We start from the raw sequence: 57,671 nt of genomic DNA on the forward strand, positions 1-57,671 counted from the left end.
GATGTCCATCAGCCGACCTCTTTCAGTGCAAGCTTGAGAGAAGAAAGTTTAGTGCGAAGGGACGTGTCGATCTGACGCGAACCCATCTTGACGATAAGACCGCCGAGGATCGACGGATCGACGGTGACATTGATCGTCACGTCCTTGCCGGCCACGCCCTTCAGCGTTGCCTTCAATTCGTTCTGCTGCGCAGCACTCAGTTCGTGCGCGGAGATGACATCGGCGGAGACTTCACCGCGATGTTCGGCAGCAATCTTGCGGAAAGCGGCGATGATGCCCGGGAGGGCGAAGAGACGACGGTTCCGCGCGACAACGCGCAGGAAATTTCCGACCAGACCCTTGATGCCCGCCTTGTCGGCGAGAGCGCCGATGGCGTGAAGCTGATCTTCCGAAGAAAATACCGGACTGGAAATCAGTCGCTTGAGGTCCTCGCTTCCGCTCAGAAGCGCCTCGAAACGGTCAAGATCTTTTTCCACAGCCGCAACGGATTTCGCGTCGAGTGCGAGCTCGAAAAGAGATCCGGCGTAACGCTGTGCGACACCTGAAATGAGCGAAGACGTTTCAGCCACGAACAACCTGCTCTCTACGTTGAAACCATCCTTTTGGGACCCAATCTTGTTCAGGACGCCAAACCGATGATTTTATTGAATGTTTCCGGAAAACCACTGACGCGCGAGCACGTCAACACCGAAATGTGATTGCCGTCTAGCATAGACGAACAGGACTCGCAACACGCGAATCCGGCACTTTTGTGTAAGATTTGCCGCCTTTCGCGGTCAAAAAAGTCGCATCTGCCCCGGCGAGGCGACCTTCCGTTACACAACCTGCACGCCTGACGTGCAGAAGGGCACCGTTTCCGATCAGGAAATGAAGCCGAAAGCGTAAAGCAGCGGACCTGCTGCAAGCACGAATTCCACCAGCGCTGCGAGACTGCCATAGACGCGTCCGCCAGCCGGTCCGCCCTTGCGGCCCGCCGCATCCGACATCATCGAAATGAAGCGTCCGAACAGCGCAAATCCCCATACGGAGCCCAGCACCACCCAGAGGAACGGCTGTGCGAAAATAAGGCACCCGAGCCCCACGCCGAGATAAGGTCCGGCGAGCGTCGCACGGATGGAACCGTAACCTTCGGGACGGCCATTGATCGGCTGGAGCCGCAGCAGCTTCAACGTTATGCCGGGCGCAAAAAGCATGACAAGACCGGCCAATGCCGTGATGGCGGCAGAGCCCCAGGCAAGCCATTCTCCGGTCGTGGCAGGAAGATAGAATTCCATCGCAATTACCCTCGTCGTTTCTTGCCGTATAAGCATGTCTCCCAAAAGTGGGAACCGGTTTTGGGATCAAGACATGCGGAGAGATAATCCGATAGAACATTTCCCACAATCAAACCGAACTGGAAATCTGTAGCGGAATTTCCGTCGATCTTCCACGCCTTTGGCTGTCAAAGGAAGCTTTGCGGATCGATATCCACCTGCACTCTTATCGAGCCTTTTTCCTTCGGCCCGTTGGCGAGCAAGACGCGAATAAATCCTTGAATATCCGCGCGTTTTGTTCCGTGCACGAGAATGCGGAAACGATGGCGTCCCCGTACCAGCGCAAGCGGCGCCTCGGCAGGCCCGAGCACGGAAATCTCCGGGGATGAAGGGGCTGCACGACGAAGCGCGCGCGCATGATTTTCGGCATCGGGCCGGTTGTCGGCTGAAATAATCAGCGCGGCAAGCCGTCCGAAAGGCGGCAAAGCGCTGCGTTCGCGCTCGTCGATCTCGCGGGCATAGAATGCGTCCGCATCGCCGCTGACGATTGCCCGCATCACCGGATGATCCGGCTGGTAGGTCTGGATGAGGCCGAGGCTCTTGCGACCGGTTCGGCCGGCACGTCCCGTCACCTGATTGAGCAACTGGAAAGTGCGTTCAGCCGCGCGCGGATCGCCATTGGCAAGCCCCAGATCGGCATCCACGACGCCCACCAATGTCATGTTGGGAAAGTTGTGCCCCTTGGCAACAAGCTGCGTGCCGATGACGATATCCGCCTCGCCCTTTGCGATAGCGTCGAGTTCCAGCCGCAATCGCTTCACGCCGCCTGCCATATCAGACGAAAGAACTATGATTCGTGCTTCGCTGAAAGTCGCCGCCACTTCTTCCGCAATGCGCTCCACACCGGGTCCGCAGGCAACCAGATGATCCAGCGTACCACATTCGGGACAAGCCTCAGGCACCGGCTCATGATAGCCGCACTGGTGGCACATGAGCTGACCGCGAAAACGATGTTCCACCAACCAGCTCGAACATTGTGGGCACTGGAAGCGATGACCGCAAACCCGGCATAGCGTCAAAGGCGCATAACCGCGTCGATTGAGGAACAAAAGCGCCTGCTCGCCGCGTTCCACCGTCTTGCCGACAGCTTCGGTCAGTGCGGGCGACAGAAACCGGCCAGGCGGCGGCGGCGAACGCCGCATATCGATGGTCTTCAGATCGGGCAACGCCGCTTCCGCATAGCGACCGTAGAGCTTGATTCGCTTGTAGCGTCCCTGCTCGGCATTAACCTGACTTTCGATGGATGGCGTGGCCGATGCCAGCACCACCGGGAAACCGCTGATATGGCCGCGCACCACCGCCATGTCGCGCGCATTGTAGAAGACCCGGTCTTCCTGTTTGTAAGCCGGGTCATGTTCTTCATCGACGACGATCAGCCCCAGTTCCTTGAAGGGCAGAAAAAGCGCCGACCGCGCACCTGCCACAACCCGCACCGTGCCCTCCGCAATCTGCCGCCAGACACGTTCGCGGGTGCGGGGAGCAAGGTCGGAATGCCATTCGGCAGGCTTGGCCCCAAAACGATCATGAAACCGGTCGAGAAACTGTTGTGTCAGCGCGATCTCAGGCAGGAGAATCAGCACCTGCCTGCCTTGCTCAATCGCCTTGGCAACGGCTTCGAAATAAACCTCGGTCTTGCCCGATCCGGTCACGCCGTCGAGCAGCGAAACCGAAAAACAGTCGGCTTCCACGGCTTCCGACAGCATTTCAGCCGCCGCCTGCTGGTCTTCTGAAAGCGTGGCCCGCGCATAGTCGATATCAGGCTTTGCCACCACGGCTGGCGGCGGCAGCATGACTTCTTCAAAAATGCCTTGTGCCTTCAGCCCGTCCACGACCGTCATGGAGACACCCGCCGCATGGGCAAGGCCGGATCTGGTCCATGCAAGCCCGTCGCGGGCAAGCTCCATCACCCGCGCCCGCGCCTCGGTCATGCGCTCCGGCTCACCGCCGGAATATCGAAGCCCCGGCACTGATGGCTCGGGATCGAATGCGGCAGGCACACGCAGGACCATGCGCGCCACCATACCGGGTGGTGAAAGCGTGTAGTCCGCAGCCCAGCGCATGAAGCGCAGCATGTCGCCCCCCACCGGCGGGCAGTCGAAAACTTCGGAAATCTCCCGCAGTTTTCTGGCATCAACGGCATCGGTCTCGCCCTCGCAGACGATCCCTGCCACCTCACGAGGTCCAAGCGGCACGCGCACGATCGATCCGGGCTGGACGTTCATCCCTTCCGGAACCATATATGAATAAGGCCGCTCTGCGGGCATGGGCACGAGCACGGGAACGACCCGTGGTGCGAGTTCCGGAAACAGACCAGAAATGGGGTTTGCAATATCGTGCGAATCTTTCGACATGATCGCGTGACCTTGGCGCGGCTTTGCGCTAAAGAAAAGCCACCTTCCGGGAATTAAATGGTTTTAAATTCCTCAAATCCACCCGCGCTCATTATGGAGGAACGCTGTTATGAAGTTTTTCGTGGACACTGCGGACGTCAAGGAAATCCGCGAGCTCAATGACCTTGGGCTGGTCGATGGCGTGACCACCAACCCGTCCCTCATCCTGAAGTCGGGTCGTGACATTATCGAAGTGACCAAGGAAATCTGCAACATCGTCAAGGGCCCGGTTTCTGCCGAGGTTGCCGCGACGGAATATGAGCAGATGATGAAGGAAGCTGCCGTCATCTCCAAGATCGCTGACAATATCTGCATCAAGCTGCCTGTAACCCTCGACGGACTGAAAGCCTGTAAGGCTCTGTCGTCTGACGGCCACAAGGTCAACATGACGCTCTGCTTCTCGGCCAATCAGGCGCTTCTGGCAGCCAAGGCGGGCGCGACCTTCATTTCGCCGTTCATTGGCCGTCTCGACGATACCGGCATCAACGGCATGGAGCTGATTGCCGAAATCCGCACGATTTACGACAACTATGATTTCCGCACCGAAATTCTTGCCGCTTCGGTTCGTACCGTCAATCACGTCAAGGAAGCAGCACTCATCGGCGCTGATGTCGTGACCGCACCTCCGGCAACGCTCAAGGCGCTGGTCAAGCATCCGCTGACCGACAAGGGCCTCGAAACCTTCCTCGCCGATTGGGCGAAGACCGGTCAGAAGATCGCCTGATCGACGATTTTCAGAGACAATGAAAAGGCGGGCCATCGGCTCGCCTTTTTTATTCCAGCACCGTTTCCCCGTCCCGCTTGCTCACCCGGATCGGTCGCGCACCGCAGTGCCCGGCAATCGCGCTGGCGAGGGCGGCTGAATGGGTCACCACCCATATCTGGCTGCGTTCGGATGCCTGCGCGATCATTCGGGCAAGTGACGGGATCATATCGGGATGCAGGCTTGCCTCCGGCTCGTTGAGCGCGATCAGTGGCGGCAGGCGATAGGAGAGCAGCGCACCCGCCAGAGCCAGCAGGCGAATCTGTCCGTCGGACAATTCTCCGGGGCGAAATGTCCGCGGCGGGAAAGCCGGAAAGTTCAAACCGAAAGTCGCAGTTTCGTCCGGATAGGGAATGACCAGCTTGGCGCCTTCCAGCGCGTCGGCAACCAGACGATCGAGATCGACCGTATCCTGCCGGATATGCGCCAGCGTCGCAAAGACCGAGGCAAGATTGCCACCGTCCTCGTCCAGCATCGCAGCAGTTGCGGCTATGGACGGCTGACGCACAGGCGCATCACGGTCGCTTCGAAAACCATGGTAAAAGCGCCAGCCACGTATCTGCGCAGAAAGATCGCCTATCTCCGGATAATGGCCGGATTGCCCCAGCACTGCCAGCCCGCTTTCCGAAGTCAGCAGCCGCGCCGGGTGCTCCATGCGCCGCCCTTCCCCGTCCCGCGCGAAAACCGCAGGTCCGCGCCGGTCCATCAGATCGACGGGGCGACGGCCCGTATCGAGATTGAGCTGTTCTTCCTTGATCTGCGGCTCGAAGGGAAAGGCGCCGGAAACCGGCGGCGGCAGACCTGCCTCGACACGATAGGAAAGACGCGAGGCCAGTCGCTCGTCTTCAAAATCCGCTTCCAGAATGATACGCGCCGTTTCGTGCTTGCGGCGATTGCCGCTCCACATGGCCGATTGCATCCCGCCTTCGCGCACCACTTCTGTCGAAAGATTGCCCTCGGCAGCGGCCTTCACCAGTTGCAGCGCCCGATAGAGGTTGGATTTTCCAGCACCGTTCTCGCCGACAAAAACCGTCACCTGCCCGAGGTCGAACCGCACGGAACGCAGCGAGCGATAGCCTTTGGCTGTAAACGAAACGAGACGCATGATCCCTCTGGTACAAAGACAAAAGGCGGCACGAACCCGCACCGCCTTTTGGAACAATCGGCATCAAGCCGAAATCAGAGCTTTGACATTTTCATCGCCAGAGCGAGGAATATCTGTTCGGCCAGTTCTTCCGCCGCACGCTTGCGCGCATCGCGTTCGGCACGCAGATTTGCGAATTCCTGACGCGGACGGTCAAAGGAAGCGCCAACCGTGCGGGTACCAGTGGCAAGCGGCTTGCCATCCTTGTCACGCAACACGAAATTCGACGTTGCCTTGACGATACCGGACGATGGACGGCCCGTACGGTCGGTCTGATCGCCAATATCGACGCTTACGGCCGCAAGCGTATAGCTGCTCAGACCGAGACCGAGCCGATAGGTCGGGTTGGCCGGCTCACCGGCACCGCCGCCGAGCAGGAAGATCAGGCGATTGCGGACCTGCTGCTGAAACACATCGCCAGCCGGATCGATGGCCACCGAAGCAAGCTTGGTGCGCATGTCCGGTGTCACGCTGCCGCCTATGGTTCCACCGGCACCACCGCCGGAGGAATAAAGCGGCTGCACGGTGCATCCAGCCATCAGCACCGCAGCTCCGAGCGCGAAAAACGCAACGCGAAAGGCTTTGATTGCAGAGAAAAAGCGGTCAGGCAACGACATTGACGATCCTTTGCGGCACCACGATAACCTTCTTCGGCGAGCCTCCATTGAGCGCAGCCTTGACGAAGTCAAGTTCGAGCACCGCCTGCTGGATGCTAGATTGATCAGCGTCGCGGGCGATTGTCAAATCCCCACGCTTCTTGCCGTTGATCTGCACCGGCATAACGATCTCGTTTTCCACCACCAATGCCGGATCGAATTCCGGCCAGGCGCTGCGGGCAACCAATGTTTCACGACCGGCAATCTTGCCGCCCAGCACAGCCAGACACTGTTCAGCCAGATGCGGCATCATCGGCGCCAGCATCAGGATGAGCTTTTCGGTGACGTCACGGACAGCACTCTTCAACTCGTCATCCGCATTGCCCGAAGCCACCTGCTGCAGGGAAGCAGCAGCCGTATTGACCAGCTCGTAAAGACGGGCGACGCCACGATTGAAGGCGAGCTTCTCGATATCGTCGCCGACAGCCTTGACCGCCTTGTGCGCAGCCTTGGAAACGACAAGGGCTTCGCCCTGCGTCCCGGTCTTGGGCGCAACGTCCTTCAGATGTTCGGCGGCTTCCGCCACCAGACGCCAGACGCGCTGCACAAAACGATGGGCGCCTTCGGCACCGGCTTCCGTCCAGATCACGTCACGCTCGGGCGGCGAATCAGACAGCATGAACCAGCGCGCCGTATCGGCACCGTAGGAAGCGATAATGTCATCGGGATCGACAACATTCTTCTTCGACTTCGACATCTTCTCGATGGAACCGATTTCCACCGGCTCGCCTGTCGAGAGCAAGGTCGCGCTACGCTTGCCGTCGGTTTCCTCAATACGAATATCGGCAGGCGCTACCCACTGGCCATTGGCCTTGTAGGTCTCGTGCACAACCATGCCCTGCGTGAACAGGCCCTTGAACGGCTCATCGATGCCGACGTGACCGGCGACCTTCATCGCACGGGTGAAGAAACGCGAATAGAGCAGATGCAGGATCGCGTGTTCGATACCGCCGATATACTGATCGACCGGCAGCCAGTGATCGGCAACCTTGCGGTCGGTCGGCTCGTTTTCCCATGGTGCCGTAAAGCGGGCATAGTACCAGGACGAATCGACGAACGTGTCCATCGTATCGGTTTCACGGCGCGCATCAGCACCGCATTTCGGGCACTTCACATGACGCCAGGTCGCGTGACGGTCGAGCGGATTACCCGGACGGTCGAACTCGACATCGTCCGGCAGCTTGACTGGCAGATCGGCGCGCGGCACCGGATTGACGCCACAGCTTTCGCAATGGATCATTGGAATCGGGCAGCCCCAGTAGCGCTGGCGCGAAATGCCCCAGTCACGCAGACGGAACTGCACCTTGCGCTCAGCCTGCGGGCTATTGCCGAGGCTGGTCTTTTCCAGACGATTGGCCACTTCATTGAAGGCCGCTTCCGGTGTCATGCCGTCGAGGAAGCGTGAATTGATCATCAGGCCGTCGTCGGTATAGGCCGTTTCACCAATGCTGAAGCTTGCCGCGTCTTCACCCTTCGGCAGAACGACAGGCGTAACCTTCAATTTGTACTTGTTGGCGAAATCCAGGTCGCGCTGATCGTGCGCCGGGCAGCCGAACACTGCGCCCGTACCGTATTCCATCAGGACGAAATTGGCGACATAGACCGGCAGTTCCCAGTTCTCGTCGAACGGGTGCTTGACCTTGACGCCGGTGTCGAAGCCCTTCTTTTCTGCCGTTTCAAGCGCTGCCAGCGACGTTCCATGGTGATGGCATTCCTCGATGAAGCCGGAAAGCGAAGCATTGTCTTCAGCCAGCTTCTTCGCCAGCGGATGATCGGCAGAAATAGCCACGAAAGCCGCACCGAACAGCGTGTCCGGACGGGTCGTATAGACTTCGATTTCCGAGAAACCGGCAGGCGCGGTATTGCCGTCCAGCGCAAAACGGACCTGCAGGCCTTCCGACTTGCCGATCCAGTTGCGCTGCATCAGGCGAACCTTTTCCGGCCACTGGTCGAGCGTGTCGAGACCGGCCAGCAATTCCTCGCTGAAATCGGTGATCTTGAAGAACCATTGCGTCAGTTCGCGCTGTTCGACCAGCGCACCCGAACGCCAGCCGCGGCCATCCACCACCTGCTCGTTGGCGAGCACGGTGTTGTCGACCGGGTCCCAGTTGACCTTGGAGGTCTTGCGCGTCACCAGACCTTTTTCGAAAAGGTCGATGAACAGCATCTGCTGACGATGATAATATTCCACGTCGCAGGTCGCGAATTCACGCGCCCAGTCGAGCGAAAGGCCCATCGACTTGAGCTGGCTGCGCATCGTGGCGATGTTCTGGTAGGTCCATTCCTTCGGATGAACCTTGTTCTGCATCGCCGCGTTTTCCGCAGGCATGCCGAACGCATCCCATCCCATCGGATGAAGCACGTTGAAACCCTTGGCACGCTTGTAACGGGCGACAACGTCACCCATCGCATAGTTGCGCACATGGCCCATATGGATGCGCCCCGACGGATAGGGGAACATCTCGAGCACATAATATTTCTCGCGGCTGTCGCTATTGTCGGTTTCGAAGGTCCGGTCTTCTTCCCAGACTTTCTGCCAATGAGCTTCCGCCACGCGCGGATTATAACGTTCGGCTGCCATGACCGTATTTACTCGTACGAAGGTGATGCAATAAGGAGAGTCGATGTTTAATGGCGACCTTCACCACGTATTGGCGAAAGCGTCAACCTTTTGCGGATGAAAAGCCTGAAAGCGAGAGTTTCATGTCAGATATCGTAGCGAACCTGAACACGGTCAAGGCCGCAATCGCCAATGCCGAACAGGAAGCACAGCGCGACAAGGGTTCCGTTACACTCGTCGCAGTGTCGAAAACCTTCGATGCGGAAGAAATCCGCCCGGCACTCGACGCGGGCCAGCGCGTCTTCGGTGAAAACCGCGTACAGGAAGCACAAGCCAAATGGCCCCGACTGCGCGAGGATTATTCCGGCATCGAACTGCATCTGATCGGCCCGCTGCAATCCAACAAGGCAGCCGATGCCGTCGCCCTGTTCGATGTTATCGAAACGGTCGACCGCGAAAAGATCGCCGCTGCCCTTGCAGCCGAAATCAGGAAGCAGAACAAGGCCCCGAAGCTCTACGTGCAGGTAAATACCGGACTTGAAGAACAGAAGGCCGGCATTGCGCCGAAGGAGGCGGTTGCCTTTGTCGAGCGCTGCCGCAAAGAACATGGCCTCGCCATCGAAGGATTGATGTGCATCCCGCCTGCGGATGAAAATCCGGGGCCACATTTCGCGCTTCTGGAAAAGCTCGCCCGTGAAGCTGGCGTGGAAAAACTCTCCATGGGCATGTCGGGCGATTACGAGACCGCCATCGGCTTCGGCGCGACATCGGTGCGTGTCGGCTCGGCCATCTTCGGCGGGCGGAGCTATGCCAACCCCGCCTGATTCCTTTGTCCAGCAGCTATATTAGTGCAGGACGATCTCGCCCTGCACATTCCTCCAGTCCGAGGGGCCGAGCAGCCGGAAATGCGTGTAGCTGACCGAATGCAACGGCCCGTCAATCTCCCGATTCCAGAATTCGATGAAGTGATTGAGCACCGGAAAATCGGGCGCCAGATCATAATCCTGCCAGACGAAAAGCTGCAGCAGATGCGGATGATCGGGCAAGTGGTAGAAAACTTTCGCCGTCGTCAGACCATAACCGGCGAGTTGGAGTTCGAAGGCTGACTTTGCGTTCAAAGCGGACTTCGTCATGGCGATTTCCCCTTTTTGTGAAGAGCCTTATTGTCAGGCTCCTGAATAGGAGATAATCACTCCAAATGGTTTTTAAAATGTAAAAACAATATATTAGCATCAGTCAGCAGTGAGTGTTGCCAGTTGCCATTTCTGACGATGCGTCATTGTGGATCATAGACGCGCCGATTGTCTAATTTACCTTGCCCGCAATGGAAGGTAGACAGGGCACCCGATGGTCTCGCCTTTCACGGCAAGCCGTCTCATCCGGCGGGAGGTGCCGGTCAGTTTTTGGGTGCATTTATACGAGCGGGATATCGTCCGGCTCGCGGAATGCTGAAGGAGGAAATCATGTCGGAAAAGCTTTACCCGGTCCTTGCCGAGGCAAAGAGAAACACGCTCATCGACAACGCAACTTATCTTGAATGGTATCAGGAAAGCGTGAGCGACCCGGACAGCTTCTGGGCAAAGCACGGACGGCGCATCGACTGGTTCAAGCCTTTCACCAAGGTCAAGAACACCGATTTCAACGGCGACGTGTCCATCAAATGGTATGAGGACGGCGTTACCAACGTTTCCTATAACTGTATCGACCGCCACCTGAAGAGCCGTGGCGATCAGGTCGCCATCATCTGGGAAGGCGACAATCCCTATATCGACAAGAAGATCACCTATCGCGAACTGCATGAGAATGTCTGCCGCCTCGCAAATGTGCTGAAGAAGCACGGCGTGAAGAAGGGCGACCGCGTCACGATCTATCTGCCGATGATCCCGGAAGCGGCCTATGCGATGCTGGCCTGCGCGCGCATCGGCGCTGTGCACTCGGTCGTCTTCGCCGGTTTCTCGCCGGAGGCACTGGCCGGTCGTATCGTCGATTGCGAATCCACTTTCGTCATCACGGCCGATGAAGGCGTGCGCGGTGGCAAGCCGGTTCCGCTGAAGGAAAACACTGATACCGCCATCGACATCGCCGCCAAGCAATATGTCATGGTCAACAAGGTTCTCACCGTGCGCCGCACCGGCGGCAAGGTGAGCTGGGGACCGGGTCGCGACCTCTGGTATCATCAGGAAGTCGCGAGCGTCGAACCGACCTGCGACCCGGAACCGATGAATGCGGAAGACCCGCTCTTCATCCTCTACACCTCCGGCTCGACCGGCAAGCCGAAGGGCGTGTTGCACACGACGGCTGGCTATCTCGTCTATGCATCGATGACGCACCAATATGTCTTCGACTATCATGACGGCGACATTTACTGGTGCACGGCGGATGTGGGCTGGGTGACGGGCCATTCCTATATCGTCTACGGCCCACTGGCCAACGGCGCGACGACATTGATGTTCGAGGGCGTGCCCAACTTCCCCGATCAGGGACGTTTCTGGGAAGTCGTCGACAAGCATCACGTCAACATCTTCTACACGGCCCCGACGGCCATCCGCGCCCTGATGGGCGCCGGCGATGAATTCGTCACCCGCTCGTCGCGCTCGACGCTACGCCTGCTCGGCTCGGTCGGCGAGCCGATCAATCCGGAAGCCTGGGAATGGTATTACAACGTCGTTGGTGACCAGCGGTCGCCGATTGTCGATACATGGTGGCAGACGGAAACCGGCGGCATTCTCATCACCCCGCTGCCCGGCGCAACGGACCTCAAGCCGGGTTCGGCAACGCGTCCGTTCTTCGGTATCAAGCCGGAACTGGTGGACAATGAAGGTGCCGTGGTTGAAGGTGCCGTGGACGGTAATCTCTGCATCATCGACAGCTGGCCAGGCCAGATGCGCACGCTTTACGGCGATCACGGGCGCTTCATCGAAGCTTATTTCTCGACCTATAAGGGCAAGTACTTCACCGGCGACGGCTGCCGTCGCGACGAAGACGGCTATTACTGGATCACGGGTCGCGTCGACGACGTGCTCAACATTTCCGGCCACCGCCTCGGCACGGCGGAAATCGAATCGGCACTCGTCTCGCATCACTCGGTTTCAGAAGCCGCTGTCGTAGGCTATCCGCATCCGATCAAGGGACAGGGCATCTATTGCTATGTCACGCTGATGACCGGCGAGGCCGTTCAGGACGAAGATGCGCTACGCAAGGAACTGACCCAGCACGTGCGCAAGGAGATCGGCCCTATCGCCACGCCGGACAAGATCCAGTTCTCGCCGGGCCTGCCGAAAACCCGCTCGGGCAAGATCATGCGCCGCATCCTGCGCAAGATCGCCGAAGACGAGTTCGGCGCCCTGGGCGATACCTCGACGCTGGCCGATCCGGGCGTCGTGGACGATCTGATCGAAAATCGCCAGAACAAGAAATAATAAAAAGCCCCGGGAAACCGGGGCTTATACATTTGAGGCCGGAACGTTAAACTTCGTTCCGGCCTCTATGTCATTGTGGTGAATGCAACACCGCAATGGCTGCTGCAAAGCGGTTGAGCCCATCGGGGCGTGAACTTTCGTTCGTAAAAAAGCAGAACCCTTTGCAGCTTTTGAGGTCTTGTCGCACCGTTGAGGGAGCTTCGCGCTCGTGTATAAGGGAGACCAGCCTCATGTCTTATACTAGCCGTTTTGTCGGCATCGACATATCAAAATCGTCTTTGGATGCCTGCGTTCTGCCGGATGGCCAGACAGTGACCTATCAAAATACGGCAGCAGGCATTGCCAGTTTTCTCGCCTTTCTCGCAACTGTGGACGATATTGAACGTCTGGTTCTCGAACCGACCGGCGGTTACGAGCGCCTTGTCGTTGCCGCCTTGCAGGCCGCGCGATTGCCTGTCGCCAAGGTCAATGCGAAGCAGATCAGGCAGTTTGCACGTGCCTGTGGCCAACTCTCCAAGACCGACAGGATCGACGCCTTCATTCTTGCCGATTATGCAAGGCGCATGGAAACAAGAATTCTGCCACAACGCTCTTCTCAGGAGCGGGCTCTGGCGGATTTTGTCAGTCGTTACAGACAATTGTCGCACATGATCGTGCAGGAGAAAAATCGCCGGGAGAAGTTGACCGGGCGAACGAAAGTCTGGATCGAGGAAAGCCTGCGTTTCCTGCTCGATCAGCGTCAGGCTATCGTGGATGAAATGACGGCTTGCCTGAAAGCGGATGCAGAGTTGGGCCGGAAGGCCGAGGTTTTGATGTCGCTCAAGGGGATCGGCCTACGAACGGCATGCTTCATCCTGGCCGACCTGCCGGAACTGGGGCATACTGACAAAGGACAAATTGCCAAGCTGGTTGGCGTTGCGCCGCTTAATCGCGATAGTGGTCTGATGCGCGGCAAGCGCATGATTGCAGGTGGTAGAAGACATCTGCGCGACGCGCTTTACGTCGCAGCGCTGCCTGCCATTCGTTTCGATCCCGACATGAAGGCATTCTTCACGCGTCTCAAGCAGCAAGGAAAGCCCGGAAAGGTCGCACTTGTCGCCGTCATGCGTAAAATGATCATCATCCTAAATGCTAGAATGCGAGACGCCAACGCAACGGTGCTTGACGCCTAACACCGTTGCTTTTTTTAACAACGCGGTCTGAGAAGGCGCCCAAGTTTGATGAGATTGTCGTCCTGCTGAAACGAAAATCGCGATCTTTGAGAACCGGAGCGGAATGTACTTAAAGTACATGAGCACCGGAAGCGCAGAAGAGCGCGATTTGCAGGCCAGCAGGACGACAATATCCCAAACTTATTAGAAATCGATCGATCGACCCTTGATCTCCCAGTCACCATAGCGGGCGGGGTCCTTGCCGCCGCGTCCGCCGATTTCACGGGGTGCTTCGTTTGCCTTTTCAGCTAAGCGGCGCGCCTCGGCTTCCTTCAGCGCGCGCTGGGCAGCAGGCGGCAGGTCTTCGAACGTGCGCTTGTCTATGTTTTCCGGGCTTTGGGTTGCTTCGGTTTTTTCGCTCATCGATCACATTCCTGTTGGCTGCATCAGCTCCCATTATTGAAGCGAAGCCTGTTCATACCCATCATATAGGCAGAAAGGTATCTGGTGCAAAACCCTTGCGGGTCATGTAGCCTAAGATTTGGAGACCGCCACGGATGAATATGACAAAAACTGCCATGCTGATCGCCCTCATGACGGTCATGTTCATGAGCATCGGCTATTTGCTGGGCGGTGGCGGCGGCATGATGATTGCGCTTGTGATTGCAGTCGCCATGAACCTGTTCGGCTACTGGAACTCCGACAAGATGGTGCTGCGCATGTACAATGCGCAGCAAGTGGACGAGCGCAGCGCGCCGGACTATTACCGCATGGTGAGCGGCCTTGCAGCCAATGCGGGCCTTCCGATGCCGAAGGTCTACATTATCCACGAAGACCAGCCGAACGCTTTTGCCACAGGCCGCAATCCCGAAAATGCTGCCGTTGCAGCCACAACCGGGCTCCTCAACCGCCTGACGCCGGAAGAGGTCGCTGGCGTGATGGCGCATGAGCTGGCACACGTCCAGAACCGCGACACGCTGACCATGACAATCGTGGCAACCCTTGCCGGTGCCATATCCATGCTCGGCAATTTTGCTTTCTTCCTTGGCGGCAACCGCGAGAACGGCAACGGCATCATGGGCGTCGTCGGCACCATTCTTGCCATGATCGTCGCTCCCTTTGCCGCGATGATCGTACAGATGGCCGTCAGCCGCACCCGCGAATATGCCGCCGACAAGCGCGGCGCGGAAATCTGCGGCAATCCGCTGTGGCTGTCCTCGGCGCTGGGCAAGATCGCGCGCGGAGCCAAGGCCATCCCGAACGAGGAAGCCGAACACAACCCCGCGACCGCGCATATGTTCATCATCAATCCCTTGAGCGGGCGTGGAGCGGACAATCTTTTCTCGACACATCCCGACACCGACAACCGTATTGCAGCACTGGAACAGATGGCTGCCGAAATGGGCATCCGCTCCGCTGGAATGGCACCGCGTGCCGCTGCCCCTTCCCAAAGCAGTGGTCCATGGGGTAATGCAGGTAGTAACAGCAATGGCGGTTCCGGTTATCGAGGGCCGTGGTCATAGAGCATGATCCCGAAAAGTGGGAACCGCCTACGCGGAGAAAACAGTCCACTGGACTGTTTTCTGATCCCGCTTCGATCGGACAAGATCATGCTTAAACAGACATCATCTGATAAAGCAGAACAGTGTGAACGATAAAAAGCCCGCGCCGAAGCGTGGAAACAAAAAGCCACAATCCAACAACAGCGCTGCAGAGCTGCGCCCCGGTCTAGCCGCGCGCCTGACTGCGGCGCGGCTGCTTGGCGCGGTGATTGAAAAGAACACCTCGCTTGACGGCCTGACCGACAATACCCACGGTCATCCGCAATATCTGGCGCTGGAGCCGCGCGACCGCGCACTGGTTCGCGCTATTCTGGGTTCTGCGCTGCGCAATCGCGGCAGCATCGAACGCGCCATCAACAAGCGGCTCGACCGGCCATTGCCGGAAAATGCCGTGGCGCTGAAGCATCTTCTGCATGTCGCCATCGCGCAGATTTTCTATCTGAACCTGCCCGACCATTCGGCGGTCGATCTTGCGGTGGAAGCGGCGAACAACGATCCGCGCAACCGCAAATATGCCGGTCTCGTCAATGCACTGCTGCGTCGCCTTTCGCGCAACAAGGAACGTGCTCTCGCCCACACGCTTGAGCCCGAAACCAATGTGCCGGAGTGGTTTGCCAAAAGCATCACCGACGCCTATGGCGCGGAAAAAGCAGCAGCCATTCTCGCCATGCATGCCTATGAGCCGCCGATCGATTTCACGGTCAAGGGCGACGCAAAGGCGTGGGCCGAAAAGCTCGGCGGCGTAGCATTGCCCAATGGTTCGGTGCGCCTGCAAACGGTTGAGGGTAATCTCACCGACCTGCCCGGCTTTGCCGAGGGCGACTGGTGGGTGCAGGATGTGGCCGCGAGCCTGCCTGCGCGCCTGATGGGTGATATCAAGGACAAACGGGTTGCCGACCTGTGCGCCGCCCCCGGCGGCAAGACCGCGCAGCTTGTGCTTCAGGGCGCCGACGTGACTGCGCTCGACCTGTCCGAAAACCGGCTCAAGCGCCTGCGTGGCAACCTGGAACGGCTCGGTTTCGAGGCGAAGACCGTCGCCACCAATCTGATGGATTTCCAGCCGGACGAACTGTTCGACGCCGTGCTTCTGGATGCGCCGTGCTCTTCCACCGGCACGGTGCGCCGTCACCCGGACGTGCCGTGGACCAAGACGCCGCAGGACATTGCAAAACTCGCGGAACTTCAGGGCAAGCTTTTGGCCCACGCAGCTACTCTGGTCAAACCCGGCGGCGTAATCGTCTTTTCCAATTGTTCGCTGCATCCGCTCGAAGGCGAGGAAATGGCCCGCAAGGCGGCGGAAAATCCGCTGCTGGAGCCTTTCCCGATTACGGAGCAGGATTGCGCCGGATTGGATGGGTTGGTGACGGCGGAAGGTTTTCTACGATCCACTCCGGCAGACCTGCCGCCGGATCGTTTTGAGGGCAATCCGCAAATGGCTGGCATGGACGGCTTCTTCGCGGCCCGCTTCAAGCGCATATAGCAATCGCTGATAAATTAGCAAAACTGGCATAGGATGCATGACTTGCATCCTATGGTTAACGCTCGATTCACCATTTCAGTACAATTGTATCAAAGGACACCGGCTGTTCGATCTGGCCGCAGAATAATGAAAAACGATACGGAGAAAGACCGGGTGGCAGTTGCCCTCAGCGAAACCCCGCACCTTTGGGGACTGGCCGTTGCACAGGCTTGGCGCAAGTTCAGCCGCCGTCTGCGCATGGGGCCTCTCTATCGCTGGCGCTTCACCGGCTTTACGCCGGACCGTATCCTGATCGCACCGCCTGATCTGCGCGTCGCCGACCCGCAATTGGCGCAGGAATTCTACCACGGCCGTTTTGCGCTGGCCGGTCGTCTGGTCGAAACCGGCGGATTGTCGCCCTTCGCTGTCGAACCTCCGACGCCGGAATGGGAAGCAGCGCTTCAGAGTTTCGGCTGGCTGCGCCATCTGAAAAGCGCCAATAGCGAACTGGCAACCGCCAATGCGCGCGCGCTCGTCGATGACTGGATGCGCATGTTCGGCAAGCGGATCGGTGGCATCGCCTGGTCGCCGGAAGTCACCGCCCAGCGCATCATCGCCTGGCTTCAGCATTCGAACCTCATTCTGTCGGGTGCCGAACTCCCCGCCTATCGCCGCTTCATGCGTTCGCTGGCCATGCAGGTACGTTACCTGCGCACCGTTGCAGCCGCCATGGATGATGGCGAGGAACGCTTGCGCGCCCGCATCGCATTGGCATTCGCCGCTCTGGCTCTGCCTGTTTCGCCGCCGACTGCACGCGCCGCCCGGCGTAATCTCGAATATGAACTGAAACGCCAGATTCTGCCCGATGGCGGGCATATCTCGCGCAATCCCGTTACGGTTCTGGAACTTTTGGCCGATCTTCTGCCGCTTCGCCAGACCTATGCCAATGGCACGGAAGCACCGCCCAAGGCGCTGATCGAAGCCGTTGAGCGCATGTTGCCAGCACTGCGTTTCTTCCGCCATCAGGATGGCAGCCTTGCGCTTTTCAACGGCGTCGGCCCGACCATGCCGGAACGCATCATCTCGGTTCTCAGGCATGATGAGACCGCCGGATCACCGCTGACCCATGCCCCCTATTCCGGCTATGAACGGCTTTCGATGGGTTCGACCACCATCATCGCCGATACCGGACTGCCGCCGCCGGTCACCGCATCGCGGGATGCCCATGCCGGCTGCCTCGCCTTCGAAATGTCCTCCGGGCGCCAGCGCTATATCGTCAATTCCGGTATCGACCGTTTCGGTCCGCCGGAATTTCGTCCATTGGGCCGCTCGACGGCTGCGCACTCCACCGCCACCATCAACGACACCTCCTCGTGCCGTTTCAGCCTCAATGTCGGCCTTTCCAACATGATCGGCACGCCGATTATTGCAGGCCCCACCCGCGTGCAGCGCGACCGGATCGAGGAAATGGGGCGACAGGGTTTCGTCGCCAGCCATGACGGCTATGCGCGCCTGTTCGGCATCTATCACGAACGCCGCCTCGTGCTGTCGCATAATGGCAGCGTCATTCAGGGTGCCGACCGGTTCTATCGTGGCGATGGCCGTCCGTTGAAGGCAAACGGACGCGACAATATTGCCGTCCGTTTCCACCTGCATCCGTCGGTCGATATTTCCTTCGATGAGAATGGGTTGATCGTTCTGTCGGCGGACCGCGACGACACCTGGGTCTTCTCCTGCTTTGAAGTTGCGCCGCAACTGGAGGATTCGATCTTCTTTGCAGGCTTCCGCGGCCCCGTGACATCGAAGCAGATCGTGCTCTCCTTCCCGGCTTCCGAATTGCCGGAAGTGAACTGGCAGTTCAGCCGCGTCGCACTCGGCAGTTACGTATAATCTGCCTCCCGCTGCTCCCCCTTCGAGACGGCGCTGCGCGCCTCCTCAGGGTGAGGGCGTTGGTGCTTGAAGAGTATTTCAGAATGGATCTGTCGCTACCGGCTCGCAAACGCCGCGTGCCGTTCGTCGAGGCTCATTGATTACGCTCCACCCTCATCCTGAGGAGGCGCGCAGCGCCGTCTCGAAGGGTCGAGGGTCAATGGGATCGAATGCGGAGCAAGAAATACCTCTTCACCGTTCTTTTCCGGCCTTTTGCGGTAGGATTCTCGGCGCGTCTGTGTTAGGGCGAGCCGTCCACTTTCCTGAACGCATCCGTTTCAGCAACGAAGAGACCAACTCCCTATGGCTGTCAGCTCCAAGCATATTCCCGCTCCCGATCTTCATCGGGTGCGCCGCGCCCTCCTTTCCGTTTCCGACAAAACCGGCCTGATCGATTTCGCCAAAGCGCTTCACGCGCAAGGTGTCGAAATCCTCTCGACCGGCGGCACCGCCAAGTCGATTGCCGCCGAAGGCATTCCGGTGAAGGATGTATCCGAAGTAACCGGCTTTCCGGAAATCATGGACGGGCGCGTCAAGACGCTGCATCCGGCAGTCCATGGCGGCCTGCTCGCCGTGCGCAATGACCCTGAACACGTCGCGGCCATGGAAGAACACGGTATTGGCGGCATCGATCTTGCTGTCATCAATCTTTATCCGTTCGAGGAAGTCCGCTTCAAGGGCGGCGACTACGACACCACCGTCGAGAACATCGACATTGGCGGCCCGGCGATGATCCGCGCTTCGGCCAAAAACCATGCCTATGTCGCAACGGTCGTTGATCCTGCCGACTATGCCGACGTCGTCGCCGAACTCGAAAAGAACAAAGGCTCCCTGCCGCTCGCCTTCCGCAAAAAGCTTGCCGCAAAAGCCTTCTCGCGCACGGCAGCCTATGATGCAGCCATTTCCAACTGGTTTGCCGAAGCAATCAACGAAGAAACCCCGACCTACCGCTCGGTCGCAGGCAAGCTGCATTCCGTCATGCGCTACGGTGAAAACCCGCACCAGACGGCTGGCTTCTATCTTACCGGCGAACAACGTCCGGGCGTCGCCACCGCGACCCAACTTCAGGGCAAGCAGCTCTCCTACAACAACATCAACGACACCGATGCGGCTTTTGAGCTGGTGGCCGAATTCGATCCTGCCCGCACCGCAGCGGTCGCCATCATCAAGCACGCCAATCCGTGCGGCGTGGCGGAAGCCGCAACGATCAAGGAAGCCTATCTCAAGGCGCTTGCCTGCGATCCGGTTTCGGCCTTCGGTGGCATCGTTGCGCTCAACCAGACACTCGATGAGGAAGCCGCTGAAGAGATCGTGAAAATCTTCACCGAAGTCATCATCGCACCGGATGCCACCGAAGGCGCACAGGCCATCGTCGCAGCCAAGAAGAACCTGCGTCTGCTCGTGACCGGCGGCCTGCCAGACCCACGCGCAAAGGGCATTGCCGCCAAGACCGTTGCCGGTGGTCTGCTGGTCCAGTCGCGCGACAACGGCGTGGTCGATGATCTCGATCTCAAGGTCGTTACCAAGCGTGCGCCGACCGAAGCCGAGCTCAACGATCTGAAATTTGCTTTCCGCGTCGGCAAGCATGTGAAGTCGAACGCCATCGTCTATGTGAAGGACGGCGCAACGGTCGGCATCGGCGCAGGTCAGATGAGCCGCGTGGATTCGGCCCGCATCGCAGCCCGCAAGGCTGAAGATGCTGCCGAAGCCGCAGGTCTTGCAGAACCGCTCACCAAGGGCTGCGTGGTCGCGTCCGATGCGTTCTTCCCGTTTGCCGACGGTCTGCTGTCCGCCGTTCAGGCCGGTGCAACCGCCGTCATCCAGCCGGGCGGCTCCATGCGGGACGACGAAGTGATCGCCGCCGCCGACGAACATGGCATCGCCATGGTCATGACCGGCATGCGCCACTTCCGACATTAGGGCTTCTACGCATTATCCTGCGCAAAACCGCTTCGCACTTTTGCTGGAAATGCTCTAACTCCTTATAAAAAAGCACTTATCGAGGCCCCGGAACCAACCATTCCGGGGCCTCGTTTTCATTGAGTTTCATATTGTTTCGTTTAAATTCGTTTTCAGCATAGACCGGATCAACGGAGGAGCCCGCCCCATGACGCAGTTTATCGGTTCCATCGACCAGGGAACCACGAGTTCGCGTTTCATCATTTTCGACAGGCAGGGCGATATCGTCGCGAGCGACCAACGCGAACATGAGCAGATTTATCCGAAGGCGGGCTGGGTCGAACACAATCCGATAGAAATCTGGCGCAACACACAGCACGTCATTGCCGCGGCACTCAAAAAGGCAAAGCTGAAGGTGAGCGATATCGCTTCCGTCGGCATCACCAACCAGCGCGAAACCACCCTGCTCTGGGACAGACAAACCGGTGCGCCGCTCTATAATGCGGTTGTCTGGATGGATACGCGTACCGACGAACTTGTGGCCCGTTATACAAAGGAGGGCGGCGCAGACCAGTTGCGCGCCAAGACTGGCCTGCCGATCTCAACCTATTTCTCCGGCCTCAAGCTGCGCTGGATACTCGATCACGTTCCGGGTGCGCGTGAAAAAGCCGAAGCCGGAGACGCTCTTTTCGGGACCATCGACACATGGCTGGTCTGGAACCTCACCGGCGGCACCGATGGCGGCATTCACATCACCGATGCGACCAATGCGTCTCGAACTCAGCTCATGGACCTTTCGACGCTGAAATGGGACGAGGACATCCTCCGTCTGTTCGATATTCCGTCGGCCTGCCTGCCGGAAATCCGCTCTTCGAGCGAGGTCTATGGCGAAATCGCAGTACCCTCACTTTCCGGCGTCAAGCTTGCGGGCATTCTGGGCGACCAGCAGGCAGCACTCTTCGGTCAGGCCTGTCTGGAACCGGGCGAAGCCAAGAATACCTACGGCACCGGCTGCTTCATGCTCATGAACACCGGCGAGAAACTGGTGCCCTCCAATTACGGCTTGCTGACCACGGTCGCCTACCAGCTCGACGGTGCGAAGCCGGTCTATGCGCTGGAGGGTTCGATTGCCATTACCGGCGCTCTGGTGCAGTGGCTTCGCGACAATCTCGGCATCATCAGGAACAGCGGCGACATCGAAACCCTGGCGCGGACGGTGGAAGACAATGGCGACGTCTATTTCGTTCCGGCCTTTTCCGGCCTCTTTGCACCGCACTGGCAGGACTCAGCGCGCGGTATCATCGCCGGCCTCACCCGCTTTGCCAACAAGGGCCACATCGCGCGCGCGGCTCTGGAGGCGAGCGCCTATCAGGTGCGTGAAGTTCTGGAAGCCATGGTCAAGGATTCCGGCGTCGAGATCACGGAGCTGCGCGCCGATGGCGGCATGACCATTAACGACCTTCTCATGCAGTTCCAGTCCGACATTCTGGACGTTCCGGTCGTGCGCCCGAAAATTATCGAGACGACGGCGCTGGGTGCTGCCTATGCGGCCGGGCTTGCCGTCGGCTACTGGAAATCCACGCAGGATATCGTGGAAAACTGGCAGGTGGGCCATCGCTGGCATCCGCGAATGTCATCGGAGGAAAGCACGCGCTTGTTCAACGCGTGGGAAAAGGCCGTGCAACGTTCGCTCGGCTGGGTCGAGTAAACAGCGCTCCAGAGCATGTCTCCCGAAAGTGGAAACTGGTTTCGGGATAAAGACATACGTAAAAACAAACAGACAGACTATTTTCAATAATTCAATCAAAACAGGAAATACTCTATCTGTTAGCGGGATATGGCGTTTTGGCCGTCAATATCAAGCCGGCTAAAAAGAACAGAATGAGCACCGACATTCCCATCGCCGATGAAGATGTAAGCGCCGTAACACTTGCCACCAGGAAGGGCCCCATAAAGCTGGTTGCCCTTCCCGACAGGGCGTAGATTCCGAAATACCGGCCTGCGTCTGCGGGATTGATACTGCGGGCGAACCATGATCGCGACGATGCCTGTACCGGACCGAAGGCCAGTCCCAGCATGATGCCATAAATCAGAAAAGCCCGTTCTCCCGGCATGGCAAACAATTTATCCGAGGGAGTGTTCTCAACGGCGACAAGACCAAACAGCAAAGAATGGCTTCCCGTCGAGACGAACCCGATGGAAGCCAGCAACAGCAGAGCCACGGAGATCATGACGACGACCTTGGAACCGAAGCGCGAGTCCATCCAGCTGGCTATCAGGCAGCTGAAAATCGCTATCACAATGGTGAACATGCCGTAGAGACCGATCTCGGTGATCGACCAGTGGAACAAGGAGGCGGCATAGCCTGCCCCCATAACAGTCATCGAGTTCACGCCGTCCTGATAAATCATCCGGGCAACTAGAAACCGCGCGATCCCTGGATGCTTGCGCACTTCACTCAGAGTGGACCGCAATTCGGACAGGCCGCTGCCGATTGCCTGCCTCAGCGGTTTTCCCCGCGCCTGATCGGGTGTGAACAGAAACATCGGCAGAATGAACACCAGATACCAGATGGCTGAGAGCGGCCCCGTAATGCGGGCGTCCTCCCCCTGCACCGGATCGAGTCCGAACAGAGGCGTCATACCGATAACCGTCTTGCCGGTTTCTGGTGACGCGGAAAGACAAAGGACAACAAAGAACAGAACGATCATGCCGCCCAGATAGCCGAGCCCCCAGGCAAGGTTCGACACCCTTCCAATATGCTCGCGAGGCACCAGACGCGGCATCATGGAATCGTTGAAGACGATGGAAAATTCCGCCGAGATCATGGCGATGCTGAAAGCAAGGAGCACCCAGAACATGTTCGCCCCCGGCACTGCAAACCAGAGTGTCAGAAGGCTCACGATCTTCAGGACAGCGAAAAAGCCAATCCACGGTTTGCGCGCGCCGGTCTGATCGGCAATCGAGCCGAGAACGGGGGAGAGAATGGCGATAACGAAGCTGGCGGCAGCGACACCATAGCCCCATGCGATCTGACCGTCATGCGCCGTGGCTGCCATGCGCGATATGAAGTAAGGGCCGAAGATGAACGTCACAACGACCGTAAAGAAAGGCTGAGCGGCCCAGTCGAAGAAAATCCAACCCCATACACCGCGCCGCGAGGCATAGCCGCGCGCAGTCAGAACCTGATCGCTCAATTGCTCTTTCCTTCCCCCGGACCAGAAGCAGTTTCCGACTACAGCATCATGCGTCCAAATGGACGCACAGCGCTCTAAAGACCGGCCAGTCGATCGGATGCTTCTCTTTTATTAGCAAGATCATATAACCCGAAAGGCGTGAGCAAAAGAAACAAAAAGGGCGACCGAAGCCGCCCTTTTGCAAGATTATGTCGTTGTTTTCTACTGTGCCAGATCGGACATCAGGCCCGCTGCAACCGCCAGTCGCGAGACTGTCAGGTCACCACCTTCCGTCAGCGCCACCATACGGCTCTTCACCTGCTCGATGCGCGCGCCATCGGCAGCAAACCAGGCTGCTGCCGGGTCCTTCTCCTTGGCAAAACGCTTGAGCGCCGCAATGGTGATACCGCGTGCGGCCTGCGTGATCGTATCGCTTGCTCGTGACAGAGCAAGCCCGTCATAATAGTCCGTGACGGGGATGGAGCGCGCGGCTTCCTCGATGCGTCCGATGCGGAAAGCTTCCGAAACACCGAAATAGGTCTTGGCGGTTACCACCCGGTCGGCATCGGCCAGATGCGCGATCAGCGCAATGTCCGGCATGATGCCTGCAAGCTGCAGATTGGCAAGACGCTGGGCCAGCTTTTCCGGTGCACCCTTTTCCACGAAAGCAGCCTTGTCGGCCTGCAGCGTGCTTTTCAGATATTCCGGCATCAGACCGTCGAAACGCGGTTCCAGCTCGGCACGTGCCCTGGTGATCGTATCCACCAGTTCCGTCAGGTTGGCGCGTGTCGTGTCGTTGCGCAGCACCCAGGCCGTCGTCGCCTGCAACATTTCGCCGACGAGATGGTAGAACTGGTTCTGCACATCGCCCGGCACCTTGCTGTCGAGTGCATCGATGGCATCATAGATCGTATCTATATCGAAACCGTCACGCACCGCCACATAGGCGCGGACGATATCGGCAGGCGACTTGCCGGTCGTATCGGCCAGACGGCTGATGAAGGTGATACCGCCACGATTGATGACATCGTTTGCCAGCAAAGTAGCGACGATTTCACGGCGCAGGCGATGACCGGAGATTTCCTCGGCATAAGTCTTGGTCATGCGCTTCGGGAAATAGCCGAACAGCAGCGACTGGAAGTAGGACTCGTCCGGAAGCTGGCTTGCCACCAGATCGTCCGACAGCGACAGCTTGGCATAAGCAAGCAGAACCGCCAGTTCCGGGCGTGTCAGCGGCTGGCCCGCCTTCTGGCGTTCAGCCAGAAGCGCATCGGACGGCAGATACTCGACCTTGCGATCAAGAAGCTTGCGATTTTCGAGTTCCGCCATGAACCGCGCCTGATAGGGCAGCTCTGCCAGACCCTGCCTCTCGCTGAGCGAAAGTGCCAGCGGCTGCAGATAGTTGTTGCGCAGAACGAGTTCCGACACATCATCGGTCATGCTGACCAGAAGCTTGTTGCGTGCCGGGCGCTTGAGATTGCCCGAACGCATGGCAGCGGCCAGAGCGATCTTGATATTGACCTCGACGTCCGAGCAGTTGACGCCTGCCGAATTGTCGATGGCGTCCGTATTACCGCGACCGCCTGCCAGCGCATATTCGATACGCCCGCGCTGCGTTACGCCAAGATTTGCACCTTCGCCGATCACCCGTGCACCAACTTCCGAACCGGTGATCCGGATCGCATCATTGGCGCGGTCGCCTACCTGCGCATCCGTTTCAGCAGACGAGCGGATATAGGTGCCGATACCGCCGAACCAGAGAAGATCGACCTTCGATTTCAGGATCGCGGTCATGATTTCCTGCGGCGTGCCGGAGGTCTTTCCAAGGCCGATGACTGCCGCTGCTTCCGGCGAGAGCGTAATCGTCTTCTGGCTGCGGCTATAAATGCCGCCGCCAGCCGAAAGCTTGGAACGGTCATAATCCTGCCAGCTCGAGCGCGGCAGTTCGAACAGACGCTTGCGCTCGGCAAAACCGTCGGCTGGAACCGGGTTCGGATCGATGAAGATGTCGCGATGGTCGAACGCAGCCACCAGCCTGATCTGCTCGGAAAGCAGCATGCCGTTGCCGAACACATCGCCCGACATATCGCCCACACCGGCAACCGTGAATGGTTCGGTCTGGATGTCCATGTCGAATTCACGGAAATGCCGCTTCACGGCTTCCCACGCGCCGCGCGCGGTGATGCCCATGCCCTTGTGGTCGTAGCCGGCAGAACCGCCCGAAGCGAAAGCATCGTCCAGCCAGAAATCATGCGCCTGGCTGATGGCGTTGGCCGTATCGGAGAAGGTGGCCGTGCCCTTGTCGGCAGCAACGACGAAATAAGGATCGTCATTGTCATGGCGCACGACTTCCGCCGGCGGCACGACATGATTGTCCTCGATATTGTCAGTGACGGACAAAAGCGTGGAGATGAACACCTTGTAGGCATCGCGACCGGCTTCGAACACTGCATTGCGATCGCCACCGACCGGCAGACGCTTCGGATAGAAGCCGCCCTTGGCGCCAACAGGGACGATTACCGCATTCTTGACCTGCTGTGCCTTCACGAGGCCCAGCACTTCAGTGCGATAATCCTGCGCGCGGTCCGACCAGCGCAGACCACCGCGGGCGACAGCGCCAAAGCGCAGGTGCACGCCTTCCACTTCCGGCCCATAGACGAAGATTTCGCGATAGGGGCGCGGATTGGGCAGGCCTTCGACAAGCCGCGGATTGAGCTTGAAGGCAAAGGTGACGCGCGGCTTGCCGTCGGCATCCGGCTGATAGGCATTGGTGCGCAGCGTCGCTTCGATCAGATTGCGGAAACGGCGCAGGATCTGGTCGTCGTCGATGCTCGGCACGCCGAGCAATGCGGTCTCGATGGCATCGACCAGCTTCTTTTCAGCCGCATCGCGCCGCTTGGCCGAGGGGTTGAAGCGCAGATCGAACAGCGAATAAAGATCGCTGGCGATTTCCGGGTAACGGTTCAACGCTGCCGCGATGAAACCTTGCGAATAGGCAATGCCTGCCTGTTGCAGATAACGGCCATAGGAACGCAGGATCATGATCTGGCGTGCCGTCAGGCGCGCGGTCTGCACCAGTGCGTTATAGCCGTCATTGTCAGCCAGACCGTCCCAGACATTGCGGAACACATCTTCCAGCATCTCGCCATCGTCGGAAAGATCGACCGGCGCGCCATAGGCATTCACGAGCTGCATGTCGTGCACGTAAACGGCTGCACCGTCCTTGCCAGCATGCGGCAGATCGATGGTCTGCTCGCTGACGACGCGGAAGCCCATGTTTTCCAGAAGCGGCACACGCTGCGACAGCACAACCGGCGCACCGTGATGATAAAGCTTCAGCGAAACCGCATCAGGACCATCAGTGCGATAACGATAGAAGTCCACGAAAAGCGGAGCCTCTGCGCTCAAGCCAGCAATGCGCCCTGCATCGACCAGCGCTTCCGGCGCCGTGAAGATTTCGCGGTAGGACGGCGGGAAGCTTGCAGCAAGTGCGACGGTCTTCGCGTCCGCGCTGTCGGAGCTTTCACGTACGGCATCGTCCCATGTGCGAACGATGGAACGCACTTCCGCTTCCAGCGCTTCGCGATCCACATGCGGCGTGGAGCGCTCATGACGCCGGATGACAAACTGAACGCGCGTCAGGCCATTCTGCAGGAAGACCGGGTGGAATTCGAAACTGTCGCCGCCATAGACGTTGACCAGATAATGACCGATCTTCTCGCGCACGACCGAGTCGTAACGGTCACGCGGGATATAGACCAGCACGGTGGCAAAACGGCCAAAGCGATCGAGACGCGGAACGGCACGCACGCGCGGACGCTCGCCGAGAGCCAAAATCAGTTCGGCATTGGCCGTCAGGCTTTCCACATCGATCTGGAAAAGCTCGTCGCGCGGATATTCTTCCAGCACGTTGATGAGCGCCTTGCCCGAATGATCCTCGCGGTTGAAGCCCAGATGCTTGATGACGGCATCGGCTTTGGAGCGGATGAACGGAATGCCTGCAACCGAACTCGTATAGGCAACCGAGGTGAAGAGACCGACCAGGCGCAATTCGCCGATGGCCTCGCCCTTCTCGCCGAATATCTTCACGCCGACATAATCGAGATAGGAGCGACGATGCACCAGCGAAAGCGAATTCGCCTTGGTAACGATCAGCGGTTCGTTGCTGTCGAGGAATTCGGTTACCTCGCGCGGCGTGACCGTATCGTCGTCATCCTTGCGCAGGACGCGGACTTCATTGTCGTTGAGGATGCCGAGCGTTTCCTTGACCGGAACCAGTTCGCGCTTGTCGCCCTTGCCCTTGAAGGTCAGTTCGCGAAGGCCGAGGAAGATGAAACGGTCGTCGCGCAGCCATTCGAGAAACGCGATGGCTTCCGGCATGGCCGGATCGCTCGTCATTTCGGAAACGCGCTTGTAATCGGCAATTGCGCCATCGAGGCGCGCGAGCATCGGCTTCCAGTCGCTGACAGCGGCACGAACCTGTCCAAGCACGCGCTTGATGGCGGCAGTCAGGTCGGCCTTGGCCTGCTTGTTGAGGGCTGGAAGATGAATCTGTACCAGGCTGACGCGCTCAACGCCCTTGGCAGGAGCAAGCTGCGATGCTTCGCCCAGAATGACCAGCTCGTCCTTTTCGCGCGCAATATCCAGAACCGGATGCACGACCATGAAAATCTGGCTGGCATGATCGTTCAGCTCACCCATGATGGAATCGAGCAGGAACGGCATATTGTCGTTGACGATGGTGATGACGCTCACCGGGCGACCGTGGCGTTCGATACCGTTATCGACGCTGATGATGCTCTTGCCCTTGCGATAGGATTCAAGGGCGGCATAGCCGTGACGGGCTGAACTGTCGAGAGCGGCAGCGTCGTAAGCGGCCAGATCTTCTGGCGGCGCCCATTCGAAGAGAAGCTGCGAGAAGGCCGTAAGCGCCTTCGACTTTCCTCCCTTCTTCTCCTCCTTGCTTGCCTTGGAACCCTTAACCTTGCTCGACCGATCCTGCTTTGCAGTCACGTCGGATACTCCTGTCATGATGGCAATGCGCGCCAAACTAGCAGATTAGGCATTGGTTTCGATGGCAATTCGTTGAAAATAACGAAAAATTTCCCGGAAAGTCAGAAAGACCGTATTTAATCCATTTAATTTGGAACAAAACTTCGAAAACTTCCCGCGAAATTTCGGAATATGCCAGCGGATTTCTCCGCGAGGTTCAAAAGACACCCCAAAAGAGCGAAGCAGCAGGCCGACTTCGCCACATTTCAGACTAAAGTTGCTGATGATTCTGAAAAAATAAACGGCCGGTCAAAGCTCGATCAGATGATCGTCCAACTCGTTGACATTGTCGGGTCCCGCCGGGAAATGTTTCTCCAGCAAAAGCCCGGCCTGACCGATGGCCAGCACAAAACCTTCTACCACTTGCGCACGCGATGCATGATGGATGAGCGTCGCGACAATTGTATTCCATTCGTCCTGCTCGACACGCGCATCAATGCCCGCATCGGCGATCACCTCTGCATAATGTTCGGCCATCGAGACGAAGAGAAGAATGCCGGTGCGATGCTCCGTAATATGGACATTGCGCGCCAGAAACTGCTGCAGCGCATTGAGATGGGCGCGCTTGTAACGGATGCGGCGCGGCACCAGCAACATGCGGACGGACGGAAAGAACCAAAGCACCAGCATCGCGGTCAGAAACGCCGCCAGCACCGCAAGCCCGAACATGGGCAGGCGGATATCGAACCAGTACCAATGGGCGAGAAAGGCCGCGATCACCGAAGCAATCAGGATGCCGCAGGTCGCAACAAAGCCCGCCGCAAAGAAATAGTCGTCGCTCGAGCGCGCCAGGACAGCATAGATTTCGCCGCTGGTCTCGGTTTCCGCCTTGCGGATGGCCTCGGCAATGCGGACATGGTCCTCGGCGCCAATCAGCGTGTGATGCTTCATCCTTGCGTCTCCCTACCAGCTACCCGAGGCGCCGCCGCCACCGGATGAGCCGCCACCACCGGAGAAACCGCCGCCTCCCCCGCCGGACGACCAGCCACCGCCACCCCAGCTTCCACCACCCCTGCCGCCAGAGCCGCCGCCGCGATTGTTGTAATCCACGACCATGCCGAGCCACTGATATTTACCCGGCCCGATCTTGCGTCCGAAAACCGGCGTCAGGATCGCCATGCCGAAACCGCCGAAGAAGATCAGGCACCAGAAGGCGATGAAGACGACGAATACCCAGTCGACATCATCCGAACTCGATTGCACATTGCGCTTGGCCCGCGCTTCAAGCTCAGCCGCATCGCCGGAAAGCACCGACAGAATGCCGTCAACGCCCTGCACGATACCATTCGAATAATTGCCGGTGCGAAATTCGGGAATGATGGTACCATTGATGAGGACGCTTGAAAGCGCATCGGTCATGACGCCTTCGAGACCATAGCCGACCTCGATCCGCACCTTGCGGTCATTAGGCGCCACCACCAGCAATATGCCGTTGTTTTCTTGGCTCTGCCCGAGCGCCCAGGCACGGAACAGGCGGTTGGAATAGGTTTCGATGTCTTCGCCGTTGAGGCTCGGAACCGTCACCACGACCACCTGATCCGATGACTTCGCTTCAAAGTCGGCAAGCTTCTGGATCAGTTGCTGGCGCTCTGCGGGGTCGATGATGCCCGCCGCATCCACCACGCGACCGGTCAAGGCCTGTGCAGGCTTTGGCGCATCCTGTGCAAGGGCCGCCGTGTGCAGCGTCAGCGCTGCGGAAAACAGCAGAAAAACGAGCGCAAGGAGATGTCGCGGCCAGCCCAACCAGCCAAGACCGCGACGATCACGCGAGAGTGCTGCACCCGCCCCGAAACGCATCATGAGACGCGCCGTCAGTTGAAGTTGACTTTAGGCGCGGCCTGACTGCCTGCATCGGCGCTGAAGCTCTGCATCGGCTGTGCATCGCGATACCAGATCCATGTCCAGATCATCGTCGGCATGGTGCGCAGCGCCGTGTTGTAGACGCGAACCGCCTCGATATAGTCGCGGCGTGCGACGGCGATGCGGTTTTCAGTACCTTCAAGCTGCGACTGCAATGCAAGGAAGTTCTGGTTGGCTTTCAGGTCCGGATAGCGCTCGACCACCACCATCAGGCGCGACAGGGCGCTGGTGAGGTTGGCCTGATTGTCCTGAAACTGCTTGAAGAGTTCGGGATTGTTGAGCGTTTCCGGCGTGATCTGCACTTGTGTCGCCTTGGCGCGCGCATCGATCACCGCTTGCAGCGTTTCCTTTTCGTGGGCGGCATAGCCTTTCACGGTCTCGACCAGATTGGGCACGAGATCGGCGCGGCGCTGGTACTGGTTCTGCACCTCGCTCCAAGCGGCCTTGGCCTTTTCCTCATTGGTCGGGATCGTGTTGAAACCGCATGCCGAAAGCAGCGGAACAAGAACGGCAAGACCAAGAGCAATGAAAATACGGCGAAAAGAGAAAGAAGTGGCAACGGTCGCAGCCGACATGGACTTCTCCTGAAAAGGGCGCTTTGCCAAGCGCCGGGAAAACAAATTCATCACCCACACATACGCGTTCACGCAAATGCGAGCCGTCAAATCAACAAGATAGACGAAATTCGCTCGTTTTCCAGTCGATTTGAACAACAAGGTAAAACCGCGAACAAGACTGCCCGATTTCAGGAATGCAATCGGAAAGCGCCACCTTCAAGCGCCGCGCGGACAGCGGCAAGCGTTTGACTGCGCGAAAGCCCTTCCGTGGCCAGCACGTGCGGCTCAAGCGGACCCAGCGCTGACAATTGCTTATGCAGTTCCGCAATCGGCCCCGGATCGGTCAGCGTATTGCCGCCCCGCTCGCGGCAGCGCCGGATCGCTTCATCAAGCGACGGCCTCAAAACTATATAATGAAGCGGCGCGGCAAGCGTTCGGAACGGTTCGAGGAACCATGGCCCGATTATCCCGTCGACAATGACGAAATAGCCGCCATCGGCATAGGCCTTCGCCACCTTGGTCAGCGCCTCCATCACGATGGCATTTTGCGCATGGGCTTCCGGCAGGTAAGGCTGGATCGCACCGTTCTTGATGAAATGCCAGAAATCATCCGAATGAAGATGAACCTTCGGCGAACCGGGCTGGTTCGCAAGTATCTCGGCGGTTGTGGTTTTACCGGCGCCCGGCGTGCCGGTCAGGATAAGAATTTCACCAGAATGTTCCATGTCGGGTTTCGTAGCACAATGATCGCTATCCGTCAGCCGGGTCGTTTCTGACGAGAGCGGCTATGCTTAACCCAACAAAAAGCGGCGGATTGCTCCGCCGCTTTTTCAAAACGTGAAACTGCGCGAAAGATTATTCGCTTGCAGCTTCTTCAGCCGGAGCAGCAGCTGCTGCGGCAGCTTCAGCGGCCTTTGCAGCAGCTTCTTCTTCAGCCTGCTTGGCCATGGCCAGACGTTCCTGGGCCTTCTTGCCCGGCTCACCCTTGGTCGGGTTGCTGCGGGTCGGACGCTTTGCAAGACCAGCCTGGTCGAGGAAGCGCAGAACGCGGTCGGTCGGCTGTGCGCCCTGTGCAATCCAATGCTGGATGCGGTCGGCATCGAGCTTCACGCGTTCAGCGTCCTTGGCCAGCATCGGGTTCCATGCGCCAACGGTTTCGATGAAGCGGCCGTCGCGCGGGCTGCGGACGTCGGCAACAACGATGTGGTAGTAAGGACGCTTCTTGGAGCCAGCGCGGGCCAGACGAATCTTCAGAGACATTTTTTCTTTCCTTTAGACAATTGCTTCGCCCGAGGGATGGCCGGGACAAAACGGGTTAGACCGTCATTACGGTCGTTGTTTTGGCGCGCATCTTACCCGAAAACCGTTTCACACTTTTCGGGATGCGCTTTACTTTCCGCCGTGGTTCGCGGCGGCATGCTCATGATGCCGAATGACTTCCTTCACGATGAAGTTCAGGAATTTTTCGGCGAAATCGGGATCGAGATGAGAGTCGACTGCAAGGGCACGCAGACGTTCCACCTGACGCTTTTCGCGAGCCGGATCGGCCGGTGCGAGGCCGCGCTCGGCCTTCAGAACGCCGACAGCCTTGGTGCAGCGAAAACGTTCGGCCAGCATATGGATCAGCGCTGCATCGATATTGTCGATGGAGGCGCGCAATGCCAGAAGTTCAGCCGGTGCAGTGTTCTGTTCGTCGCTCATGATGCTCACTTCTTCTTCGGTAGGCCGGGAAGGCCGCCACCAAGACCAGGAAGCTTGGGTCCGCCCAGGCCGGGCAGTCCACCGCCGGGAAGCCCCGGCATTCCACCCTTGGTCAAGCCCGCTGCTTCCGCCTGCTTGGCAAGCGCTTCAAGCTGCTTCGGGTCCATCTTCGACAGATCGGGCATGCCGCCGAGGCCACCCATGCCGCCGCCCAGACCGCCAAGGCCCATCTTGCTGGCAAGACCGCCCATCATCTGCTTCATCATTCCGCCCTTGCCCTTGCCCATGACCTTCATCATGTCGGCCATCTGGCGGTGCATCTTGAGAAGCTTGTTGATGTCGGCAGCAGTCGTGCCGGAACCTTTGGCAATGCGCTGCTTGCGGCTGTGCTTGAGAAGGTCGGGATTGGCGCGCTCGGCCCTGGTCATCGAGCCGATGATGGCGAGCTGGCGGTCGAACACCTTATCGTCGAGACCGGCTGCTGCAGCCTTGTCCTTCATTCCGCCCATGCCGGGCATCATGCCCATGATGCTGCCCATCCCGCCGAGCTTCTTCATCTGGCCCAGCTGATCGGCAAGATCATTGAGATCGAACTTGCCCGACTGCATCTTCTTGGCCATCGCCGCGGCTTTTTCCGCGTCGATGTTTTCAGCAGCCTTTTCCACGAGCGAAACAATGTCGCCCATGCCGAGAATACGGTCGGCGATGCGCTTGGGATAAAATTCCTCCAGCGCATCCATCTTTTCGCCGGTGGCGATCAGCTTGATCGGCTTGCCGGTGATGGCGCGCATCGAAAGGGCTGCGCCGCCACGACCATCGCCGTCCATACGGGTCAGGACGATGCCGGTGATGCCAACGCGATCATCGAAATTGCGCGCCAGATTGACGGCATCCTGACCGGTCAGGCTGTCGGCAACGAGCAGGATTTCATGCGGATTGGCGGCCTTGCGGATATCCGCCATTTCCACCATCAGCGGCTCGTCAATATGCGTGCGGCCTGCGGTATCGAGAATGACGACATCGTGCGCGCCGAGCTTTGCAGCCTGTACGGCGCGCTTGGCGATTTCGACCGGCGACTGGCCGGCAATGATCGGCAGCGTGTCCACGCCGGTCTGAATGCCAAGCTGGCGAAGCTGTTCCTGTGCGGCGGGACGGCGCGTATCGAGCGACGCCATCAGCACCTTCTTGCGCTGGCGCTCGGTCAGGCGCTTGGCAATCTTGCCGGTGGTGGTCGTCTTACCAGAACCTTGCAGACCGACCATCATGATGACGACAGGCGCAGGCGCGTTCAGATCAATTGCAACGCCTTCGGTGCCAAGCATCTCGACAAGCTCGTCGTGGACGATCTTGACGACCATCTGACCGGGCTTGATGCTTTTCAGGATTTCAGCGCCGACGGCCTTCTCACGAACGCGGTCGGTGAAGGAGCGAACCACTTCCAGCGAAACGTCAGCCTCGATCAGCGCGCGGCGCACTTCGCGCAGCGCTGCGGTCACGTCGGCTTCAGAAAGAGCGCCGCGTCCGGTAAGGCCGTTCAGGATGGAGCCAAGGCGCTCCTGAAGTGATTCAAACATTGCGTTTCCTTTTAATCCGAGAAGAGGCTTATGCTTCGTCAGGGATAAATCGTCCCGTGTGTCTGCCAGTTCAAGAAGCAACCAAAGCGATACAGCACCCGAGGGCGCATCGCGCTGTCGGATGTGGACCTCCGGGATCTCTTTATACCAAATGGGTCCCGGTCGGTGGCTCGCGTTCTGAAGATCGCGGATAGATTGGAGCTGGCTTTAAGGCGATCAGCCCCCAATGTCAAGCAAAAGGCCCAAAACACAGTGAAACCGGCCCCGGTTTAAATTCGGGGCCGGCACATTTTCCTATCCTGTTATTGCATGGCCATACCGGCAAGCGGATCGCCGATACCAAGCACATAAAGACCGATCATCAGCAACGTTCCCGCCAGAACCACATAATAGATCGTGGGAATGATGGTCATGCGCAAGGTTGTACCCTCCCGGCCCAGCAAGCCGACCGTAGCCGATGCGGCCACAACGTTGTGGATTGCGATCATGTTGCCAGCCGCCGCACCCACCGACTGACCGGCAACCATCAGCGCACCGGAGATGCCGAGCCCTTCCGCCACACCATACTGGAACTGGCTGAGCATGAGGTTCGACACCGTGTTCGACCCGGCAAGGAACGCACCCAGCGCACCCACGGATGGAGCAAAGAACGGATAGACATTTCCGACTTCCACGGCCACCCAGTCGGCGACCATCAGCGGCATGCTGACCAGATCCTTGCCGTTGACGCCGGAATTGATCATGACGCGCACCATCGGCACGGTGAACAGGAGCACGAAACCTGCGCCCACCAGCGTCTTTGTGCTTTCTCCAAACGCCTTGGCAAACTGTCCGCCATTCATGCGATGCAGGAAGAAGGTGACCACACAAACGATGACCAGAAGACCGCCGGGCAGGAAAAGCGGCGTGAAATCACCACCTATCCCGGTTTCGCCCATGATGTCCTTGGCAACGAAAGTGATCGACTTCAGCGCATTGCCCACGGACGGGAACGTGCGGCTGACCACCAGAAAGATCGCCAGCAGAATGTATGGTGTCCACGCCAACACAAGCGGGATCTTCTTCGAGGTCAGCTCATCGAGCTTGATCTGGACACTGCCGACCCAACCTGCAGGCCATTCGGCAGCAGGCGGGAAATCCCAGATTTGCTTCGGCATGAGAAAGCCGCCGCGCGCCGCAAATGTCGCCAGCGCAAGCCCGACCAGACCGCCGATCATGGACGGAAATTCTGCGCCGAGGAAAACCGCACTCAATACATAAGGAATGGTGAAAGAGAAGGCCGCAAACAGCGCAAAGGGTAGAATGGCCAGGCCTTCCGTCCAGGAGCGGTTGCGTCCGAAGAAACGGGTCATGATGACCACGAGGAACAACGGCATGAACGTGCCGCAGATTGCGTGCAGGATGGCCACTTCCGATGTGATGATGTGGAAGAACTGCTCCCAGCTTGATCCCGCGCCCTGCAATTGCGCCGTCAGCGCCTCGCGATTGAGACCCGACTGGACACCGACGATGAGCGGCGTGCCGACAGCACCGAACGATACCGGTGTGGACTGGATGATCAATCCGAAAGTAACGGCGGCAAGCGCCGGAAACCCCACAGCCACCATCAGCGGCGCCACGACGGCGGCAGGTGTGCCGAAACCGGAGGCACCTTCGATAAACGAACCGAACAGCCAGGCTATCAGGAACACCTGAATGCGGCGGTCCGGGCTGATCTGGGCAAAACCGGAGCGGATCGCAGAAATGCCGCCCGAATATTTAAGGGTGTTGAGAAGCAGAATCGCCCCGAAAATAATCCAGAGCAGTCCTGCCGTCTGGATCAGCCCCTGAATGGTCGAGGCGATGACCCGGTTGCCGCTCATGCCCCAGATCGCCATGGCGATAACCACAGTCAGCACATAGGTCACCGGCATCGCAATGCGGGCCTGAATACGAAATCCAACCAGCATGACGCCGGCTACGAGAATTGGCAAAAACGCAAATAGCGCAAGAAATCCGTTCGACATGTGGCGTCCTCCCCGTCAATGTCGCGAATGTTGAAACACAACTATGCAATGGTGGTAAAGTTTTTTTACCAGTACACGTGCTAGCAATAGATATGAAAGCCACAGCTTCCAAGCGAAAAATTTCATTCGCCGTTTGGGAGCCAACTAAAGCTTGCTGTTTTTGCGCAAAAATGCTTGTAAACGCGGCATTCCGCACCTGCCTCTGCACGCTTTGCCGTTGCCGCATGACATTTGGTGTAAGGAATGGCAAATTCGCGTTGAGGTCGAATCACTCCAAAGGAGAAACGAATGGCATTGGTTGCCAAGGGCCGGTCTTGGACCGCAGCAGCAGTTCTTGCAATGGGCATGATGACGGGAACGGGCATTGCCGAGGCAGCCCAGTGCGGCAATAACGCCGCCGGTTATAATGCCTGGCTCCAGCAGACTCTGAAGGAAGCGCCGTCGCGCGGCGTTGGCAAGGCGGGCCTCAATGCGCTGGCCAACACCAAATATGCGCAGGCGACCATCAATGCCGATCGCAATCAGAAGAGCTTCAAGCTCTCCTTCGAAGATTTCATGAAGAAGCGCGGTGCGGATACGATCATCAAGCGCGGTCGTGCGCAGAAGCAGCAGAACGCTGCTCTCTTCGCGGCAATCGAAAAGCGCTACGGCGTTCCAGCCGGCCCGCTGCTCGCAATATGGGGCATGGAAACCGGTTTCGGGTCCTATCTCGGCAAGCAGAACACGGTATCCGCCGTTGCGACGCTGGCCTATGACTGCCGCCGTTCCGACTACTTCACCGGCCAGCTTTACGCCGCTCTCAAGCTTGTCGATCAGGGCGATCTCAGCCCGCAGGCCGTAGGCGCTATGCACGGTGAAGTCGGCCAGACCCAGTTCATGCCGGCAAACGTCCTGAAGTATGGTGTCAGCGGTTCGGGCGGCGCCCATTTCGACCTGCGCAACAAGGCGGACGCGCTCCATTCGACCGCGAACTTCCTCGTCGGCCATGGCTGGCAGCGCGGTGCAGGCTATCAGCCGGGCGAACCGAACTACGGCGCCATCCAGGGCTGGAATGCCGCGCAGGTCTACCAGCGCGCCATAGCCGTCATGGGCAAGGCGATCGACGGCAAGTAACGGCAGAAGGCTGAAATCGCAATTTCGCTTTGGAATTGCCACAGAAAAGCCTCACGCTTCACAGAATAGCCCCAAATTTCGGGGCTATTTTTGCATGTTTTGTTGCGAATTTTCGCGTTTGGATGACAAAAACGCTGATTTCAGTTGTCCAAAATATGGCAAAACGGCCCTTCTCGATCGGAGAGGAGCCGTTTCAGGAAGTGTTTTTGAAAGCTGGACAGGCCCTGGATCAGGCCGGGTCAGGCCGCGTGAAATCACCGGTCTGGTGATCCATCACCCATAGCTCGCCGGTCGAAATATCGAACCATGCACCATGCAGGGTAAGCTTGCCCTTCTTCTCCAGAATATCGACGCAAGGGAATGTGCGCAGATTGTTGATGGAGTAGCGGATCGAGATGCGCTCCAGCGCGGTCTGGCGTTCAGTTTGCGTCATGAGCTGGTTGCCGCTGATAGCTTCGGCTGCAGGCGCGATGAGGCTCATCCATTTGCCGATGAAGTCACCCGGCGAAAGCGGCGCACTTTCGGTGTCGAGCGCAGCCTTGATGCCGCCGCAACGGCCGTGGCCCATAACGACGATATTTTTCACCTTGAGGCTCTGAACCGCAAATTCCAGCGCTGCCGAAGCGGCATGATATTCGCCATCGGGTTCGTAGGGCGGGATGAGATTGGCAACATTGCGCAGGACGAAGATTTCGCCGGGCGCCGTGTTGAAGATGGTTTCGGGAGCCGCACGTGAATCACAGCAAGCGATAACCAGCGTTTCCGGCGATTGTCCCTTGTCGGCCAAATGGCGATAGCGTGAAGTTTCGTGGGCAAAATGCTCGCGCATGAAGGTTCGATAACCGGCGAGAAGTGAGTCTGGAAGATCAACCATATTTTTCCAATATCCCTATCGAAAACCGAGATCAATCGAAATGCACTGAACGGGCTGCGTCCAATTGGACGCATGATCCCGTTCGCTTTTCATGCAAGCTTCTCAAGCCCATATCGCCATGCGAAGACCGAAAGCATCATGTTCCACATGGTCGGGTTGCGGACACGCTTCACCGCGCGCATGACGACCAGCCACGAGATACATGGCGCAGGCGTCGAGAAAATCATCCTCCTTGGCGCCACGCGGACCAGGACTTTTCAAAAAATCCTCCGGCAATCCGTAGCACTGCAACAAAGCCCGACGCTCGGCCATACCCGCGGGATTTATCCGGCTTTTGATCTTTTTCGGCAGGGACATCGCCTTCATGCCATTCAATGCTGCAAAAGCGAGCTCTGGATGCGATTCGATGACGCGCGCGGCAAGCCCGGCATCGCCGCGCAACAGGGCATCGAGTTCGCAAATTTTCGGGAAAAGCCCAAAAGCCTGTCGGGAAACCTTGCGCGGCGGATCGGTTCGTTCCAGCGACAAGGAACAGCTCTCGCGATAATCCTCCGCATAAACGGCAGCACGCGGCGGAATGGAAAAAAGGCTCGACTGTCTTTCACCGAGATGCGCCCGCGCGGCGCGCTCCGCAGAACGCACGCCCTTTTCGGGCAAGCCGATCGGCATATCCACGGCAATGATCGCCTCGTCGGGAAGCGACGCCGCTAATGCAGAGAAACTGCCGAACACTTCCGCTCGCAAACTCCCGCCCTCCCCGATCACGGCGATCCAGCCGCCGGGGCAGCCATCAACGCCAGCGAGCGCGGTGGCGGTCTGCGTCAAGCGCGGAGCCCCTTGGTTGGATGCATCAGCCGCCGCGTCTGCACCATGGCCATCGGTGTGGCGAGGCTCGACGCATCGGCCTCCAGCATAAGCTCATCCGCCCCGCGCTTTGCCGAACGCGCCATGATCTCGAACACTGCCGCAGTCGTGCTTTGCAGCATCTTTTCCTCCGCCATGCCGGACAGGCGACGCGCCAGAAACACGGCAGAGGTCAGATCGCCGAGACCGTTGGTCGGCCCATCGACACGGCGATGTTCGGCCATCAGCGCCATGGTCGGCGTGAGCAGAATATTGCCGATACTGCCGTTCATCAGCGGAAAGGCCGAAGTGACCAGCATGGTTGCCGGTCCAGCCTCCAGCGCGGCTTCCATCAAGGCATTATTGTCTTCCAGCGGCACGCCGGTCAGCCAGGAAAGCTCGAAGCGATTGGGTGTTGCGATATCAGCGAGCGGCAGAAGCTTATCGCGAATGCCCATGGCAGTCGCTTCGGGCACATAAAGCCCCTTTTCATCGCCGATGACCGGATCGCACAGATAGACCGCCCCCGGATTTTTCACCTTTACTGCTTTGACCAGTTCGGCAACGGCCGCCGCCTGCTCGGGATGGCCGAGATAGCCGGTCAGGACAGCGCCCACCTCGCCAAGCCACGGCGCGCGCTGAAGATCCTGCATCAGGCGCGAAAACTCTTCCGCCGGTGGCACGATGCGTCCGGCCGGAGCACCTGGAACCCCATGACCCGGATGCCATGGCAGCACCACCGTCGGCACGGCCCATACGGGAAAACCCAGCGTTTCCAAAGCGAAAACGGCGGCGCGATTGCCGACCGATCCGCGCACGACATGACTTGAGATGACAATAACGGTTGTCGCATCCGAAGGCGCAGAAAGCGTCATTGGGTACCTAGCTTTGCATGAGATAGAAAATGAGCCAGACGATGATCGCCAGCGTGATGAGGAAGCCGAGCCCGCGCCCGACACGCGTGGCCCAAAGCTCGATAGGATCATTTTCGGGGGCGTCGGCGGCGGCCAGATGATGCGCCGTTCGGGAAAACCCGCGCCGCACAATGCCTTCGGCACCGGTCTGTTCGCGTTCGAGCCGGTCGAGAATACGCCGGGCCTCTTCCTGGCGCTCGCGTCCCGGCCCGCCGCCTTCCCCTATGCCCGCCTGCTGGCGCTCGCCCATGCTCTGCCTGCCTGTCGAATAAAATTGACAGGCACAGCATCACGCCCAAAGGACCGTTCTGCAAGCAGAATATTGCGAGTTCAGGCTAGCTTTATGATGAGCTTTCCGAAATTGCCGCCTTCCAGCAGAGAAATGAAGGCATCCGGCGCATTCTCAAGCCCTTCGACAATGTCTTCGCGATAACGCACCTGCCCGTCGGCAATCCACTTCACCATGTCATGGTAGAAAGCCGGTCTCTGGTCGGCAAAATCACGCTGGATGAAGCCACGTATGGTCAGGCTTTTCGACAGGATGTCCCGCATTACCAATGGAAGGCGGTCAGGTCCGTCGAATGGTCCGCTCTGATTATATTGCGCAATCAGGCCACAGACCGGCATACGCGCAAACTGGTTCAACAGTGGAAACACCGCCTCGAAAACCTTGCCGCCGACATTCTCGAAATAAACATCGATACCCTTCGGGCAAGCCTGCGCCAGTTCCTGTGCGAAATTTTTGCTGTGGTGGTCAATCGCCACATCGAAACCGAATTCACCGATCAACGCCTTGCATTTATCCGCTCCGCCGGCAATACCGACCACGCGAGCGCCCTTCATCCGGGCAATCTGCCCGACGGCAGAACCGACCGGACCGGTTGCCGCCGCAACCACGACGGTCTCGCCCGGTTTCGGCTGGCCTATGGTGAGCAGGCCGGAATAGGCGGTAAAGCCCGGCATGCCGAGAACACCAAGCGCCGTCGTTACAGGGGCTTCCTTCGGGTCGAGCTTGCGCAAGGTCGAGACATCGGCGATCGCATAGTCCTGCCAGCCGGAATAGGAAAGCACGAAGTCGCCCGGAGCAAAGCCCGCACTTTTGCTTTCGACAACCTCACCGACCGTGCCGCCTTCCATGACCGCACCGATTTCCACGGGCGCAGCATAGGATTTGGCCGCGCTCATACGCCCGCGCATATAGGGATCGAGCGACAGATAGCGCAGTCTCAGGAGAACCTCGCCGTCACCGGGGCTCGGGATCGCCGCTTCCTCCAACCGGAAGTTTTCTGCGGTCGGCCGACCTTCCGGGCGCGATGCCAGCACGATACGGCGATTGATCTTTTCGCTCATGAACGGAACTCCTGAAACAGAGAAGAAGACGATAGAATTGTAAGCTAGGGCGCGATGCGAAAAAGTTGACCTCTTGGAGCCTGAATCAAAAAGCGGCAGGCCGTGGCGAAAATGGTGATTTTCGAGTACCGGAGCGCAATGTACTTAACGTACATGGGCACCGGAACGCAGGAAATTGCCATTTGCAAACCGGCATGGTGACTTTTGGAACAGGCTCTTACAATCGAGATCAAGCTATACGTCTGTTGTGGGCGTCTGACTTGGAAATCTATTCTAAAGCTGGCGATTTTGCGCCACGCATCATCCTTTTTGCAATTCGCTCCAGCCTCGGGACAAACGGCATGAGTAAGGACAAGCTTTTTCTCTTGAAACCGGGTTTTGAAGATCCGGCTTATCCCGACCAGCTTTTCTATTGCTGGCATTGCGCTCTCATCGAGGGTGTTCTGGCTTCTTTTCCGGCACTGGGAGACCGGCTGGATATAGAGCACGTCGACTGGCAGCGTCCGCGCAAGGCCGTCATAGAGCTGGCAGGCGAAGACAACCAAAACCTGCCCTTGCTCATATTGAAGAATGGCGACCGCTCCCCGTTCGAGACCGGGAGGCATGAAGAGCGTTCGCTGATCAGCGACCCGCACAAGATTTTGGCGGCCCTTGCAGAGCGGCACGGATTTCCGTTGCCACATCCCTGAAACAAAAACCCCGCCACAAGGGCGGGGTTTCGCTTGGGGGACAGTAAGGCGGTCTATTACTTCATCGTCGGAATGACGAATTCCGCACCATCTTTTACGCCACGCCGCGCGCCCGCAGCGAAGCGAGGACGCGCAAGCAAAGAATCGTCTGGGGTTACTTCATCGTCGGAATGACGAATTCCGCACCGTCTTTTACGCCACGCCGCGCGCCCGCAGCGAAGCGAGGACGCGCAAGCAAAGAACCGTCTGGGGTTACTTCATCGTCGGAATGACGAATTCCGCACCATCTTTCACACCAGACGGCCAGCGCGAGGTGACTGTCTTGGTCTTGGTGTAGAAGCGGAATGCATCCGGGCCGTGCTGGTTGAGATCGCCGAAGCCGGAAGCCTTCCAGCCGCCGAAGGTGTAGTAAGCAATCGGAACAGGGATCGGCACATTGATACCGACCATGCCGACCTGCACGCGGCTGGCGAAATCGCGGGCCGCATCACCGTCACGGGTGAATATGGCAACGCCATTGCCATATTCATGATCGTTCGGCAGAGCCAGCGCTTCCTCGTAGTTCTTGGCACGTACGACCGAGAGAACCGGACCGAAGATTTCTTCCTTGTAGATGCGCATGTCCTTGGTCACGTTGTCGAACAGGCAGCCACCCATGTAGAAGCCATCTTCATAGCCCTGCATCTTGAAGTTACGGCCATCGACGACCAGCTTCGCGCCTTCTTCAACACCGAGATCCACATAGCCGCGCACGCGATCAAGTGCAGCCTTGGTGACCAGCGGGCCGTAATCGGCGGAATTGTCGGTGGAGGTGCCGATCTTCAGCGATTCAACACGTGGAATGAGCTTTTCCATCAGGCGATTGGCGGTGTCTTCACCGACCGGGACGGCAACCGAGATCGCCATGCAGCGTTCGCCAGCCGAACCGTAGCCCGCGCCGATCAGCGCATCGACGGTCTGGTCCATGTCGGCATCGGGCATGATGAGCATATGGTTCTTGGCGCCACCGAAGCACTGCACGCGCTTGCCGTTCGAGCAGCCGCGACCATAGATATACTGGGCAATCGGCGTGGAGCCGACGAAGCCGATGGCCTGCACATCCGGATCATCGAGCAGTGCATCGACCGAATCCTTGTCGCCATTGACCACATTGAAGATGCCTGCCGGAAGGCCGGCTTCCATGAACAGTTCGGCAAGGCGCATCGGTACGCCCGGATCGCGTTCGGACGGCTTCAGGATGAAGGCATTGCCGCAAGCAATCGCCGGACCGGCCTTCCAGAGCGGGATCATGGCCGGGAAGTTGAACGGCGTGATGCCTGCAACAACGCCGAGCGGCTGGCGCATCGAATAGGTGTCGATGTTCGTACCGGCATTGTCGGTGAACTCGCCTTTCAGCATGTGAGCCGCACCAAGGCAGACTTCCACCACTTCGAGGCCGCGCTGGATGTCGCCCTTGGCGTCGGCGATGGTCTTGCCGTGCTCGCGGGCCAGCAGTTCGGCCAGGCTGTCATATTCGGCTTCAACCAGTTCGATGAACTTGCGCAGGATACGAACACGGCGCTGCGGGTTGGTCGCTGCCCATGCTGGTTGTGCGGCCTTGGCGTTTTCGACAGCCGCACGCACTTCTTCCTTGGTGGCCAGTGCCACCTTGCCCTGCACCGAGCCGTCGAGCGGCTGGAAGACGTCCGCCGTGCGGCCGCTCTTGCCTGCCACATGCTTGCCGCCGATGAAATGTCCGATATTGCGCATCGAAGAACCTCCCTGATGATCGCTTTGAGGAGCCACAAGGCTCCCACCGTTGACACCATCTTGACTCTGCAAATTCCTGATTGCAAGACACGGAAAAGCGTATCCGTTGTGCAAATTTTATAGTAATGGAAACATGATCCCGAAAAGTGTGAAACGGTTTTCGGATAAGATCATGTTCAAGCAAAAGACCATGATCCCGAAAAGTGTGGGGGCGGGTTTCGGGCAAGATCATGCATGGATAGAGAGCATCATGAACTGGGACGATATTCGCATATTCCTCGCTGTTGCCCGCTCTGGCCAGATTTTGGGCGCGGCCAAAAGGCTCGGCCTGAACCACACCACGGTTGCCCGGCGGCTGACCGCGCTTGAAACGGCTCTGTCCACCACGCTTTTGACCCGCCGCACCAATGGCTCGACGCTGACACAGGCTGGCGAGGAGTTTCTGCTTGCCGCCGAGCGCATGGAAGCCGAAATGCTTTCTGCCCGCTCGCATGTCGGCAATGCGGATATTGCGGTATCCGGCACGGTGCGCATCGGCGCACCGGACGGGTTCGGCGTGAATTTCCTGGCGCCCCGGCTGGCGCGGCTGACACAGAAATATCCAGACCTGACCATCCAGCTTGTTCCAGTGCCGCGCTCGTTTTCGTTGTCACGACGCGAAGCCGATATCGCGATTACGGTCGAACGTCCGGAACAAGGCAGGCTGATTGCGCGCAGACTCGTCGATTATACGCTCGGTCTCTATGCGCATCGCAGCTATCTGGAAGCGAACGGCACGCCGGAAAACACTGACGAACTCGCCCGGCACCGGCTGATCGGCTATGTCGAGGATCTCGTCATCAACCCGTCGCTGGCCTATGCGCCGGAAATCAGCCGCGATTGGAAACCGGCCTTCGAAGTGTCGAGCGCGCTTGGACAGGTTGAGGCTGTGCGGGCTGGTGCCGGTATCGGCATATTGCACGCCTTCATCGCTCGCGCCGATCCCGATCTCGTACTCATTTTGCCGGATCGGGTTATCCGCCGTGCCTATTGGCTCGCCTATCATGAATCCGCCCGGACGCTCAGGCGCGTCACCGCCATATCGGCCCTGATTTCCGAACTGGTGGAAAGCGAAAAATCGCTTTTCAGCTAAATCAATTGAGCCGCATATAGGCGACCATGACGCCGACAATCATCGCAGCCGGAACGAACAAGGCGTCAAGGCCGATGAAATAGTGGCCGAGACCGCCGCCGACGGCGCCTAGCATCAGGGACAGCCAGACCGCCACATGCTGCATCCAGCGCCATTTCGGCGTCTCACCACGCAACGAACAGGCAAGGTCGGCGGCAGCATTGAAGAGCGTTCCGGTCACATAGGTCACGCCGAGACGCGCAGCCCCGATAGGCTGCACCGCAGCATTCTGCGCGCCCATGGCTGCGGCAAGCAGCAGCACCGGCTGGACCAGCAATGCACCCTCGCGCCGCAGCACGCCGACCAGCAGCAGGATCGCCACCACGCTCGCCATCACATAGAGACTGCCCCAGCGTCCGTAGGCCCGCACTGCAAGCGTGCCGAAGAAGGCGCCGGAAAAGAACAGCACGATCAGGATCGCGGGAAACCAGACCAGGACCAGACCCTGCGGGCCGGGCTGTCCGGCCAGCGCCGTGCCAAGCTGCGTGGTGTTGCCGCTCATGAAGGATGCGAAGAAACCGCCCAGTTGCAGGAAAGCAATCGCATCGACGAAACCGGCTGATGCAGTGAGAACAAGACCGAGCGAAAGTTTGGAATTCGGTGTCATGGGATTGAACTTGGGAATGCAGAAACCCGGCTTGCGGGAAGCCGGGCCTGTTCAGAAGAATATTTACAAGTCAGGCGCGTTTGACGATGCGCAGGATAATCAGGAGGATGGCCGCGCCGATAAAGGCGTTGACGATCGAGGCAATCATCCCTCCACCAACGGAAAATCCGAGACGCGGCAGCAACCAGCCTGCAAAGAATGCGCCGATCACGCCGACGATGATATTGCCGATCAGTCCGAAACCGCCACCCTGCACGACCTTGCCCGCCAGCCAACCGGCGATAAGACCGACGAAAAGAAATACGAGAAGACTTCCAACATCCATGCGTTTTTCTCCCTCTCAAAACGCAACCGTCCGGTGCGCCTGAAGCGAGTTGACTATATGTTGAGCGACGGCACAAGGGGGTGCCAGCGCCTCCCCCGTTAAATCAGGCTACCAGATGCCGGAAAGCAGCGACGACTTCCTCGTAGACCTTGCGCTTGAAGGGAACGATCAGTTCCGGCAGCTCGACCATCGGCTTCCATTCCCAGCGGTCGAACTCGGCGGTGTGTCCGCCGGGCGGCGGATTGATGGCGATTTCGCTCTCGTCGCCCTCGAAACGATAGGCAAACCACTTCTGCGTCTGGCCGCGATACTTGCCCTTGAGCGCCTGGCCGACCAGATGCCGCGGCAGGTCGTAATTGATCCAGTCCGACGCTTCTTCGAGCAGTGATACCGACTTCATGCCGGTTTCCTCGTAAAGTTCGCGGATAGCGGCCTCAAGCGGCTCCTCGCCCTTATCGATACCGCCCTGCGGCATCTGCCAGAGCTGGGTCGCGCCGTCCATCTCGTCGCCGGGAATGACGATACGACGGCCAGCCCAGACCAGACCGGTCTTGTTGAGCACCATAAGTCCGACACAGGGGCGGTAAGGCAAGCTTTCAGGATCGACAGGACCTTTGTGCTTCGACATGACATTCTCCATGATATGCAAACTTATAGCATTTCCAGCAAAAGTGCGAAGCGGTTTTGTGTAGGATAATGCGTAAAAACAAAGAGATAGAGTATTTCCAACGATTCAGTTCAAACTGGAAATACTCTACTGCCGTTCAGGATCGCGGACCAGCGCCGAAACCGGCACGATTTCAATGCCGCGCTTCTTGACCTCATTGGCCCATTCGGAAACGGCATCGACGGTCACCGCAAAGGCCGAGCCGGTGCCGATGGCGCTGCCGTTGGCGCGCGCGGTCCGCTCCAGCTCATCGAGACGATCGAGGATCGCGCCGCGCTCCTGCGCTGCATCGATCAGAATATCTGTCGCCGCGAAAGGCACCGCATCGCTTCCCGCAATCCGGTCGGCCTGGCTGCGCGCCGAGGTGCCGTCATCGAGATAATAAAGGCCGCGCTTTCCGATCTCGCCCAGCACCGGCGAAAAGGCTTCCGTCTCGGATGTAAAACGCGCGCCCATATAATTCATCACACCGGCATAGTTCGTCATCCGCGAAAGCGCCCACAGCAAGGAAGCCTGATTCTTGCCAGCTCCATCATCCACCGTCAGCGTATTGCGACCGGGGTTGACGCGCGGATAGTCGAAAGGCTCCATCGGCAATTGCAGCACAAGTTCATGACCGTTTTGCCGGGCCGCCTGCATCCAGCGCTGCAAACTGTTGCCCTGCGGCGCAAATCCGAGCGTGACTTCCGGCGGAAGCTTGTCGACCGCCTCCATGCTGCCAGTCTGTGACAGCCCAAGTCCACCGATGACAAGTGCAATCCGCGCGCCGCGCGCGCCAGACCATCCCGCCGCATAGGCATCCATCGGGCGCCGACCGTCTGCCCCGCGCATCGGCAGCGGGCCGGTGGGGCTTTGCTCGACCAGCGCCTGTTCCGGCAGATGGGCGACACGCTTATCCTGCCCGGATTGATGCGTATTCTGCACCACGACCACATTGCCTTCCGCCATGCCGGTGGTGGCACCTGGCATACCGGGTGGCATGTCCGGCGTGACCTTGATGATAGCAGGCCCCGGCTGTCCGCTTGCCCCGCGCAGCGCACTGCCGGGCGGCGGCGTATTGCCGGTTACAGGCTTCGCTTCAGTCTTGTTGGCGACTGGCGCTTCAACTTGCGTCGGTTCCGCGGCCGCGGTTTCGGTTTTGCGAAAAGCCGCCTGATTGCTCTGCCAGATGGCGAACACGGCGCCACCGGCGAGACAAAGTCCGCCTAAAATGACGAGGCCTGTCATGAACGAACGAAAAGCGCGGGAGCGTGAGCCCCCGCGCTTTTGCGGTTTCTTATCCAGTCCTAACGGGCTGTTCAGATCCAGCATGGAGCGATCAGTTCAACACGCCCTTCTTCGGGTCCGGCGGGAATGCGGCATTGGCCACCTCGCCACGCAGGAGCTTGAAGGCTTCGTTGAGCTGGATATCATCCTTCGGATCAGCCGGCACATAAGCTGACGAACCGGAGCCATTGTCATCTTCGGCATTGCCCTTGATGTGGCCCTTGAGTTCGGATTCCCCGCGAACGACGTCCTCACCCTTCAGTTCAGGCGGCAAAGGCTGGTCGACCTTGATATCAGGCGTGATGCCCTTGCCCTGGATCGACTTGCCGGATGGCGTGTAATAAAGCGCCGTCGTCAGACGCAGCGAACCGTTTTCGCCAAGCGGAATGATCGTCTGCACCGAACCCTTGCCGAAGGACTGCGTGCCGAGCACAGTGGCGCGGCGATGATCCTGAAGCGCACCGGCAACGATTTCCGACGCGCTGGCCGAACCGCCATTGATCAGAACGATAACCGGCTTGCCATCGGCCAGGTCACCCTTGCGCGCATCGAAGCGGGTCACATCCTGCGGATCGCGGCCACGGGTCGAGACGACTTCACCCTTGTCGAGGAAGGCATCGGAGACGGCCACAGCCTGATCGAGCAGACCGCCCGGATTGAGGCGAAGATCCAGCACAAAGCCCTTGAGCTTGTCGGCAGGAATCTTGTCCTGAATATCCTTGATCGCCTTCTTGAGGTCTTCGGATGTCTGTTCGGTGAACGAGATGACGCGCAGATAACCGATGTCATTCTCGACGCGATAGCGAACGGCCTTCACCTTGATGACGGCGCGCGCGATCTTCAGAGTGATCGGCTTGTCGACGCCCTGGCGCTGGATGGTCAGTTCGATAGGCGAACCGATTTCACCGCGCATCTTGTCGACCGCATCGGTCAGCGTCAGCCCGCGAACTTCCTGCCCGTCGATCTTGGTGATGAGATCGCCTGCAAGCACGCCAGCCTTGGAAGCAGGTGTATCGTCAATCGGCGCAATGACCTTCACGAGATCGTTGTCCATCGTCACTTCGATGCCGAGACCGCCAAACTCACCCTTGGTCTGCACGCGCATGTCCTGCGCGGCTTCCGGGTTAAGATAGGAGGAATGGGGATCGAGCGAGGTCAACATGCCGTTGATCGCGCTTTCGGTCAGCTTCTTGTCGTCCGGCGGCGTCACATATTGCGCGCGCACCCGTTCGAAAATATCGCCGAAAAGAGCCAGTTCCTTGTAGACATCGCTATCTTTCCCTGCCGCAAAAGCAGTGGAAGCCGGCGCGCCCTGGACCATCACCATGGCTGACGCCCCCAGAAGGGCCCCGGCGAACAGCAGCGATAGTTTACGTATCATTTTCACGTCCTTCCAGAAAGCCGTTCGGTCCACCACGGGGCGGGATCGACGGGTTTTCCATCCTTTCGAAATTCAATGTAAAGCAATGGCGCGCCATTGCCCACCTCTATCGGCGCAACACTTGCCAGAAGTTTTTCTCCCATTGCGCCGACCGGCTCTCCTGCAAGTACAAATTGGCCTTGCGATACGTCGATTCGACCCATGCCTGCCATGACGACATGATATCCATTGCCCGCGTCGAGTATCAAGAGCTGCCCGTAAGAACGAAATGTGCCTGCGTAAAGTATCACGCCATCGGAAGGTGACGTAATCGTGGCAGAAGGCAAGGTTTCGACAACCTGCCCCATCATGCTGCCGCCGACGCCATCCTTGTCGCCGAAGCGCCGCATTGTCTTGCCAGCCGCAGGCAGGGCAAGCTTGCCCTGCAGCGAGGCAAAATCGACATGGGCTCGCAGATGCGTATCGTCCGGCGTCGATTCCCCGGCCTTTTCCCTTGCTGCAGCAAGGCGATCCGCCTCGGCCTTGCGAGCCGCTTCAGCTGCATCGCGCACGCCTGCCATCTGCTTGTCGAGCCCGTCGATAAGATCTTTCAGGCTGCCTGCCTTGGCCGCCAGTTCTTCCGAACGTGCGCGCTGCGCGTCGATTTCCTGTTCCGATTGCGACTGCAGTTTCTTCTTCTCCTCAAGAAGAAGTGATTGCCGTTTCTGCTCTTCAGCCTGAACCGTGCGCGTCGTCTTCAGCTTTTCCTGTTCTTCGGTGATAGAAGCGGTGACCCGCTGCATATCCTTCAGGTCGCCGGTCAGTTCTTCCACTTGGCTGCGCATTTCAGGCACGACAGCGCCCAGAAGCACGGCGCTGCGCACTGAAGCCAGAGCATCGTCCGGCCGCACCAGAATGGCGGGCGGCGGGTTCAGCCCCATGCGCTGCAAGGCGGCCAGCACCTCCGCCAACACGCCGCGCCGTGTGCGCAACGACGAGCGAATGCCGTCTTCCTGCTCGCGCAGCGAAACCAGCTTATCGGCAATGTCGGCAATATCCTGCTGCAGCTTTTTGTCGGTCTTGGCCGACTGGATCAACGCTGCGGTAATGGTGGCCTGATCTTTCTTGAGCCCGGCCACCTCGTCTTCAAGCTGTTTCAGCTTGTCGCCGGTGACGGTGAGTTCGCTACTCAGCTTTTCATATTCGCTTGCCGCCTGATCGCGCTGTTGCTGCAAGGCTTCCTGCGCAAGAGCCGACGGCGCGCAGGCGAACACGCCAGCCAAAACGAGGCCAGCCTGCGCGAAAGCAAGCAGTCGTGGTCTTTTGAAAAGGCGTACAGGACTCATGCGTGTTCTATCAGGACGAAACAAGGCCAAATTCAGAGCCGAAACTAGCCCGAACCCGTTAACGAACCATCAACCATAATCATGGAGCGGGTGCCAGTTGTTATTGGTCGAGGTTATGATAAAGAGGAATCCCGGCTTTACTTCCAAAAGGAACTCCCATGCCGGAATTTTCCATCCTCATGCTCTTTGCCGCCGCCTCGCTGGTGCTGACCGCTACGCCGGGGCCGGACATGCTTCTCATCGCCTCCCGCAGTGTCAGTCAGGGGCGGTCTGCTGGCTTTCAAACCTATGCGGGCATCGCAGCCGGTACCTACTGCCACGCCATTGCCGCTGGGCTTGGCCTGTCAAAACTGTTTCTGTCCGTGCCCATTGCCTATGAAATCGTTCGGTGGGCTGGCTGCGCCTATCTGCTCTATCTGGCCTATAAGACAATCCGGTCAAAAGGCGCCAAGGTCTCCTCATTGGCACCGTTGCAAAAACTGTCAGGCAAAAGGATTTTTACCGAAGGTCTCGCGACAAATCTGCTCAACCCCAAAATGGCGCTGTTCGTTCTGGCGCTTTTTCCGCAGTTCGTTGATCCCGCCGGCAAGTCGGTGCTCCTTCAAATGATCCTGCTGGCAACCGTCCTGAACATAATCGGCTTTCTGGTCAACGGAACCGTCATTGTTGCGGGAAGCCATGTTCGTGACCGCCTCTCCGCGATGAACCGGCTTCCCCGACTACCACAATTCCTTCTTGCATCCGTTTTCACCGGACTGGCCTGCCGTCTCGCGCTTGGAAACCGGAATTAGAGCACGTCCTACGAAAGAGGGAACCGGTTTCGAGATAAAGACATGCGCAAAAACAAACAGATAGAGCATTTCCTGCACAAAGTATGAAATGCCCTTGCAGGAAATCAATCCATTGGACTGATTTCCTGCCTAAACTGAAGATGTGAAGCGGCTTCAGCGTCGCTTGGTCGCTTCACGAATCGATCAAACCGAGTTCTGCTTTTCTGCGCCGCATCATTTCGCGCATTGATGTCGTGCGAAGGGTCGCCTTTTCGTCGAGCTTTTCGGTCTTTTCCCAGATGCCGTAGTGCTGCCGGAAATAGTCGATCACCAGCAGATCCGCATGCACGCGGTCCTGCCGGTGCGCGACATGGTTCAGAAGAGCACTCACCCCGCTCGCCTTGCCTTCGGCACGGCGGCAGTTTTGGCCGATCACCCAGATCGGAATCCCGCGTCTTTCAAGATGGCCGGAAATCCAGGGATCGTCCACGGTCCACATGATGTCGGGAATATCGTAGAACAGTTCGTCGAACCATTCCGGATGGACGAGAACCCCGGCAAAACCGGAAATCTGGTCGGCATAGCCGGGCATGCTGCGGTCCGGCTTGTGCAGAAACAGGGAAGCAACGCGCTTCATTCTGTATTTATAGTCCTTGGGCTTCCAGCGGCTGCGTGGAAGCCGGTCGGCGGGCCTGCCCGCATCGGCAATATCAGGAAATGTTTCCCCGACCTCGATAATGCAATGGCCCGGTTTGCGCGCGGCTTCCGCTTTGAAACGCTGGTGCCAATTGGCGTCGTAAATCTTGTCGTCGTCGCAGAACAGAATATCCACGTCCCGCCCCTTGAGATCGCGGGCGGCTGGCAAAACCTTGGTCGCAGGTCCGAGATCTTCCTCGCAGCGGACAATTGTGATACCGGCAGGCACTTCGGGCAGGCGTCCATCCCAATCGGGAAACCGCCTGTACTTGTGCGGTATATAAAGGCGGATTTCCTCGGCTTTCAGTCTTTGCGACAGAAGCGACAAAAGAGTCGGCTTCAAAAGATCAAAACGCGGCGGAATGGTCGATAGCGTTATAACGGTAGGCCTGTTCAATTTTCCCCCAAGCACATTAGTTTATTCTAATAAAACAATGCATTATGCCCAATCAAATGCATTTCATGCCGGGAGCAATCCTAAGATTTCAACCTATTGTCAAGGCAATGAACAACGTTACGAACGGTGATCGAGCGAACCGGCACACCGGATAGTCTCCAGCCACTCCATGAGCGTGCGCCGGATCGCAACTTCCGATGCCTCGGAACGCGTGAAAGCCCACCAGATATGCGCGCCCTGCCAGATACTTGCCATCTGCCAGCCGAGACGTTCGGCTTTTGTCGTGTCGCCGGAAAGCCGCCGCCCGAGCGCATCTGCCAGATAAAGGCCCCATGCCGCTCCCCGTGCCCGCAAGACCGGGTTTCGAATGTCTTCACGCAGAAGAAGAAGCCCATCTGTGGCGTTATATTCCGCAGTATCACAGGGCATCAGCGCCATCAGCAGATCGACTGCACCTTGCGGCGTGCGTGCAGCGTTTTCATCGGCTGTGCGCGTTGCCGCATCGAGCAGATCCCACGCTCGCAACAGCACCGCCTCAAGCATGGATTGACTGTTGCCATAACGCTGGACGAGCGTTGCAGCGGAAAGCCCGGCGGCCTTTGCAGCCCGCGCAAAGGTAAGCCCATCAGGGCCTGCTTCAGCCACAATAGCCATCAATCGGTCGAGTACTGCCTCATCGGGCACGGATTTGGTTCTTGCCATGGGCAATATATAAACGTATATTCATTTATAAATCAACAGGAGCGTATATTATGGCAAGGATTGTCGGCTACATCGCCGTCAGTCTCGACGGATTTATTGCCGCCGAGAACGGAAGCCTCGACTGGCTGTTCAAATATGACGGTGGAGACATGGGGGAGCACGATTACCGCACCTTCATCAAAGGAATACGTACTGTTGTGATGGGCAGGGGGAACCTATGACTTCATCGCCGAAAGCGATGCACCCTGGGCCTATGGCGATCAGAGAACCATTGTTGTCACATCAAAGCCGATCAAGAAACCGAAAGGGCCGCTCGAAATACGTCAGGACGTGGATGCGCTGATCACCGAATTGCGGGCATTCGACGATGGCGATGTCTGGATGCTGGGCGGCGGGCAATTGCAAATGGCATTTCTGGAACGCGGCGCGCTGGATGAAATCGAAATCTACCTCATCCCCGAACTCATCGGCGGGGGCGTACCGCTGTTTCCGGCCACCGGCTTCAGGGCAAGCCCCGTCCTCCTCAGCGCCAAGACGCTGGGACGCGGCTGCGTACGCCTGCATTACACATTTCACGAACGATGATAGGGATGGCCCGCCAGAATGGTGGCGGCGCGATAGAGCTGTTCGGCAATCAGGATGCGGGCGATCTGATGCGGCCAGGTCAATTCGCCCAGCGCCAGAACCAGGTCGGCGCGTGATCGCAATGCCGGATCGTGGCCGTCCGGCCCACCGATCGCGACGATGAGCTGGCGCTTGCCGTCGTCACGCATCCGCCCGATGCGATCCGCAAAAGCTTCCGATCCGAGCGCCTTGCCGCGCTCGTCCAGCAGGATCAGGGCAGCGCCCCCGGAACTGGCATTGTCGAGAGCTTCATGGATGCGCCCTGCCTCTTCGGCCTTGCGCAACTCTGCCGTCTGGCCCCGGCTTTCGGGAATTTCGCTCACACCGGCGAATTCAAGCCCCAATGGTGGTCCAGCTTTCGAAAATCGGTCGAAATAACGCTCGACCAACTCCCGTTCGGGGCCGGCTTTCATCCGGCCCACGGCAAAAACACTCACACGCATGACGCTCTCAATTCATCGAATTAGTGCACTAACCCCGGCGCACGTTCGGTATCGAACGCGTCGAAACCCTCGTCGAGCCAGATCTTCTCGAGATTGTAGAAGTCACGGACTTCCGGTCGGAAGACATGGACGATGATATCGCCGGTGTCGATGAGAACCCAGTCGCCACTCTCGAGACCTTCGACCCGTATATCCTTGCAGCCTGCTTCACGCAGGGCCTGCAGGAGATGGTCGGCAACCGCCGTCACATGGCGATGCGAACGGCCCGACGCGACGATCATATAATCGCCGATCGTTGATCTTCCGCGAATGTCGATGGGGATGATGGATTCCGCCTTGGAGTTTTCGAGACTGGCCAAGGCCGCGTCGAAGGTCTGGGACACGAGATTGGACTCGTCCATCCTGACCGTTGAAGGCGCGTGATGAGCCTTCTTCTCAATTGCTGTTCTCAGTGTATTCCCTTTCTCAGCAGAACAACGCAGTGTGGCAGTTATAAGCACCACACTCCCTAAAATAGGCAGAGTCCCTGTTTTGTTTCAAGAGTATCGGCTTTTCTTGCCCGTTCACTTTTTCAGTTTATTCGCCGGTTTTGCATATATCTTGTCGAAATCGTCACGAAAACATCAAGATCAAGTACGGGATTTACGAATGGCGCTGGAGGAAAGCGACGAACGCGGTCCATGGATGAAGGTCCAGGCCGGAGGCGTGCGCCGCGCCAGCATCGGCGCATATTGTTCATCCACGCGGCTGTCGGAGAAAGTCTGCGCCATGCGTGACGACAGATAGGCCAGCGTTGAACCCGGTCGATCGATGACCGCAATCGGAAAATTCTGCGCAATCTCGCGCCAGCGCTGCCAGCGGTGGAAGGAGGCAAGATTGTCCGCGCCTATCACCCAGACAAAATGGACGCCGGGATTGGCATCACGAATGAGCGCCAGCGTATCCGCCGTATAGCGCACATTGAAGGCTGCTTCGAGCGCCGTCACCTTGATGCGCGGGTCGGATGCAATTTCCTCGCTCAGCTTCAACCGGTCGGCAAGCGGCGCCAGTTCGCGACTATCCTTCAGCGGGTTGCCGGGCGTCACCATCCACCAGAGCTGGTCGAGCTTCAGCCGCCGGATGGCAATTTCCGCCACCAGCGCATGCCCGCCATGCGGCGGGTTGAACGAGCCGCCGAACAGCCCGACCGCCATGCCCTTTTCGACATAAGGCATGCGCAGATAATGTGCATCGACACCGGGATATTGCTCCTTCAATGCGGAAAGCCCGAAGCCGAATTTCATCAGGGGATGATCCCGAAAAGTGGGAACCGCCTACGTGGGGAAATCAGTCCGCTGGACTGATTTCTGCTCCCGCTTCGATCGAATAAGATCATGCCAAATCTAACCACGAATCTGCCCGTCACCGCGCACACGATATTTGAACGAGGTGAGCTGCTCCACGCCGACCGGCCCACGCGCATGCATCTTGCCGGTGGCAATGCCGATTTCCGCCCCCATGCCGAATTCGCCGCCATCGGCAAACTGCGTCGAGGCATTGTGCAGAAGGATGGCTGAGTCGATCTCGTTGAAGAAGCGTGCAACCGCTTCCGCATCTTGCGCCACAACCGCTTCCGTATGGTGCGAGGAATAGCGGTTGATGTGTTCAATTGCGCCCGCAATACCGTCAACCAGCGCAACGGAAATGATCGCATCGAGATATTCGGTCGACCAGTCCTCTTCAGCGGCAGGTTTTGCCGCCGGATAGAATGCCAGGACCTCCGCGCTCCCGCGAATTTCACAGCCTTTGGCGGACAAATCTTCGAGGACCGGCGCCAGATGGGTCGCGGCAACAGCGCGATCCACCAGAAGCGTTTCCGCCGCGCCGCAAATGCCGGTGCGCCGCATCTTGGCATCGACTGCAATCTTGCGGGCCATGTCCAGATCGGCGGATTTGTCGATATAAAGATGGCAGATGCCTTCCAGATGCGCGAAGACCGGCACCCGCGCTTCCGACTGAACACGCGCAACAAGGCTTTTACCGCCGCGCGGCACGATCACGTCAATCGCACCGTTCAGACCTTTCAGCATTTCGCCAACAGCGGCACGGTCGGTCACCGGCACGATCTGGATCGCATCGGCAGGCAGGTTGGCTGCTTCAAGCCCCGCGACCAGTGCTCTATGAATGGCAGCCGACGAATGCGCGGAATCCGAGCCGCCGCGCAGAATGACGGCATTGCCAGCCTTCAGGCACAGCGCACCGGCATCCGCAGTCACATTGGGACGGCTTTCATAAATGACGCCGATCACACCGAGCGGCGTGCGCACGCGCTCGATATGGAGGCCATTCGGACGATCCCATTCGGCAATCACTTCACCTACCGGATCAGGCAGGGCGGCGATGGCGCGAATACCGTCAGCAATTGCATTGATCCGGCCATCATCAAGCGTCAGCCGATCAACGAAATAGGCTGCCATGCCGTTCTTTTCCGCATTAGCCAGGTCAAGCCTGTTGGCTTCAAGAATGTCGCCACGCGCCTCAAGCATCGCATCGGCGGCGGCAATCAGCGCCTTGTTCTTCTGTTCAGTGGTGGCAATGGCAAGAGGGGCTGCGGCAGCGCGTGCCTTGCGGCCCACTTCCGCCATCACTGCAGCAATGTCGTTTGCCGTTTCTGCCTTGGTCAGCATCCCATCTCCCCTATGCGACTTCCGTATTGCTGGCAGCGCGCACAACCAGATCATTGCGATGGATCATCGCCGCGCGCGCATCATAGCCAAGAATCTCACTGATCTCATCGCTTTTATGGCCTGCGATCTTGCGCGCGTCTTCGGCATCGTAAGCGATCAGTCCGCGCGCGATTTCGCGCCCGTCCTCGTTCATCACAGCAACCGTATCGCCGCGCTCGAACTGGCCGTCGATTTCCTTCACACCCGCAGGCAAAAGCGACTTGCCGGATTTCAGCGCTTTGGCCGCACCGGCATCCACCGTCAAACGGCCAGCCGGCTCGAGATTGCCGGAAATCCAGGTTTTCCAGGCATTGACCGGCGCACGCGCCGGTTCAAACAGCGTTGCGCGCTCCCCGCGATCGATTGCCGAAAGCGGGCCAAAACGTGTACCCGATGTGATAATCATCGCGGTTCCTGCCGCATTGGCGATCTTGCCTGCGTCGAGTTTGGTCTTCATGCCGCCGCGCGACAGTTCCGACGCTGCCGCTCCGGCCATGGCCTCGATCTGCGGGGTGATGGTTTCGACCAGCGGCAGAAACGCGGCATCCGGGTTCTTGTGCGGCGGAGCCGTATAAAGCCCGTCGATATCCGACAGCAGGACCAGCAGGTCCGCGCCCATCATGGTCGCCACACGTGCGGCCAGACGATCATTGTCACCATAGCGGATTTCGGTGGTCGCCACCGTATCGTTCTCATTGATAACCGGCACAGCCTTCAGCTTCAACAGCGTCTCGATGGTCGCGCGCGCATTGAGATAGCGGCGGCGCTCCTCGGTATCGGAAAGCGTGACGAGAATCTGGCCTGAACGGATGGAATGACCGCCGAGCACATCGGCATAGGCCTTGGCGAGCGCGATCTGGCCTGCGGCGGCAGCCGCCTGACTTTCCTC

General features: G+C 58.6%; 51 protein-coding genes and 2 pseudogenes (2 of these 53 only partly in view). 14 read left to right on the top strand and 39 right to left on the bottom strand.

Going from position 1 to position 57,671, the window contains the following annotated elements; all coding sequences use genetic code 11:
* The 4 genes from atpA to MKS82_RS12010 form a co-directional block, all read right to left on the bottom strand.
* Positions 1–9: the start of a F0F1 ATP synthase subunit alpha gene (gene atpA / locus MKS82_RS11995; RefSeq protein ID WP_109989035.1), read on the bottom strand. It extends 1,521 nt beyond the left edge of the window; only the first 9 of its 1,530 coding nucleotides appear in the window; it begins with the start codon at positions 7–9; the stop codon falls past the left edge of the window.
* Complete coding sequence (locus tag MKS82_RS12000; protein ID WP_012091258.1) at positions 9–569, bottom strand: F0F1 ATP synthase subunit delta; 561 nt, start codon at positions 567–569, stop codon at positions 9–11. Before MKS82_RS12000 ends, atpA begins: the two co-directional genes overlap by 1 nt.
* Before the next feature lie 291 nt (positions 570–860).
* Complete coding sequence (locus MKS82_RS12005; protein WP_109989036.1) at positions 861–1,274, bottom strand: AGROH133_08824 family phage infection protein; 414 nt, start codon at positions 1,272–1,274, stop codon at positions 861–863.
* Positions 1,275–1,441: 167 nt separating this feature from the next.
* Positions 1,442–3,664: a primosomal protein N' gene (locus MKS82_RS12010; RefSeq protein ID WP_109989037.1), complete on the bottom strand. Its 2,223-nt coding sequence runs from the start codon at positions 3,662–3,664 to the stop codon at positions 1,442–1,444.
* Positions 3,665–3,773: 109 nt separating this feature from the next.
* Here MKS82_RS12010 and fsa point away from each other — a divergent pair, with 109 nt between their 5' ends.
* Complete coding sequence (gene fsa, locus MKS82_RS12015; RefSeq protein ID WP_109989038.1) at positions 3,774–4,427, top strand: fructose-6-phosphate aldolase; 654 nt, start codon at positions 3,774–3,776, stop codon at positions 4,425–4,427.
* A gap of 49 nt (positions 4,428–4,476) precedes the next feature.
* Here the strand turns inward: fsa and MKS82_RS12020 are convergent, their stop codons facing one another.
* The 3 genes from MKS82_RS12020 to leuS all read right to left on the bottom strand — a co-directional run bounded on the left by MKS82_RS12020 (position 4,477) and on the right by leuS (position 8,847).
* A complete protein-coding gene (locus tag MKS82_RS12020) occupies positions 4,477–5,571 on the bottom strand; it encodes an AAA family ATPase (RefSeq protein WP_240578884.1) in 1,095 nt (364 codons plus the stop codon).
* Between the two features lie 74 nt (positions 5,572–5,645).
* On the bottom strand, positions 5,646–6,227 hold the full coding sequence (gene lptE / locus MKS82_RS12025) for an LPS assembly lipoprotein LptE (RefSeq protein WP_109989040.1): 582 nt from the start codon (positions 6,225–6,227) through the stop codon (positions 5,646–5,648).
* Entirely contained in the window at positions 6,214–8,847 is a 2,634-nt protein-coding gene (gene leuS / locus MKS82_RS12030) for a leucine--tRNA ligase (protein ID WP_109989041.1), read from the bottom strand. Before leuS ends, lptE begins: the two co-directional genes overlap by 14 nt.
* A gap of 122 nt (positions 8,848–8,969) precedes the next feature.
* Here leuS and MKS82_RS12035 point away from each other — a divergent pair, with 122 nt between their 5' ends.
* Positions 8,970–9,650 carry a YggS family pyridoxal phosphate-dependent enzyme gene (locus MKS82_RS12035; RefSeq protein ID WP_109989047.1) on the top strand — a complete coding sequence of 227 codons (681 nt, stop codon included), beginning with the start codon at positions 8,970–8,972 and terminating at the stop codon, positions 9,648–9,650.
* Positions 9,651–9,671: 21 nt separating this feature from the next.
* On the opposite strand, the gene MKS82_RS12040 is transcribed toward MKS82_RS12035, so the two are convergent.
* A complete protein-coding gene (locus MKS82_RS12040; protein WP_109989042.1) occupies positions 9,672–9,959 on the bottom strand; it encodes an usg protein in 288 nt (95 codons plus the stop codon).
* 330 nt (positions 9,960–10,289) lie between these two features.
* On the opposite strand from MKS82_RS12040, the gene acs reads away from it, so the two are divergent.
* Positions 10,290–12,245, top strand: a complete 1,956-nt coding sequence (gene acs, locus MKS82_RS12045; protein WP_109989048.1) for an acetate--CoA ligase — start codon at positions 10,290–10,292, stop codon at positions 12,243–12,245.
* A 230-nt stretch (positions 12,246–12,475) separates the two neighbouring features.
* Positions 12,476–13,417 carry an IS110 family transposase gene (locus MKS82_RS12050; protein ID WP_024897869.1) on the top strand — a complete coding sequence of 314 codons (942 nt, stop codon included), beginning with the start codon at positions 12,476–12,478 and terminating at the stop codon, positions 13,415–13,417.
* Between the two features lie 183 nt (positions 13,418–13,600).
* Here MKS82_RS12050 and MKS82_RS12055 read toward each other — a convergent pair whose 3' ends face one another.
* Positions 13,601–13,819 (bottom strand): DUF1674 domain-containing protein, encoded by a 219-nt coding sequence (locus MKS82_RS12055; protein ID WP_109988971.1) that lies wholly within the window; start codon positions 13,817–13,819, stop codon positions 13,601–13,603.
* Positions 13,820–13,953: 134 nt separating this feature from the next.
* On the opposite strand from MKS82_RS12055, the gene htpX reads away from it, so the two are divergent.
* The 5 genes from htpX to glpK all read left to right on the top strand — a co-directional run bounded on the left by htpX (position 13,954) and on the right by glpK (position 21,953).
* Positions 13,954–14,919, top strand: coding sequence for a zinc metalloprotease HtpX (gene htpX / locus MKS82_RS12060; protein WP_109988970.1), 966 nt, complete (start codon positions 13,954–13,956; stop codon positions 14,917–14,919).
* Between the two features lie 124 nt (positions 14,920–15,043).
* Positions 15,044–16,438: an RsmB/NOP family class I SAM-dependent RNA methyltransferase gene (locus MKS82_RS12065; RefSeq protein WP_109988969.1), complete on the top strand. Its 1,395-nt coding sequence runs from the start codon at positions 15,044–15,046 to the stop codon at positions 16,436–16,438.
* A gap of 126 nt (positions 16,439–16,564) precedes the next feature.
* On the top strand, positions 16,565–18,307 hold the full coding sequence (locus MKS82_RS12070) for a heparinase II/III family protein (protein ID WP_109988968.1): 1,743 nt from the start codon (positions 16,565–16,567) through the stop codon (positions 18,305–18,307).
* 342 nt (positions 18,308–18,649) lie between these two features.
* Entirely contained in the window at positions 18,650–20,266 is a 1,617-nt protein-coding gene (gene purH / locus MKS82_RS12075; RefSeq protein WP_109988967.1) for a bifunctional phosphoribosylaminoimidazolecarboxamide formyltransferase/IMP cyclohydrolase, read from the top strand.
* Positions 20,267–20,453: 187 nt separating this feature from the next.
* Positions 20,454–21,953 carry a glycerol kinase GlpK gene (gene glpK, locus MKS82_RS12080; RefSeq protein ID WP_109988966.1) on the top strand — a complete coding sequence of 500 codons (1,500 nt, stop codon included), beginning with the start codon at positions 20,454–20,456 and terminating at the stop codon, positions 21,951–21,953.
* 112 nt (positions 21,954–22,065) lie between these two features.
* Here the strand turns inward: glpK and MKS82_RS12085 are convergent, their stop codons facing one another.
* The 10 genes from MKS82_RS12085 to MKS82_RS12130 all read right to left on the bottom strand — a co-directional run bounded on the left by MKS82_RS12085 (position 22,066) and on the right by MKS82_RS12130 (position 36,171).
* A complete protein-coding gene (locus MKS82_RS12085) occupies positions 22,066–23,442 on the bottom strand; it encodes an MFS transporter (RefSeq protein WP_109988965.1) in 1,377 nt (458 codons plus the stop codon).
* Between the two features lie 201 nt (positions 23,443–23,643).
* Positions 23,644–28,434 (bottom strand): NAD-glutamate dehydrogenase, encoded by a 4,791-nt coding sequence (locus tag MKS82_RS12090; protein WP_109988981.1) that lies wholly within the window; start codon positions 28,432–28,434, stop codon positions 23,644–23,646.
* 288 nt (positions 28,435–28,722) lie between these two features.
* On the bottom strand, positions 28,723–29,364 hold the full coding sequence (locus tag MKS82_RS12095; protein ID WP_109988964.1) for a TPM domain-containing protein: 642 nt from the start codon (positions 29,362–29,364) through the stop codon (positions 28,723–28,725).
* Positions 29,365–29,376: 12 nt separating this feature from the next.
* Positions 29,377–30,273: a TPM domain-containing protein gene (locus tag MKS82_RS12100; RefSeq protein WP_109988963.1), complete on the bottom strand. Its 897-nt coding sequence runs from the start codon at positions 30,271–30,273 to the stop codon at positions 29,377–29,379.
* A gap of 11 nt (positions 30,274–30,284) precedes the next feature.
* Positions 30,285–30,908 (bottom strand): LemA family protein, encoded by a 624-nt coding sequence (locus tag MKS82_RS12105; protein WP_240578885.1) that lies wholly within the window; start codon positions 30,906–30,908, stop codon positions 30,285–30,287.
* Between the two features lie 170 nt (positions 30,909–31,078).
* The gene (locus MKS82_RS12110) at positions 31,079–31,615 is read right to left on the bottom strand and encodes an ATP-binding protein (protein WP_109988961.1); all 537 of its coding nucleotides are present in this window, start codon (positions 31,613–31,615) and stop codon (positions 31,079–31,081) included.
* Positions 31,616–31,745: 130 nt separating this feature from the next.
* Positions 31,746–32,150, bottom strand: coding sequence for a 30S ribosomal protein S16 (rpsP, locus tag MKS82_RS12115; protein ID WP_010661492.1), 405 nt, complete (start codon positions 32,148–32,150; stop codon positions 31,746–31,748).
* Positions 32,151–32,279: 129 nt separating this feature from the next.
* Positions 32,280–32,591, bottom strand: a complete 312-nt coding sequence (locus MKS82_RS12120) for a chorismate mutase (protein ID WP_109988980.1) — start codon at positions 32,589–32,591, stop codon at positions 32,280–32,282.
* Positions 32,592–32,596: 5 nt separating this feature from the next.
* On the bottom strand, positions 32,597–34,165 hold the full coding sequence (gene ffh, locus MKS82_RS12125) for a signal recognition particle protein (RefSeq protein ID WP_109988960.1): 1,569 nt from the start codon (positions 34,163–34,165) through the stop codon (positions 32,597–32,599).
* A 302-nt stretch (positions 34,166–34,467) separates the two neighbouring features.
* A complete protein-coding gene (locus MKS82_RS12130; protein WP_109988959.1) occupies positions 34,468–36,171 on the bottom strand; it encodes an L-lactate permease in 1,704 nt (567 codons plus the stop codon).
* Positions 36,172–36,459: 288 nt separating this feature from the next.
* Between MKS82_RS12130 and MKS82_RS12135 the strand changes: the two genes are divergently transcribed.
* Complete coding sequence (locus MKS82_RS12135; protein WP_109988957.1) at positions 36,460–37,284, top strand: lytic murein transglycosylase; 825 nt, start codon at positions 36,460–36,462, stop codon at positions 37,282–37,284.
* 229 nt (positions 37,285–37,513) lie between these two features.
* On the opposite strand, the gene MKS82_RS12140 is transcribed toward MKS82_RS12135, so the two are convergent.
* From MKS82_RS12140 to MKS82_RS12165, 6 genes and pseudogenes are all read right to left on the bottom strand, one after another.
* Entirely contained in the window at positions 37,514–38,158 is a 645-nt protein-coding gene (locus tag MKS82_RS12140; RefSeq protein WP_109988956.1) for a carbonic anhydrase, read from the bottom strand.
* Between the two features lie 102 nt (positions 38,159–38,260).
* Positions 38,261–38,983 carry a DUF429 domain-containing protein gene (locus MKS82_RS12145; protein WP_109988955.1) on the bottom strand — a complete coding sequence of 241 codons (723 nt, stop codon included), beginning with the start codon at positions 38,981–38,983 and terminating at the stop codon, positions 38,261–38,263.
* Positions 38,980–39,876 carry a pyridoxal kinase PdxY gene (gene pdxY, locus MKS82_RS12150; protein WP_109988954.1) on the bottom strand — a complete coding sequence of 299 codons (897 nt, stop codon included), beginning with the start codon at positions 39,874–39,876 and terminating at the stop codon, positions 38,980–38,982. The genes MKS82_RS12145 and pdxY overlap by 4 nt, the downstream gene beginning before the upstream one ends.
* A 7-nt stretch (positions 39,877–39,883) precedes the next feature.
* A complete protein-coding gene (locus MKS82_RS12155) occupies positions 39,884–40,165 on the bottom strand; it encodes a hypothetical protein (RefSeq protein WP_061347943.1) in 282 nt (93 codons plus the stop codon).
* Positions 40,166–40,245: 80 nt separating this feature from the next.
* Positions 40,246–41,265: an NADP-dependent oxidoreductase gene (locus MKS82_RS12160; RefSeq protein ID WP_109988953.1), complete on the bottom strand. Its 1,020-nt coding sequence runs from the start codon at positions 41,263–41,265 to the stop codon at positions 40,246–40,248.
* A 71-nt stretch (positions 41,266–41,336) separates the two neighbouring features.
* Positions 41,337–41,447, bottom strand: a pseudogene (locus MKS82_RS12165) (flagellar basal body P-ring protein FlgI); the annotation flags it as partial.
* A 159-nt stretch (positions 41,448–41,606) separates the two neighbouring features.
* Here MKS82_RS12165 and MKS82_RS12170 point away from each other — a divergent pair.
* Positions 41,607–41,954, top strand: coding sequence for a DUF3088 domain-containing protein (locus MKS82_RS12170; protein ID WP_109988979.1), 348 nt, complete (start codon positions 41,607–41,609; stop codon positions 41,952–41,954).
* 252 nt (positions 41,955–42,206) lie between these two features.
* Here MKS82_RS12170 and MKS82_RS12175 read toward each other — a convergent pair whose 3' ends face one another.
* Complete coding sequence (locus tag MKS82_RS12175; RefSeq protein ID WP_176038576.1) at positions 42,207–43,703, bottom strand: CoA-acylating methylmalonate-semialdehyde dehydrogenase; 1,497 nt, start codon at positions 43,701–43,703, stop codon at positions 42,207–42,209.
* A 250-nt stretch (positions 43,704–43,953) separates the two neighbouring features.
* On the opposite strand from MKS82_RS12175, the gene MKS82_RS12180 reads away from it, so the two are divergent.
* On the top strand, positions 43,954–44,835 hold the full coding sequence (locus tag MKS82_RS12180) for a LysR family transcriptional regulator (protein WP_109988978.1): 882 nt from the start codon (positions 43,954–43,956) through the stop codon (positions 44,833–44,835).
* 1 nt (position 44,836) lies between these two features.
* On the opposite strand, the gene MKS82_RS12185 is transcribed toward MKS82_RS12180, so the two are convergent.
* From MKS82_RS12185 to MKS82_RS12210, 6 genes are all read right to left on the bottom strand, one after another.
* Positions 44,837–45,481 carry a YoaK family protein gene (locus MKS82_RS12185; protein WP_109988951.1) on the bottom strand — a complete coding sequence of 215 codons (645 nt, stop codon included), beginning with the start codon at positions 45,479–45,481 and terminating at the stop codon, positions 44,837–44,839.
* A gap of 70 nt (positions 45,482–45,551) precedes the next feature.
* Entirely contained in the window at positions 45,552–45,806 is a 255-nt protein-coding gene (locus MKS82_RS12190; RefSeq protein ID WP_012091232.1) for a GlsB/YeaQ/YmgE family stress response membrane protein, read from the bottom strand.
* 103 nt (positions 45,807–45,909) lie between these two features.
* The gene (locus tag MKS82_RS12195; protein ID WP_109988950.1) at positions 45,910–46,434 is read right to left on the bottom strand and encodes an RNA pyrophosphohydrolase; all 525 of its coding nucleotides are present in this window, start codon (positions 46,432–46,434) and stop codon (positions 45,910–45,912) included.
* 126 nt (positions 46,435–46,560) lie between these two features.
* Complete coding sequence (locus MKS82_RS12200; RefSeq protein WP_109988949.1) at positions 46,561–47,784, bottom strand: divergent polysaccharide deacetylase family protein; 1,224 nt, start codon at positions 47,782–47,784, stop codon at positions 46,561–46,563.
* A 7-nt stretch (positions 47,785–47,791) separates the two neighbouring features.
* A complete protein-coding gene (locus tag MKS82_RS12205; RefSeq protein WP_109988948.1) occupies positions 47,792–49,120 on the bottom strand; it encodes a S41 family peptidase in 1,329 nt (442 codons plus the stop codon).
* Positions 49,121–49,122: 2 nt separating this feature from the next.
* Complete coding sequence (locus MKS82_RS12210; RefSeq protein ID WP_109988947.1) at positions 49,123–50,445, bottom strand: murein hydrolase activator EnvC family protein; 1,323 nt, start codon at positions 50,443–50,445, stop codon at positions 49,123–49,125.
* 158 nt (positions 50,446–50,603) lie between these two features.
* On the opposite strand from MKS82_RS12210, the gene MKS82_RS12215 reads away from it, so the two are divergent.
* Positions 50,604–51,236, top strand: a complete 633-nt coding sequence (locus tag MKS82_RS12215; protein WP_109988946.1) for a LysE family translocator — start codon at positions 50,604–50,606, stop codon at positions 51,234–51,236.
* 172 nt (positions 51,237–51,408) lie between these two features.
* Here the strand turns inward: MKS82_RS12215 and MKS82_RS12220 are convergent, their stop codons facing one another.
* Together MKS82_RS12220 and MKS82_RS12225 are read right to left on the bottom strand one after the other, a co-directional pair.
* Positions 51,409–52,308 (bottom strand): hypothetical protein, encoded by a 900-nt coding sequence (locus MKS82_RS12220; protein ID WP_109988945.1) that lies wholly within the window; start codon positions 52,306–52,308, stop codon positions 51,409–51,411.
* A 117-nt stretch (positions 52,309–52,425) separates the two neighbouring features.
* The gene (locus tag MKS82_RS12225; protein WP_109988944.1) at positions 52,426–53,010 is read right to left on the bottom strand and encodes a TetR family transcriptional regulator; all 585 of its coding nucleotides are present in this window, start codon (positions 53,008–53,010) and stop codon (positions 52,426–52,428) included.
* Positions 53,011–53,060: 50 nt separating this feature from the next.
* On the opposite strand from MKS82_RS12225, the pseudogene MKS82_RS12230 reads away from it, so the two are divergent.
* Positions 53,061–53,595, top strand: a pseudogene (locus MKS82_RS12230) (dihydrofolate reductase family protein).
* Here MKS82_RS12230 and rlmH read toward each other — a convergent pair.
* From rlmH to proB, 5 genes are all read right to left on the bottom strand, one after another.
* Positions 53,583–54,077 (bottom strand): 23S rRNA (pseudouridine(1915)-N(3))-methyltransferase RlmH, encoded by a 495-nt coding sequence (rlmH, locus tag MKS82_RS12235; protein ID WP_109988943.1) that lies wholly within the window; start codon positions 54,075–54,077, stop codon positions 53,583–53,585. The pseudogene MKS82_RS12230 and the gene rlmH overlap by 13 nt on opposite strands.
* 20 nt (positions 54,078–54,097) lie before the next feature.
* The gene (rsfS, locus tag MKS82_RS12240) at positions 54,098–54,478 is read right to left on the bottom strand and encodes a ribosome silencing factor (protein ID WP_010661513.1); all 381 of its coding nucleotides are present in this window, start codon (positions 54,476–54,478) and stop codon (positions 54,098–54,100) included.
* Between the two features lie 228 nt (positions 54,479–54,706).
* On the bottom strand, positions 54,707–55,360 hold the full coding sequence (locus MKS82_RS12245) for a nicotinate-nucleotide adenylyltransferase (RefSeq protein ID WP_240578886.1): 654 nt from the start codon (positions 55,358–55,360) through the stop codon (positions 54,707–54,709).
* A 99-nt stretch (positions 55,361–55,459) separates the two neighbouring features.
* Positions 55,460–56,743 (bottom strand): glutamate-5-semialdehyde dehydrogenase, encoded by a 1,284-nt coding sequence (locus tag MKS82_RS12250; protein WP_240578887.1) that lies wholly within the window; start codon positions 56,741–56,743, stop codon positions 55,460–55,462.
* A 10-nt stretch (positions 56,744–56,753) separates the two neighbouring features.
* Positions 56,754–57,671, bottom strand: the 3' portion of a protein-coding gene (gene proB, locus MKS82_RS12255; protein ID WP_109988940.1) for a glutamate 5-kinase. It continues 219 nt past the right edge of the window; the window shows 918 of its 1,137 coding nt (coding positions 220–1,137); the start codon falls outside the window, past its right edge; it ends in the stop codon at positions 56,754–56,756.

The organism is Ochrobactrum sp. A-1, from assembly GCF_022488005.1.
Lineage (GTDB): Bacteria > Pseudomonadota > Alphaproteobacteria > Rhizobiales > Rhizobiaceae > Brucella.

What these genes read in the sequence shown, in the direction of transcription:
- MKS82_RS12195 (WP_109988950.1), bottom strand. Translation starts at nt 46,434, where the DNA reads ATGTCGAAGCACAAAGGTCCTGTCGATCCTGAAAGCTTGCCTTACCGC.
- MKS82_RS12225 (WP_109988944.1), bottom strand. Translation starts at nt 53,010, where the DNA reads ATGGCAAGAACCAAATCCGTGCCCGATGAGGCAGTACTCGACCGATTG.
- MKS82_RS12070 (WP_109988968.1), top strand. Translation starts at nt 16,565, where the DNA reads ATGAAAAACGATACGGAGAAAGACCGGGTGGCAGTTGCCCTCAGCGAA.
- htpX (WP_109988970.1), top strand. Translation starts at nt 13,954, where the DNA reads ATGAATATGACAAAAACTGCCATGCTGATCGCCCTCATGACGGTCATG.
- MKS82_RS12105 (WP_240578885.1), bottom strand. Translation starts at nt 30,908, where the DNA reads ATGTCGGCTGCGACCGTTGCCACTTCTTTCTCTTTTCGCCGTATTTTC.
- lptE (WP_109989040.1), bottom strand. Translation starts at nt 6,227, where the DNA reads ATGTCGTTGCCTGACCGCTTTTTCTCTGCAATCAAAGCCTTTCGCGTT.
- MKS82_RS12155 (WP_061347943.1), bottom strand. Translation starts at nt 40,165, where the DNA reads ATGGGCGAGCGCCAGCAGGCGGGCATAGGGGAAGGCGGCGGGCCGGGA.
- MKS82_RS12200 (WP_109988949.1), bottom strand. Translation starts at nt 47,784, where the DNA reads ATGCTGGATCTGAACAGCCCGTTAGGACTGGATAAGAAACCGCAAAAG.
- MKS82_RS12035 (WP_109989047.1), top strand. Translation starts at nt 8,970, where the DNA reads ATGTCAGATATCGTAGCGAACCTGAACACGGTCAAGGCCGCAATCGCC.
- MKS82_RS12020 (WP_240578884.1), bottom strand. Translation starts at nt 5,571, where the DNA reads ATGCGTCTCGTTTCGTTTACAGCCAAAGGCTATCGCTCGCTGCGTTCC.
- MKS82_RS12190 (WP_012091232.1), bottom strand. Translation starts at nt 45,806, where the DNA reads ATGGATGTTGGAAGTCTTCTCGTATTTCTTTTCGTCGGTCTTATCGCC.
- pdxY (WP_109988954.1), bottom strand. Translation starts at nt 39,876, where the DNA reads ATGACGCTTTCTGCGCCTTCGGATGCGACAACCGTTATTGTCATCTCA.
- glpK (WP_109988966.1), top strand. Translation starts at nt 20,454, where the DNA reads ATGACGCAGTTTATCGGTTCCATCGACCAGGGAACCACGAGTTCGCGT.
- purH (WP_109988967.1), top strand. Translation starts at nt 18,650, where the DNA reads ATGGCTGTCAGCTCCAAGCATATTCCCGCTCCCGATCTTCATCGGGTG.
- MKS82_RS12250 (WP_240578887.1), bottom strand. Translation starts at nt 56,743, where the DNA reads ATGCTGACCAAGGCAGAAACGGCAAACGACATTGCTGCAGTGATGGCG.
- acs (WP_109989048.1), top strand. Translation starts at nt 10,290, where the DNA reads ATGTCGGAAAAGCTTTACCCGGTCCTTGCCGAGGCAAAGAGAAACACG.
- leuS (WP_109989041.1), bottom strand. Translation starts at nt 8,847, where the DNA reads ATGGCAGCCGAACGTTATAATCCGCGCGTGGCGGAAGCTCATTGGCAG.
- MKS82_RS12110 (WP_109988961.1), bottom strand. Translation starts at nt 31,615, where the DNA reads ATGGAACATTCTGGTGAAATTCTTATCCTGACCGGCACGCCGGGCGCC.
- MKS82_RS12185 (WP_109988951.1), bottom strand. Translation starts at nt 45,481, where the DNA reads ATGACACCGAATTCCAAACTTTCGCTCGGTCTTGTTCTCACTGCATCA.
- rpsP (WP_010661492.1), bottom strand. Translation starts at nt 32,150, where the DNA reads ATGTCTCTGAAGATTCGTCTGGCCCGCGCTGGCTCCAAGAAGCGTCCT.
- MKS82_RS12130 (WP_109988959.1), bottom strand. Translation starts at nt 36,171, where the DNA reads ATGTCGAACGGATTTCTTGCGCTATTTGCGTTTTTGCCAATTCTCGTA.
- MKS82_RS12010 (WP_109989037.1), bottom strand. Translation starts at nt 3,664, where the DNA reads ATGTCGAAAGATTCGCACGATATTGCAAACCCCATTTCTGGTCTGTTT.
- MKS82_RS12040 (WP_109989042.1), bottom strand. Translation starts at nt 9,959, where the DNA reads ATGACGAAGTCCGCTTTGAACGCAAAGTCAGCCTTCGAACTCCAACTC.
- MKS82_RS12245 (WP_240578886.1), bottom strand. Translation starts at nt 55,360, where the DNA reads ATGAAATTCGGCTTCGGGCTTTCCGCATTGAAGGAGCAATATCCCGGT.
- fsa (WP_109989038.1), top strand. Translation starts at nt 3,774, where the DNA reads ATGAAGTTTTTCGTGGACACTGCGGACGTCAAGGAAATCCGCGAGCTC.
- ffh (WP_109988960.1), bottom strand. Translation starts at nt 34,165, where the DNA reads ATGTTTGAATCACTTCAGGAGCGCCTTGGCTCCATCCTGAACGGCCTT.
- MKS82_RS12055 (WP_109988971.1), bottom strand. Translation starts at nt 13,819, where the DNA reads ATGAGCGAAAAAACCGAAGCAACCCAAAGCCCGGAAAACATAGACAAG.
- MKS82_RS12005 (WP_109989036.1), bottom strand. Translation starts at nt 1,274, where the DNA reads ATGGAATTCTATCTTCCTGCCACGACCGGAGAATGGCTTGCCTGGGGC.
- rsfS (WP_010661513.1), bottom strand. Translation starts at nt 54,478, where the DNA reads ATGGACGAGTCCAATCTCGTGTCCCAGACCTTCGACGCGGCCTTGGCC.
- MKS82_RS12160 (WP_109988953.1), bottom strand. Translation starts at nt 41,265, where the DNA reads ATGAGCGAAAAGATCAATCGCCGTATCGTGCTGGCATCGCGCCCGGAA.
- MKS82_RS12140 (WP_109988956.1), bottom strand. Translation starts at nt 38,158, where the DNA reads ATGGTTGATCTTCCAGACTCACTTCTCGCCGGTTATCGAACCTTCATG.
- MKS82_RS12095 (WP_109988964.1), bottom strand. Translation starts at nt 29,364, where the DNA reads ATGAAGCATCACACGCTGATTGGCGCCGAGGACCATGTCCGCATTGCC.
- MKS82_RS12180 (WP_109988978.1), top strand. Translation starts at nt 43,954, where the DNA reads ATGAACTGGGACGATATTCGCATATTCCTCGCTGTTGCCCGCTCTGGC.
- MKS82_RS12210 (WP_109988947.1), bottom strand. Translation starts at nt 50,445, where the DNA reads ATGAGTCCTGTACGCCTTTTCAAAAGACCACGACTGCTTGCTTTCGCG.
- rlmH (WP_109988943.1), bottom strand. Translation starts at nt 54,077, where the DNA reads ATGCGTGTGAGTGTTTTTGCCGTGGGCCGGATGAAAGCCGGCCCCGAA.
- MKS82_RS12205 (WP_109988948.1), bottom strand. Translation starts at nt 49,120, where the DNA reads ATGATACGTAAACTATCGCTGCTGTTCGCCGGGGCCCTTCTGGGGGCG.
- MKS82_RS12215 (WP_109988946.1), top strand. Translation starts at nt 50,604, where the DNA reads ATGCCGGAATTTTCCATCCTCATGCTCTTTGCCGCCGCCTCGCTGGTG.
- MKS82_RS12100 (WP_109988963.1), bottom strand. Translation starts at nt 30,273, where the DNA reads ATGATGCGTTTCGGGGCGGGTGCAGCACTCTCGCGTGATCGTCGCGGT.
- MKS82_RS12050 (WP_024897869.1), top strand. Translation starts at nt 12,476, where the DNA reads ATGTCTTATACTAGCCGTTTTGTCGGCATCGACATATCAAAATCGTCT.
- MKS82_RS12120 (WP_109988980.1), bottom strand. Translation starts at nt 32,591, where the DNA reads ATGAGCGACGAACAGAACACTGCACCGGCTGAACTTCTGGCATTGCGC.
- MKS82_RS12170 (WP_109988979.1), top strand. Translation starts at nt 41,607, where the DNA reads ATGAGTAAGGACAAGCTTTTTCTCTTGAAACCGGGTTTTGAAGATCCG.
- MKS82_RS12135 (WP_109988957.1), top strand. Translation starts at nt 36,460, where the DNA reads ATGGCATTGGTTGCCAAGGGCCGGTCTTGGACCGCAGCAGCAGTTCTT.
- MKS82_RS12175 (WP_176038576.1), bottom strand. Translation starts at nt 43,703, where the DNA reads ATGCGCAATATCGGACATTTCATCGGCGGCAAGCATGTGGCAGGCAAG.